52 protein-coding genes and 11 tRNA genes (2 of these 63 cut by a window edge) are annotated in these 57,671 nt (G+C 40.1%); 38 read left to right on the top strand and 25 right to left on the bottom strand.

What is annotated here, in order from left to right; genetic code table 11:
* Both prfA and hemA read right to left on the bottom strand, forming a co-directional pair.
* On the bottom strand, positions 1-148 hold the beginning of the coding sequence (gene prfA / locus PTUN_RS06315) for a peptide chain release factor 1 (RefSeq protein ID WP_009839299.1). The gene continues 938 nt to the left of window position 1, outside the view; 148 of the gene's 1,086 nt are visible here — the first part of the coding sequence; it begins with the start codon at positions 146-148; the stop codon falls past the left edge of the window.
* A gap of 8 nt (positions 149-156) precedes the next feature.
* Positions 157-1,413 carry a glutamyl-tRNA reductase gene (hemA, locus tag PTUN_RS06310; RefSeq protein ID WP_009839298.1) on the bottom strand — a complete coding sequence of 419 codons (1,257 nt, stop codon included), beginning with the start codon at positions 1,411-1,413 and terminating at the stop codon, positions 157-159.
* An 84-nt stretch (positions 1,414-1,497) separates the two neighbouring features.
* On the opposite strand from hemA, the gene lolB reads away from it, so the two are divergent.
* From lolB to PTUN_RS06230, 16 genes are all read left to right on the top strand, one after another.
* Positions 1,498-2,085, top strand: a complete 588-nt coding sequence (lolB, locus tag PTUN_RS06305; RefSeq protein ID WP_009839297.1) for a lipoprotein insertase outer membrane protein LolB — start codon at positions 1,498-1,500, stop codon at positions 2,083-2,085.
* Positions 2,085-2,936 (top strand): 4-(cytidine 5'-diphospho)-2-C-methyl-D-erythritol kinase, encoded by an 852-nt coding sequence (ispE, locus tag PTUN_RS06300; RefSeq protein WP_009839296.1) that lies wholly within the window; start codon positions 2,085-2,087, stop codon positions 2,934-2,936. Before lolB ends, ispE begins: the two co-directional genes overlap by 1 nt.
* A 63-nt stretch (positions 2,937-2,999) precedes the next feature.
* Positions 3,000-3,947 (top strand): ribose-phosphate pyrophosphokinase, encoded by a 948-nt coding sequence (locus PTUN_RS06295; protein WP_040644087.1) that lies wholly within the window; start codon positions 3,000-3,002, stop codon positions 3,945-3,947.
* Positions 3,948-4,102: 155 nt separating this feature from the next.
* On the top strand, positions 4,103-4,705 hold the full coding sequence (locus tag PTUN_RS06290) for a 50S ribosomal protein L25/general stress protein Ctc (RefSeq protein WP_009839294.1): 603 nt from the start codon (positions 4,103-4,105) through the stop codon (positions 4,703-4,705).
* A 17-nt stretch (positions 4,706-4,722) separates the two neighbouring features.
* Complete coding sequence (gene pth, locus PTUN_RS06285; protein WP_040644086.1) at positions 4,723-5,307, top strand: aminoacyl-tRNA hydrolase; 585 nt, start codon at positions 4,723-4,725, stop codon at positions 5,305-5,307.
* A 50-nt stretch (positions 5,308-5,357) separates the two neighbouring features.
* Positions 5,358-6,449, top strand: coding sequence for a redox-regulated ATPase YchF (gene ychF, locus PTUN_RS06280; RefSeq protein ID WP_009839292.1), 1,092 nt, complete (start codon positions 5,358-5,360; stop codon positions 6,447-6,449).
* A 370-nt stretch (positions 6,450-6,819) separates the two neighbouring features.
* A tRNA-Met gene (locus PTUN_RS06275) sits at positions 6,820-6,896 on the top strand.
* Positions 6,897-6,932: 36 nt separating this feature from the next.
* A tRNA-Leu gene (locus PTUN_RS06270) sits at positions 6,933-7,017 on the top strand.
* A gap of 22 nt (positions 7,018-7,039) precedes the next feature.
* Positions 7,040-7,114 (top strand) — tRNA-Gln (locus tag PTUN_RS06265).
* Positions 7,115-7,141: 27 nt separating this feature from the next.
* Positions 7,142-7,218: transfer RNA gene (locus PTUN_RS06260), tRNA-Met, on the top strand.
* 36 nt (positions 7,219-7,254) lie between these two features.
* A tRNA-Gln gene (locus tag PTUN_RS06255) sits at positions 7,255-7,329 on the top strand.
* Positions 7,330-7,368: 39 nt separating this feature from the next.
* Positions 7,369-7,453, top strand: a tRNA-Leu gene (locus PTUN_RS06250).
* Between the two features lie 66 nt (positions 7,454-7,519).
* Positions 7,520-7,604, top strand: a tRNA-Leu gene (locus PTUN_RS06245).
* A 66-nt stretch (positions 7,605-7,670) separates the two neighbouring features.
* Positions 7,671-7,745, top strand: a tRNA-Gln gene (locus PTUN_RS06240).
* 39 nt (positions 7,746-7,784) lie between these two features.
* A tRNA-Leu gene (locus PTUN_RS06235) sits at positions 7,785-7,869 on the top strand.
* A 41-nt stretch (positions 7,870-7,910) separates the two neighbouring features.
* A tRNA-Gln gene (locus PTUN_RS06230) sits at positions 7,911-7,985 on the top strand.
* Between the two features lie 329 nt (positions 7,986-8,314).
* Here PTUN_RS06230 and PTUN_RS06225 read toward each other — a convergent pair.
* Positions 8,315-9,478: an FAD-dependent oxidoreductase gene (locus PTUN_RS06225; RefSeq protein WP_009838861.1), complete on the bottom strand. Its 1,164-nt coding sequence runs from the start codon at positions 9,476-9,478 to the stop codon at positions 8,315-8,317.
* A 212-nt stretch (positions 9,479-9,690) separates the two neighbouring features.
* Between PTUN_RS06225 and miaB the strand changes: the two genes are divergently transcribed.
* The 5 genes from miaB (at position 9,691) to lnt (ending at position 15,222) form a co-directional block, all read left to right on the top strand.
* Positions 9,691-11,121 carry a tRNA (N6-isopentenyl adenosine(37)-C2)-methylthiotransferase MiaB gene (miaB, locus tag PTUN_RS06220; RefSeq protein ID WP_009838860.1) on the top strand — a complete coding sequence of 477 codons (1,431 nt, stop codon included), beginning with the start codon at positions 9,691-9,693 and terminating at the stop codon, positions 11,119-11,121.
* Positions 11,122-11,170: 49 nt separating this feature from the next.
* Positions 11,171-12,208: a PhoH family protein gene (locus PTUN_RS06215; RefSeq protein ID WP_040643948.1), complete on the top strand. Its 1,038-nt coding sequence runs from the start codon at positions 11,171-11,173 to the stop codon at positions 12,206-12,208.
* Complete coding sequence (gene ybeY, locus PTUN_RS06210; RefSeq protein ID WP_009838858.1) at positions 12,201-12,659, top strand: rRNA maturation RNase YbeY; 459 nt, start codon at positions 12,201-12,203, stop codon at positions 12,657-12,659. The genes PTUN_RS06215 and ybeY overlap by 8 nt, the downstream gene beginning before the upstream one ends.
* Positions 12,660-12,802: 143 nt before the next feature.
* Positions 12,803-13,684 (top strand): CNNM family magnesium/cobalt transport protein CorC, encoded by an 882-nt coding sequence (gene corC / locus PTUN_RS06205; protein ID WP_009838857.1) that lies wholly within the window; start codon positions 12,803-12,805, stop codon positions 13,682-13,684.
* Positions 13,684-15,222, top strand: coding sequence for an apolipoprotein N-acyltransferase (lnt, locus tag PTUN_RS06200; protein WP_009838856.1), 1,539 nt, complete (start codon positions 13,684-13,686; stop codon positions 15,220-15,222). The genes corC and lnt overlap by 1 nt, the downstream gene beginning before the upstream one ends.
* A 43-nt stretch (positions 15,223-15,265) precedes the next feature.
* On the opposite strand, the gene PTUN_RS06195 is transcribed toward lnt, so the two are convergent.
* Both PTUN_RS06195 and PTUN_RS06190 read right to left on the bottom strand, forming a co-directional pair.
* Positions 15,266-17,653 (bottom strand): Lon protease family protein, encoded by a 2,388-nt coding sequence (locus tag PTUN_RS06195; protein ID WP_040643947.1) that lies wholly within the window; start codon positions 17,651-17,653, stop codon positions 15,266-15,268.
* A 146-nt stretch (positions 17,654-17,799) separates the two neighbouring features.
* Positions 17,800-18,276 (bottom strand): zinc ribbon-containing protein, encoded by a 477-nt coding sequence (locus PTUN_RS06190; RefSeq protein WP_009838854.1) that lies wholly within the window; start codon positions 18,274-18,276, stop codon positions 17,800-17,802.
* Positions 18,277-18,515: 239 nt separating this feature from the next.
* Between PTUN_RS06190 and PTUN_RS06185 the strand changes: the two genes are divergently transcribed.
* The 14 genes from PTUN_RS06185 to lipA all read left to right on the top strand — a co-directional run bounded on the left by PTUN_RS06185 (position 18,516) and on the right by lipA (position 32,375).
* Positions 18,516-19,160 carry a LiaF domain-containing protein gene (locus PTUN_RS06185; protein WP_009838852.1) on the top strand — a complete coding sequence of 215 codons (645 nt, stop codon included), beginning with the start codon at positions 18,516-18,518 and terminating at the stop codon, positions 19,158-19,160.
* A 450-nt stretch (positions 19,161-19,610) separates the two neighbouring features.
* Complete coding sequence (leuS, locus tag PTUN_RS06180) at positions 19,611-22,199, top strand: leucine--tRNA ligase (RefSeq protein ID WP_009838851.1); 2,589 nt, start codon at positions 19,611-19,613, stop codon at positions 22,197-22,199.
* A 1-nt stretch (position 22,200) separates the two neighbouring features.
* Positions 22,201-22,695 (top strand): LPS-assembly lipoprotein LptE, encoded by a 495-nt coding sequence (locus PTUN_RS06175; RefSeq protein ID WP_009838850.1) that lies wholly within the window; start codon positions 22,201-22,203, stop codon positions 22,693-22,695.
* A complete protein-coding gene (holA, locus tag PTUN_RS06170; protein WP_009838849.1) occupies positions 22,695-23,735 on the top strand; it encodes a DNA polymerase III subunit delta in 1,041 nt (346 codons plus the stop codon). The genes PTUN_RS06175 and holA overlap by 1 nt, the downstream gene beginning before the upstream one ends.
* Positions 23,732-24,358 (top strand): nicotinate-nucleotide adenylyltransferase, encoded by a 627-nt coding sequence (gene nadD, locus PTUN_RS06165; protein WP_009838848.1) that lies wholly within the window; start codon positions 23,732-23,734, stop codon positions 24,356-24,358. The genes holA and nadD overlap by 4 nt, the downstream gene beginning before the upstream one ends.
* A gap of 79 nt (positions 24,359-24,437) precedes the next feature.
* Positions 24,438-24,755, top strand: a complete 318-nt coding sequence (gene rsfS, locus PTUN_RS06160; RefSeq protein ID WP_009838847.1) for a ribosome silencing factor — start codon at positions 24,438-24,440, stop codon at positions 24,753-24,755.
* Between the two features lie 6 nt (positions 24,756-24,761).
* Entirely contained in the window at positions 24,762-25,232 is a 471-nt protein-coding gene (gene rlmH, locus PTUN_RS06155) for a 23S rRNA (pseudouridine(1915)-N(3))-methyltransferase RlmH (RefSeq protein ID WP_009838846.1), read from the top strand.
* Between the two features lie 9 nt (positions 25,233-25,241).
* Positions 25,242-27,116 carry a penicillin-binding protein 2 gene (gene mrdA, locus PTUN_RS06150; protein WP_009838845.1) on the top strand — a complete coding sequence of 625 codons (1,875 nt, stop codon included), beginning with the start codon at positions 25,242-25,244 and terminating at the stop codon, positions 27,114-27,116.
* Entirely contained in the window at positions 27,113-28,219 is a 1,107-nt protein-coding gene (gene rodA / locus PTUN_RS06145) for a rod shape-determining protein RodA (protein WP_009838844.1), read from the top strand. The genes mrdA and rodA overlap by 4 nt, the downstream gene beginning before the upstream one ends.
* Entirely contained in the window at positions 28,219-28,980 is a 762-nt protein-coding gene (locus PTUN_RS06140) for a septal ring lytic transglycosylase RlpA family protein (RefSeq protein WP_009838843.1), read from the top strand. Before rodA ends, PTUN_RS06140 begins: the two co-directional genes overlap by 1 nt.
* A gap of 58 nt (positions 28,981-29,038) precedes the next feature.
* A complete protein-coding gene (locus tag PTUN_RS06135; protein ID WP_009838842.1) occupies positions 29,039-30,202 on the top strand; it encodes a serine hydrolase in 1,164 nt (387 codons plus the stop codon).
* A 242-nt stretch (positions 30,203-30,444) separates the two neighbouring features.
* Positions 30,445-30,723: a DUF493 family protein YbeD gene (gene ybeD, locus PTUN_RS06130; protein ID WP_009838841.1), complete on the top strand. Its 279-nt coding sequence runs from the start codon at positions 30,445-30,447 to the stop codon at positions 30,721-30,723.
* A gap of 36 nt (positions 30,724-30,759) precedes the next feature.
* Positions 30,760-31,413 (top strand): lipoyl(octanoyl) transferase LipB, encoded by a 654-nt coding sequence (gene lipB / locus PTUN_RS06125; protein WP_009838840.1) that lies wholly within the window; start codon positions 30,760-30,762, stop codon positions 31,411-31,413.
* On the top strand, positions 31,410-32,375 hold the full coding sequence (lipA, locus tag PTUN_RS06120; protein ID WP_009838839.1) for a lipoyl synthase: 966 nt from the start codon (positions 31,410-31,412) through the stop codon (positions 32,373-32,375). Before lipB ends, lipA begins: the two co-directional genes overlap by 4 nt.
* Before the next feature lie 57 nt (positions 32,376-32,432).
* On the opposite strand, the gene PTUN_RS06115 is transcribed toward lipA, so the two are convergent.
* The 17 genes from PTUN_RS06115 to PTUN_RS06035 form a co-directional block, all read right to left on the bottom strand.
* Entirely contained in the window at positions 32,433-33,224 is a 792-nt protein-coding gene (locus PTUN_RS06115) for a hypothetical protein (protein WP_009838838.1), read from the bottom strand.
* A gap of 100 nt (positions 33,225-33,324) precedes the next feature.
* Positions 33,325-33,660: a Na+/H+ antiporter subunit G gene (locus PTUN_RS06110; protein ID WP_009838837.1), complete on the bottom strand. Its 336-nt coding sequence runs from the start codon at positions 33,658-33,660 to the stop codon at positions 33,325-33,327.
* A gap of 19 nt (positions 33,661-33,679) precedes the next feature.
* Entirely contained in the window at positions 33,680-33,949 is a 270-nt protein-coding gene (locus PTUN_RS06105) for a K+/H+ antiporter subunit F (protein ID WP_009838836.1), read from the bottom strand.
* Positions 33,943-34,479, bottom strand: coding sequence for a Na+/H+ antiporter subunit E (locus PTUN_RS06100; protein ID WP_009838835.1), 537 nt, complete (start codon positions 34,477-34,479; stop codon positions 33,943-33,945). Before PTUN_RS06100 ends, PTUN_RS06105 begins: the two co-directional genes overlap by 7 nt.
* Complete coding sequence (locus PTUN_RS06095) at positions 34,479-35,993, bottom strand: monovalent cation/H+ antiporter subunit D (protein WP_009838834.1); 1,515 nt, start codon at positions 35,991-35,993, stop codon at positions 34,479-34,481. Before PTUN_RS06095 ends, PTUN_RS06100 begins: the two co-directional genes overlap by 1 nt.
* Positions 35,993-36,355, bottom strand: a complete 363-nt coding sequence (locus PTUN_RS06090) for a Na+/H+ antiporter subunit C (protein ID WP_009838833.1) — start codon at positions 36,353-36,355, stop codon at positions 35,993-35,995. The genes PTUN_RS06095 and PTUN_RS06090 overlap by 1 nt, the downstream gene beginning before the upstream one ends.
* Positions 36,355-39,147 carry a monovalent cation/H+ antiporter subunit A gene (locus PTUN_RS06085; RefSeq protein ID WP_040643979.1) on the bottom strand — a complete coding sequence of 931 codons (2,793 nt, stop codon included), beginning with the start codon at positions 39,145-39,147 and terminating at the stop codon, positions 36,355-36,357. The genes PTUN_RS06090 and PTUN_RS06085 overlap by 1 nt, the downstream gene beginning before the upstream one ends.
* Before the next feature lie 245 nt (positions 39,148-39,392).
* Positions 39,393-40,970, bottom strand: a complete 1,578-nt coding sequence (locus PTUN_RS06080) for a tetratricopeptide repeat protein (RefSeq protein WP_009838831.1) — start codon at positions 40,968-40,970, stop codon at positions 39,393-39,395.
* Between the two features lie 3 nt (positions 40,971-40,973).
* Positions 40,974-41,846 carry a lipoprotein NlpI gene (nlpI, locus tag PTUN_RS06075; RefSeq protein WP_009838830.1) on the bottom strand — a complete coding sequence of 291 codons (873 nt, stop codon included), beginning with the start codon at positions 41,844-41,846 and terminating at the stop codon, positions 40,974-40,976.
* Positions 41,847-42,035: 189 nt separating this feature from the next.
* The gene (pnp, locus tag PTUN_RS06070) at positions 42,036-44,165 is read right to left on the bottom strand and encodes a polyribonucleotide nucleotidyltransferase (RefSeq protein WP_009838829.1); all 2,130 of its coding nucleotides are present in this window, start codon (positions 44,163-44,165) and stop codon (positions 42,036-42,038) included.
* A 209-nt stretch (positions 44,166-44,374) separates the two neighbouring features.
* Positions 44,375-44,644 carry a 30S ribosomal protein S15 gene (gene rpsO / locus PTUN_RS06065; protein WP_009838828.1) on the bottom strand — a complete coding sequence of 90 codons (270 nt, stop codon included), beginning with the start codon at positions 44,642-44,644 and terminating at the stop codon, positions 44,375-44,377.
* 110 nt (positions 44,645-44,754) lie between these two features.
* Positions 44,755-45,720 (bottom strand): tRNA pseudouridine(55) synthase TruB, encoded by a 966-nt coding sequence (truB, locus tag PTUN_RS06060; protein ID WP_009838827.1) that lies wholly within the window; start codon positions 45,718-45,720, stop codon positions 44,755-44,757.
* Positions 45,720-46,118, bottom strand: coding sequence for a 30S ribosome-binding factor RbfA (gene rbfA, locus PTUN_RS06055; RefSeq protein ID WP_009838826.1), 399 nt, complete (start codon positions 46,116-46,118; stop codon positions 45,720-45,722). Before rbfA ends, truB begins: the two co-directional genes overlap by 1 nt.
* Before the next feature lie 104 nt (positions 46,119-46,222).
* On the bottom strand, positions 46,223-48,874 hold the full coding sequence (gene infB / locus PTUN_RS06050; protein ID WP_009838825.1) for a translation initiation factor IF-2: 2,652 nt from the start codon (positions 48,872-48,874) through the stop codon (positions 46,223-46,225).
* Between the two features lie 25 nt (positions 48,875-48,899).
* Positions 48,900-50,396 carry a transcription termination factor NusA gene (gene nusA / locus PTUN_RS06045; RefSeq protein WP_009838824.1) on the bottom strand — a complete coding sequence of 499 codons (1,497 nt, stop codon included), beginning with the start codon at positions 50,394-50,396 and terminating at the stop codon, positions 48,900-48,902.
* Positions 50,397-50,435: 39 nt separating this feature from the next.
* Positions 50,436-50,891: a ribosome maturation factor RimP gene (gene rimP / locus PTUN_RS06040; protein WP_040643946.1), complete on the bottom strand. Its 456-nt coding sequence runs from the start codon at positions 50,889-50,891 to the stop codon at positions 50,436-50,438.
* Between the two features lie 230 nt (positions 50,892-51,121).
* Positions 51,122-51,198, bottom strand: a tRNA-Met gene (locus PTUN_RS06035).
* Positions 51,199-51,531: 333 nt separating this feature from the next.
* On the opposite strand from PTUN_RS06035, the gene PTUN_RS22565 reads away from it, so the two are divergent.
* From PTUN_RS22565 to PTUN_RS06025, 3 genes are all read left to right on the top strand, one after another.
* A complete protein-coding gene (locus PTUN_RS22565; RefSeq protein WP_369118695.1) occupies positions 51,532-51,606 on the top strand; it encodes a delta-class carbonic anhydrase in 75 nt (24 codons plus the stop codon).
* Between the two features lie 55 nt (positions 51,607-51,661).
* Positions 51,662-51,877 (top strand): delta-class carbonic anhydrase, encoded by a 216-nt coding sequence (locus tag PTUN_RS06030; protein WP_009838822.1) that lies wholly within the window; start codon positions 51,662-51,664, stop codon positions 51,875-51,877.
* 155 nt (positions 51,878-52,032) lie between these two features.
* Positions 52,033-52,917, top strand: coding sequence for a DMT family transporter (locus PTUN_RS06025; RefSeq protein WP_009838821.1), 885 nt, complete (start codon positions 52,033-52,035; stop codon positions 52,915-52,917).
* An 87-nt stretch (positions 52,918-53,004) separates the two neighbouring features.
* Here the strand turns inward: PTUN_RS06025 and PTUN_RS06020 are convergent, their stop codons facing one another.
* From PTUN_RS06020 to PTUN_RS06010, 3 genes are all read right to left on the bottom strand, one after another.
* Entirely contained in the window at positions 53,005-54,951 is a 1,947-nt protein-coding gene (locus PTUN_RS06020) for a RecQ family ATP-dependent DNA helicase (RefSeq protein WP_009838820.1), read from the bottom strand.
* A 65-nt stretch (positions 54,952-55,016) separates the two neighbouring features.
* Positions 55,017-55,808 carry a substrate-binding periplasmic protein gene (locus tag PTUN_RS06015; RefSeq protein ID WP_009838819.1) on the bottom strand — a complete coding sequence of 264 codons (792 nt, stop codon included), beginning with the start codon at positions 55,806-55,808 and terminating at the stop codon, positions 55,017-55,019.
* Between the two features lie 386 nt (positions 55,809-56,194).
* On the bottom strand, positions 56,195-57,671 hold the 3' portion of the coding sequence (locus PTUN_RS06010) for a M13 family metallopeptidase (protein WP_009838817.1). It continues 593 nt past the right edge of the window; 1,477 of the gene's 2,070 nt are visible here — the last part of the coding sequence; its start codon lies off the right edge, out of view; the stop codon is at positions 56,195-56,197.

The following is a 57,671-nucleotide window of genomic DNA, read 5'->3' as shown; positions in this document are numbered from 1 at the left end:
TACTCACATCTTCAAGCTCTGCGTATTCTTTTGATAAGGCACGAAAGCGATCTTGATCTGAAATAACACTGGCTTCACTAAGCAATGCTTCTACTTCTTCATAACGCTCAACCAGCGTTTCTAACTTGCGATAAACAGATTCTTTCATTTATATGCCTATTGGGGTTCAATACCTAAAATTTTTCTCAATTGTGCCAGCTCAGCTAATTCTCCCGCCTCAGCCGCTTCTTTAATGGCCTTGGTCGGTGCATGCATCATGCGATTGCTAAACTTATTGGCAAATTCGAGTAATACTTTGTCTGGCGATTTGCCAGCGAGTAATTGCTGTTGTGCACGATTTAACAGCTCTTGCTTAATTTGTTCGCTGTCTTCACGATAAAGTTTAATCACATCAACCGAGTCTAACGATTTTAACCACAGTAAAAATTCGTCGACTCTTTGCACTATGATGTCTTCAGCTTCATCGGCGGCCTTTTCTCGCGAGGCCATATTTTCACTGACAATTGCTTGTAAGTCATCAACTGTATAGAGATAGGCATCATTTAATTCACCTACCTGACTTTCGATATCGCGTGGAACAGCAATATCAATAAATAACATTGGTTTATAACGACGTGCTTTAAGTGCTTGTTCAACAACACCTTTACCAATAATTGGCAAGGTACTGGCTGTTGAACTGATCACGATATCGGCTTTAATTAGTTGCTCAGGGACTTCCGCTAAAGAAACGACATGAGCAGAAAATTCTTTCGCTAAATTCTCAGCCCTTGCTACCGTCCGGTTCGCAACCGTCATCCGAGCGCAACCATTTTGATGCAAGTGGCGCGCGACAAGCTCAATAGTTTCACCTGCACCAATCAGCAAGACGTTCGTTTTATCTAATTTACCATAAATGTGTTTAGCTAAACTGACCGCAGCATACGCAACAGAAACGGCACTGGCGCCAATCTCTGTTTCAGTGCGAACATGTTTTGCCACAGCAAACGTTTTTTGGAATAAACGCTCAAGCATGACACCAACAGATTTATAGTGTTTGGCATCGTTATAGGCTTGTTTAATTTGCCCAAGGATCTGCGGCTCACCTAATACTAATGAATCGAGCCCACACGATACTCGCATCAAATGCGAAATTGCCCGATCATTCACATAACAATATGTATGATCTTGCAACTGCTCAACTGGCAATTGATGAAATTGTGCCAGCCAAGACAATAGTGTTTGGGTATCTGTGCCCTCAAGGCTACAATAGATTTCGGTTCGATTACAGGTAGACACAATGACAGACTCCATAACTAAATTGGCTTGCTGTAATTGTTGTAATGCAACAGTAAGTTGCTCTGCTGAAAACGCGACTTTTTCGCGTAATTCCACAGGCGCTGTTTTATGATTTATACCAAGTGCAACTATAGTCATAGTGCAAAAAATCGCCTAACCGAGTATGAAAGCGAATAATTTTACGAAAATCAAGCGAATAAGGAAAGTAAGGAACGTAAATAGATGCGATTACATTTGATTTTAATCATCTTTTTTTTATTTCTAACCGGCTGTGTTAGCCCAAAAGTACCCCTTGAGCCAATTTCGGTTCATTGGAAGTCAAAATTACAGGAACAAAACAACTGGCAAATTGCAGGTAAGTTAGCTTTTATCAGCCCAGAAAAACGTCAGTCGGCAAATTTCAATTGGCAAACTGAACCAAGCAATAGCATGCTAAGTTTAACCAGTTTTATTGGCAGTCAAATCTTAAAATTAAATCAATATCCAGACTATGCAGAACTGTTTTTTGACGATAAAAATTATACCGCAACCAGCGCAGAAGAATTGTTATATAACTTAACACGGATGCAACTGCCGCTGGCGCAATCGGATGCATGGCTAAAAGGGACATTTACCAGCCCAAGCATGGTATTAGATGAACTTGATCGCATTCAAAGTGCAACCATTTTGAATCAACGAGGTGAGCTGTGGCAAATCAGTTATCAAGACTACATTATGCAAGATGGTTTTTGGTTAGCACAAAAACTCACTCTAACCCACGGACAAATTAAAGTTAAAATTAACATTAACAATTGGCAGTTTTCTTCATGATGTCATCTTTATCGATTATTGCCCCGGCAAAACTGAACCTTTTTTTACACATTAATGGCCGCCGTCCCGATGGCTATCATGAATTGGAGACCCTGTTTGTTTTTTTAAACTATGGCGACCAACTCGATTTTACCCTTCGTACTGACAATCAAATCCTGATTGAGTGTGAAAACCCAGAATTAACAACTCAAGATAATTTAATTTTTAAGGCAGCTCGGCTATTACAAAATCACGCCAATATCACGCAAGGTATCACCATCAAACTCACTAAAAAGTTACCTATGGGCGGTGGTGTTGGGGGCGGCTCATCTGATGCTGCGACCACGCTTTTAGCACTCAATCACCTTTGGCATTGCGATTTTTCGAATGAAAAACTGGCTGAACTTGGCCTACAACTTGGTGCCGATGTGCCTGTATTTGTTAAAGGTTTTGCTGCTATCGCACATGGGATTGGTGAACAACTGGAAGCTGTTAACTTAGCACCAAGTTGGTACTTAGTGGTACACCCAAATGTGCACATTAGTACACAAGCAATTTTTACACATCCAGATTTGCCACGCTCAACACCCAAGATAAATGGCCCTTGGCAAGAGGCTAAATTGTATAATGATTGTGAATCTCTGGTGAAAAAGCTTTCTCCCGAGGTTGAAAAGACCCTACAGTGGTTGTTAGAATACGCGCCGTCAAGAATGACAGGCACAGGTGCTTGCTGTTTTGCTTCTTTTGCCGAAGAAGCGGACGCAAATAAAGCACTTAATGCCTTGCCAGCACATTGGCAAGGATTTGTTGCCCAAAGCGTTAATATATCTCCAGCACATTTGGAGTTAAACGCTAAACTAAACTTACTCTAGTTAAACAGGTGTTATACTAAACATCGTTTTAACTCAAAAATTCAGTGCCTGAGGAAACCTACCGTGCCGGACATGAAGCTCTTCGCTGGTAATGCAACACCTGAACTTGCTCTTAAAGTTGCTAAGCGTTTATATATTGAATTAGGTAACGCCGACGTTGGTCGTTTTAGCGACGGCGAAATCAGTGTTCAAATTAATGAGAATGTACGTGGCTCGGATGTATTCATCATCCAATCTACGTGTGCACCTACTAATGACAATTTAATGGAACTGATCGTAATGGTTGATGCGCTTCGTCGTGCTTCAGCTGGTCGTATTACAGCAGTTATTCCTTATTTTGGTTATTCTCGTCAAGACCGTCGTGTTCGCTCTGCAAGGGTACCAATCACAGCTAAAGTAGTTGCTGATTTCCTTTCGAGTGTTGGCGTTGACCGTGTTTTAACAGTTGATTTACATGCTGAACAAATTCAAGGTTTCTTTGATGTTCCTGTGGACAATGTTTTTGGTAGCCCAGTGTTACTTGAAGACATGAAAGCAAGAAACTTTGAAGATGTTGTGGTCGTTTCTCCGGATATCGGTGGCGTGGTTCGTGCTCGCGCAATCGCTAAACTATTAAACGATACAGATCTTGCTATTATTGATAAACGTCGTCCCCGTGCCAACGTTTCTCAAGTAATGCACATTATTGGTGATGTTGAAGGTCGCGATTGTATTATCGTTGATGACATGATTGATACTGGTGGTACTTTATGTAAAGCCGCTGAAGCACTAAAAGAACACGGTGCTAAACGTGTATTTGCTTATGCAACTCACCCTATTTTATCTGGTAATGCTGCTGAGAATATTCGTAACTCAGTCATCGACCAAGTCATTGTTACAGACTCTGTGCCATTATCGGCTGAGTTATTAGCGATTGATAAAATAAAAGTTTTAACATTAGCAGACATGCTTGCTGAAACGATCCGTCGGATCAGTAACGAAGAGTCTATTTCTGCAATGTTCGAGCACTAATCCGCTTCGGATGAAAAAAAGCGCTGCATTGCAGCGCTTTTTTTGTATCTATCGTTTCTTTTATCCTGTGGCAGTGGTAACATTACGCGCCTTTTTTAGGTGATACCTTTGGTCGCAAAGGGTATCCACTTTTTATTAAATTAATTGGAGACATTATGTCTAACAATACATATACATTAGATGCCGAACTTCGTGTTGAATTAGGTACTGGTGCGAGCCGCCGCCTACGTCGTGAAGGTAAAGTTCCAGCGATCCTTTACGGTGCAGACAAAGAAGCAGTATCACTTGTGTTAGCGCACAAAGAAGTTATCAAAGCTCAAGAAGATGAAGGTTTCTACACTCACATCCTTACGCTTAACTTAAACGGTGAAAAAGTTGAAGTTATCCTTAAAGATATGCAACGTCACCCATTCAAACCAGTTGTAACTCACTTAGATTTCCAACGTGTTGATGCTTCTCACAAGATCCACACTAAAGTTCCTTTCCACTTCATCAATGAAGAAAAAGCAACTAAATTAGGTGCAACTGTTGCGCATCACGTAACTGAAGTAGAAATTACTTGTTTACCAGCTAACCTTCCTGAATTCATCGAAGTAGATGTTGCTACTATCGAAGTAGGTGCTACTTTACACCTATCTGACGTAGCTCTTCCTGCTGGTGTTGTTTCTGTAGAATTAGCAAAAGGTGCAGATCATGACCAAGCGGTTGTGACTCTTAATGCTCCTAAAGGTGCTGCTGCAGAAGAAGCTGCTGAATAATTTAAGGTGTTAGCACCTTGAATTCTATTCAAATGCTTGTGGGCCTGGCTAATCCAGGCCCCGAATACTCTAAAACACGTCATAATGCAGGTGCTTGGTTCATCGAAGAACTCGCTGCACGTTATAACTGCATCTTAAAGCATGATCCTAAGTACCACGGTTTAACCGGCAAAATCTTCATTCAAGACCAAGAGTTTTTACTCCTGATCCCAACAACTTATATGAATTTAAGTGGTAAATCAGTTAGCGCCCTTGCCAATTTTTTTAAAATTCCTGTAGAAAATATTCTTGTTGCTCATGATGAGATGGACTTACCTACTGGTGTTGCCAAATTTAAACGCGGTGGTGGTCATGGTGGTCATAATGGCCTCAAAGATATCATAGCGAAAATGGCTAACAATAAAGAATTCTTGCGCTTACGAGTGGGTATTGGTCATCCTGGACACCGTGAAATGGTGACAGGCTGGGTACTTGGTAAAGCATCAAAAGCTGAACAAGAGCAAATGGATGCGGCGGTAGATGAAGCTGTGCGATGCATGGAAATTCTAGCAAAAGACGGTGTATTAAAAGCACAAAACAGATTACATTCATTCAAAGCGTAATAGAGTTATTCTCTTCGCAGACATGAACAATTAAATAAAGGTATCCTAAAATGGGTTTTAAATGTGGCATCGTTGGCTTACCAAATGTGGGCAAATCAACTCTTTTTAACGCGTTAACTAATGCTGGCATCGAAGCAGCTAACTTTCCATTTTGTACAATTGAGCCAAATACGGGTGTGGTAGCTGTACCCGATCCACGTTTAAAACAATTGGCTGAAATTGTTAATCCACAACGTATTCTTCCAACTTCAATGGAGTTTGTTGATATCGCGGGTTTAGTGAAAGGTGCTTCAAAAGGTGAAGGCTTAGGTAACCAGTTTTTAGCCAATATTCGTGAAACCGATGCAATTGGTCATGTTGTTCGTTGTTTTGAAGATGAAAATATTATTCACGTTGCGGGCACTATCGACCCTGCGGATGATATTGATACTATCAATACCGAATTAGTTTTAGCCGATATGGAAGCAGCCGATAAAGCCGTATTCCGCATTGCTAAAAAAGCAAAAGGTGGCGATAAAGATTCTAAATTTGAATTAGTTGTACTCGAAAAAGTAAAAGCACACCTTGATCAAGGTCTGACTTTGCGTTCTTTAGAATTAACCAAAGAAGAACATGCTGCGATTAAAACAATCAACTTTTTAACCATCAAGCCAACTATGTACATTGCTAACGTGAGTGAAGATGGTTTTGAAAACAACCCGTATTTAGACAAAGTATTAGAAATTGCTGCGGCTGAAAATGCGATTGTTGTGCCTGTATGCGCCGCTATTGAATCTGAGCTGTCAGAATTAGACGAAGCAGATAAAATTGAATTCATGACTGATCTTGGCTTAGAAGAGCCAGGTCTTGACCGTGTTATCCGTGGTGGCTATCAATTACTACAATTACAAACCTACTTTACAGCAGGTGTAAAAGAAGTTCGCGCTTGGACAATTCCAGTGGGTGCAACAGCGCCACAAGCTGCTGGTAAAATCCATACTGATTTTGAACGTGGTTTTATTCGCGCGCAAACAATCGGCTTTAATGACTACATTACTTGTAAAGGTGAAAGTGGCGCTAAAGAAGCAGGTAAAATGCGTTCTGAAGGTAAAGACTACATTGTTAAAGATGGCGATGTAATGAATTTCTTGTTTAACGTGTAACGTTAAATAATTAAAAACCCGCTCAGGCGGGTTTTTTTATGCTAAAAATAAAACGTGCATTACGTAAAGCTGAGTCAAAAATTGAGTTTTACTAAAATTTATTTTCATTTTCTCCCTTCTATAGGCCATAAAATCTAATCTTGTTCGCTACTTTTACTCAACAAGACTAAAACACGGCTCGAACACCCAACATAAAAAACAACTTAATCTGCGTAAAAACAGCTAATTTAAGCGCTTTTTTAATCACTTAGTTTAAAAATACCGCAAACAAACTCAGATAGGCATTTTTTTGCAAAAAAGGTGTTGACGCAAAAGGGGGTAATCCGCATAATACGCCCCGCATCAGCGAGATGTTAAACACAAAGTAAATGGCTAAGTAGCTCAGTTGGTTAGAGCACATCACTCATAATGATGGGGTCACAGGTTCGAATCCCGTCTTAGCCACCACCTTGTTTTTAATGGTCTTTTTGATAGTAAAGTTTTGCGGGAGTGGCGGAATTGGTAGACGCGCTGGATTTAGGTTCCAGTATCGCAAGGTGTGAGAGTTCGAGTCTCTCCTTCCGCACCAAAACTTTACAATAGTTAGCTGTTGGGATATCGCCAAGCGGTAAGGCAGCGGGTTTTGATCTCGCCATTCCAAGGTTCAAATCCTTGTATCCCAGCCAACTCTTTTGAGTTAAAGTTAACATGATGGCTAAGTAGCTCAGTTGGTTAGAGCACATCACTCATAATGATGGGGTCACAGGTTCGAATCCCGTCTTAGCCACCATTCTTCGTTTGCAACGTAATTGCTAAAATCTTTTGTTGGGATATCGCCAAGCGGTAAGGCAGCGGGTTTTGATCTCGCCATTCCAAGGTTCAAATCCTTGTATCCCAGCCATCTTCTTACTGTTAAGTATTAAGATAAAAAAGACCACTTGCGGGAGTGGCGGAATTGGTAGACGCGCTGGATTTAGGTTCCAGTATCGCAAGGTGTGAGAGTTCGAGTCTCTCCTTCCGCACCATATTCTTTAGCTAGAATTAAAATTGCTAAGTTGGTGACTCTTAAAGTTACAGTACACATTCAGGCTGCGGGAGTGGCGGAATTGGTAGACGCGCTGGATTTAGGTTCCAGTATCGCAAGGTGTGAGAGTTCGAGTCTCTCCTTCCGCACCAATTAAGAATGTACAACGTTTGTTGTTTGGTTCAAATCCAAGTACGCAATTTGAAATATCTTTTTGTTGGGATATCGCCAAGCGGTAAGGCAGCGGGTTTTGATCTCGCCATTCCAAGGTTCAAATCCTTGTATCCCAGCCATCTTCTTACTGTTAAGTATTAAGATAAAAAAGACCACTTGCGGGAGTGGCGGAATTGGTAGACGCGCTGGATTTAGGTTCCAGTATCGCAAGGTGTGAGAGTTCGAGTCTCTCCTTCCGCACCAAATTGGTTACACTGCTAATCAATTTAAAATGACATTGCTGTTGGGATATCGCCAAGCGGTAAGGCAGCGGGTTTTGATCTCGCCATTCCAAGGTTCAAATCCTTGTATCCCAGCCAATTCATCTTCTTAACGACTCTTCTTAATAAATTTTAAAAGTTCTTATTTTTACATCCTCTATCGAATAATCTCATAACTCATAATGTTTATTTCCCTCTTCAAGCGAACACGCCCTAGTTATATGGAATAATGCATCTCGTGATCAGTTAACTCTTTTTACGTGACGATATGAAGAATAGTTAAACAAAAAGGATTTTTTAATTATCAATTGAGTGCCGCTTTATCAAAGCATAAGGTTAGCTCGGCTTAAACAACCAACCCACTTTAAACATGCTCACACTCAATTTATTTTTCAGACAGTCAACGATGTTAGCGTAGTTAATTACGCTTAGAGTTTTTCACCTATCGCGTACTTTAAAACCCAGTTTTTTAATGGCCCTGAGCGCTCTGCAGTTGCAAGCACTTTATTACGCAGCCATTTTAACGGTGGAATTTGATTAGAAAAACCAAGGTAGCAGGCATCCATTGCCGACATCATTACTAAATTAGCGGTTTTCCGGTAACGCTGATATTGCAACAAGGCCGCTTTATCACCTACATCTAGTTTGTTTGCCAAGCATGTAGCTAACTGTTGTACATCTTTAAAGCCTAAATTAACGCCCTGCCCCGCAAGTGGATTAATAGTATGGGCAGAATCACCCACTAACACTAAACGCCCTTGCACATATTGATTTGCATGCTGACGCGTGAGCGGAAAAACAGCCTGTTCAATCACCTCAAAATCTCCTGGTAAGGTTGGGAAATGCTCAATCACTTTTTGTTTTAACTGCCCAGGATTAAGCGCCGCCAATTTTGCTAACTGCGTGCCTGAGTGATACCAAATTAAATTAGCATAGGGCGCTTGCAAGGGTAAAAAAGCAACCGGCCCTGTTGCTTGAAACTGCTGCCACGTAATATCTTGTTGCGGTGCATCAAGCTTAATTAATATTCCCATGCAACTTTGCTGATATTGCCAACCTGTAGTACCAATCCCCGCCAATTGACGAGTAATCGATTGGCCACCATCGGCAGCAATGACTAAATCAGCGGTTAATTCCGACTTGCCATAGTGTAAAGTAATACGAGATTCGACTTGTTCAATGCGATTTAACTTACCTAGGTCACTTTTGACGGTAATATTATGTGAAGCAAATGCCTGCCAAAGTGCAGCTTGAATCAATTTATTTTCAATGATATGACCAAGGTAATCATAATCGATGTCTTTGGCATCAAATAATAATGTTTGTTTGACTTGTTCAAATGCTGCTAAACGACGATAAGGGGCATGACGCTTGGTAAGTAAGTTATCCAAAATACCAAGTTCAGCAAATAATTGCTCAGAAAAACGATTAATAGCGGATACCCGTAAATCGAGATCTTCACTGGCAAGCACGGCGTTAAAATCAACTTGTTGTTGCTCAATAACAGTGACCATACAGCCTTGCTTAGCAAGTTTCAGTGCCATTGCCGCACCAACCATGCCACCACCTACAATAATAACGTCATTTTTCATCAAACATACCTTATGTAAAACCCCGAAATAGTGTATCTGAAAAATTAAACGAAGGGTGTTGTAATCGACACAATTCAATGATTTTTAGCACGAATATTCACAATTGAGTTTAAATCCACAGATTAGTTAAAATCTATACTTGGCTATAGAGGTGGTTAGTTATAAAATACGCGTCCTTTAAGCGGTCGGTTTATAAACGAGGCAATAGTTAGATGAGTAAAAAGCTGCATATTAAAACCTGGGGTTGTCAAATGAATGAATATGACTCTCAGAAAATGGCTGATTTATTAGATGCCACCAATGGCTATCAATTAACAGAAGAAGCTGAAAATGCGGATGTTATTCTTTTAAATACCTGCTCTATTCGTGAAAAAGCACAAGAGAAGGTGTTTCACCAACTTGGCCGCTGGAAATTATTAAAAGATGATAACCCTGACCTAGTGATTGGTGTAGGTGGTTGTGTTGCATCACAAGAAGGTGAAGTAATTCGCCAACGCGCGCCTTTTGTTGATATCGTATTTGGTCCACAAACATTGCATCGTTTACCTGAAATGATTAAGCAAGTTCAGTTAAAACAAGGTGCGGTTGTGGATATTTCATTTCCTGAAATCGAAAAGTTTGACCGTCTACCTGAGCCAAAAGCAGAAGGTCCATCTGCATTTGTTTCTATCATGGAAGGCTGTTCAAAATACTGTACTTTCTGTGTAGTACCTTATACCCGTGGTGAAGAAGTAAGCCGTCCTTTGGACGATGTTATTTTAGAAATAGCCCAATTGGCAGAACAAGGTGTACGTGAAGTAAACCTGCTTGGTCAAAACGTAAATGCGTATCGTGGCAAAATGCACGATGGTGAAATTTGTTATTTCTCTGATTTACTACGTTATGTTGCCACGATTGATGGTATTGACCGTATTCGTTATACAACTTCGCACCCAATTGAATTTACTCCAGATATTATCGAAGCGTATGCTGATATTCCAGAGCTAGTCGATCACTTACATTTACCAGTGCAAAGTGGGTCAGACCGTATTTTAGCGTTAATGAAACGCGGTCATACGGCGCTTGAGTACAAGTCAACGATCCGTAAATTGAAAAAAGTACGCCCTAATTTAAGCATGTCTTCCGATTTCATTATTGGTTTCCCAGGTGAAACAACTGCAGATTTTGAAGCAACGATGAATCTCATTAACGACATCGGTTTTGATATGAGCTTTAGCTTTATCTACAGCGCGCGTCCAGGTACGCCTGCTGCTGATTTACCTGATGACGTATCAGAGCAAGAAAAGAAAGAGCGTCTTTATATTTTACAAAATCGTATCACTCAATTTGCACAGCAAATCAGCCGTCAAATGTTTGGCACAGAACAGCGTATTTTAGTTGAAGGCCCATCGAAAAAGAATCCAATGGAGCTTCGAGGCCGTACTGAAAACAACCGCGTAGTTAATTTTGTTGGCGATCATAAGTTAATTGGTCAATTTGTTGATGTAAAAATCACTGAAGCATTGCCAAATTCATTACGTGGTGATTTAGTACGTACTGAAGCACAAATGAATTTACGTAAAGATACAGCGCCAGCAACTATTACGAGTAAAAACCAACCTGCTCAAGCCAATGAGCTTGGAGTAGCAACGTTTACCCCTTAATAAGTTGTTCACGCCAGCGCAAGCTGGCGTGCCTTACAAGGAACATATTTTGAGTAACCAAACCAAAAGCCAAGAAGTCTACCTCGAACCCTCTGATAATAAACGCCTTGCAGCCCTTTGTGGCCCTTTTGATGACAATATAAAACAGATTGAGCGCCGCCTTGGGGTTGAAATCAGTCACCGAGAAAACTGTTTTCGTGCCACAGGGAATTTAGCCGCAGCTCATGCAGCCATTGAAGTGCTAAAAAACTTATATATCGAAACGCAGCTAGTGAATGGCAAAAGCCAAGAGATTGATGCCGACTTAGTTCATCTGACCCTCGCGCAATCGCACTATCTTGATCAGGACGATGAAGACCCTCAATTTGCCCAAGATGTTACGATTAAAACCCGTCGGGGCGTGGTAAAACCGCGTAATCCGAATCAAATGCAATATGTGGCTAATATTCTTAATCATGATATTTGTTTTGGTATTGGCCCTGCTGGTACAGGTAAAACTTATTTAGCGGTTGCCGCCGCAGTTGATGCCTTAGAGCGCCAAGAGATTCGCCGTATTTTACTCACCCGCCCCGCGGTTGAAGCAGGCGAAAAGTTAGGATTTTTACCGGGTGATTTAACCCAAAAAATCGACCCATATTTACGCCCGCTGTACGATGCCTTATTCGAAATGCTCGGGTTTGAAAAGGTAGAGCGCTTAATTGAAAAAAACGTCATTGAAGTCGCACCGCTTGCCTATATGCGTGGCCGAACGCTAAACGATGCCTTTATTATTTTAGATGAAAGCCAAAATACCACCGTAGAGCAAATGAAAATGTTTCTAACCCGGATTGGTTTTAATTCTAAAGCCGTTATCACTGGCGACATCACTCAAGTTGACTTACCAAGAGGCGCACGCTCGGGTTTGCGTCACGCAATCGATGTGCTAAGTAACGTTAATGATATTAGCTTTAACTTTTTTCAAGCAAAAGATGTGGTCCGCCACCCTATTGTTGCTCGTATAGTAGAAGCTTATGAGAGCTTTGAAGAACAAGAACGTAAACAAAGAGCTGAAAAGCAAGCACAACGAGAAGCCGCGCAACATGACTGAACTTGATTTACAAATTGCCAGTGAGTTTAAAGATTTACCTAGCTTTGAACAATTCCAATTATGGGCACACAGCACCTTGGATTTATTTAAAGAAGAAAGTGAGCTCACGATTCGAATTGCCGATGAAGCAGAAAGTCAGCAATTGAATAATGATTATCGCGGTAAAAACAAACCGACCAACGTTTTGTCGTTTCCATTTGAAGCGCCGCCTGGAATTGAGTTGCCATTAGTGGGTGATTTAATTATTTGCCCTCAAGTGGTGTATCAAGAAGCCCTTGAGCAAGAAAAATCATTTCATGATCATTTTGCGCATATGGTGGTACATGGCTGCTTGCATTTATTAGGCTTTGACCATATAGAAGCAGAAGATGCCGAAGAAATGGAAAGTAATGAAAAGGAAATCCTAGCTAAGCTTGGAATTAGCGATCCGTATCGAGATGATGAGGAATAGCTTTTCAGCTGATAAAAATAACAGTATATTGAGGATGTTTGTCGTCAATTGGCAAACACTTCTAATTCACTCCTAGTAATAACAAGACGTTAAAGCGCGTTTACTAGGTTGCAGTAAAACAACATGGAGCTAAAAAGTAGCGTATGAGCGACGATAACTCGCAGAGTAGCCAGGGTTCGTCTGGCAAAACATGGTTAGGGCGCATCGCCCAAATGTTTCAGGGTGAACCCCAAAACAGAGAGGAACTGGTTGAAGTGATCATGGACGCCCAAGAACGCGATGTCATTGATCCTGAAACCAAAAAAATGATGAAAGGTGTATTAGGTGTCTCGCAACTTAAAGTGCGCGATATCATGATCCCTCGCTCTCAAATGATAACCTTAGATATTGAGCAATCCTTGAGTGAATTATTACCTATCATGGTTGAATCTACTCATTCTCGTTTTCCTGTTGTTTGCGAAGACAAGGACCACGTCGAAGGGATATTACTTGCTAAGGATTTATTGCCTCTAATTTTAAACTCGCACGATGAAATCCCCTCTTTAGCTACTTTCTTACGCCCAGCCATGGTTGTGCCAGAAAGTAAGCGTGTTGATACGTTACTTAATGAGTTTCGTCAGCAGCGCTACCACATGGCTATCGTTGTTGATGAGTATGGTGGTGTTTCGGGTTTGGTTACCATTGAAGATATTCTCGAAATCATTGTTGGTGAAATCGAAGATGAGCATGATAACGAAGAAGAGACTCAGGATATTCGTCAAGTTGCAACTCATGTTTATGCTGTTCAAGCTTTGACGCCTCTTGAAGATTTTAATGAGTTTTTCCATACTCAATTTGATACTCAAGAAGCTGATACCATTGGTGGGATTGTTTTACATGCGTTTGGTCATATGCCAACCCGTGGTGAAACAATTGAAGTTGGTTCGTTTCAATTTAAAGTCACAAGCTCAGATAATCGTCGATTACAGCAGCTCCAAGTGACGGTACCTAAAAACTCTCAAACTGAAGCTGAAGCCGCTGCATAATGGCACTTAGCATCTCTAAAAAAAGCATACTTGCACTCGTTGCAGGTATGCTTTTAACGTTTAGCTTCGCGCCATTTGGTTTTTGGTTTATAAGCCCATTGTGTATCGCACTGTTTTTTTATTGCTTAGCGAATACCACTTGGCAAGTCGCTGCAAAACGAGGCTTTTTATTTGGCTTCGGCTGGTTTGCTTGCGGGATCAGCTGGGTCCATGTTTCAATTGCAGAATATGGTGGCTTACCTCTCGTTGTTTCATTGCTATTAATGGCGATTCTGGCTGCTTATCTCGCACTTTATAGCGCCCTTGCGGCTGGACTTTCGACTCATTTTAAAGGCCACACTTGGCTACTGGCGTTTATTCCACTCTTTATGGCATCAGAATGGATGCGCGGCACTTTTTTAACTGGTTTTCCTTGGTTATCTTTCGGTTACAGCTTGACCGATAGCCCACTTAATTTTTTAGCGCCCGTAGTTGGCGAATTTGGTTTAACGGTTATTGTTCTACTGCTTGGTTATAGTCTTTGGCAACTGGCAAATAAAAAATGGCTTTGGCTTGCAAGTACCATCAGTAGTTTAATGATTTGCGCCCTAGTTATGACCACTTTGCCACAAAATAAACACACAGGTGATGAAGTTCATGTACTGTTAGTGCAAGGAAATATCAAACAAGAGCTGCGCTGGGCACCCGAGCAATTTGCTAAGACAATGCTGGCTTACCAAGATTTAACTCGTCCAAATTGGGATGTGGATTTAGTTGTTTGGCCTGAAGCGGCCATCCCAGAAATTGAGGTGCTCGCACAAGAGTATTTGCAAAATCTCGATAGTGCTGCCGCTTTTCACAATACAGCGCTTATTACTGGCATAGTTGATTATCAGCGCCCAACTAAAACTATTTATAATACCTTGATTGTACTTGGTAAAAAAAATCCTGAGGATGTGTTAGGCCAATATCAGTTCTTGCATCCAAACCGCTATCGCAAACATAATTTATTACCCATTGGTGAGTTTGTACCATTTGAATCCTTGCTGCGCCCTATTGCACCGTTATTTGATTTACCGATGTCATCATTTAGCCGTGGCGACGCGATACAGCACAACCTCAAAGCCAATGGGCTCAATATCTTACCGGCTATTTGTTATGAGATTGTTTTTGCTGACTTTGTTCGCAGTAATTACCACAGCAATTCAGATATTTTACTTACCGTGAGTAACGATGCGTGGTTTGGTGATTCTCATGGTCCACATCAACATATGCAAATTGCACGTATGCGCGCGATGGAACTTGGCAGGCCTTTAATTCGAGTCACCAATAACGGTATTACTGGGGTATATGATCCGCTTGACCACCAGCAACAGACTATCAATCAATTTGAAGCAACAGTACTTAAAACCAGTATCAAAAAAATCAGTGGCGATACTCTTTATGCGCAATATGGCAAAGGCCCAATTGTTCTGTTATTAATCGTGCTCTTTTTAGTCGCATTATTTAATAACCGTCATGCCTTTAAATTTTTTAAGCCCATAAAAACAAACAAGTAGCCTATTGGCTACTTGTTTATGCTGGCTAAACTAATCGTAAACGTTATTCATCATCACTGCCATTAACAATATCGGCAATACAACTTAAACGCTCTAAAGCTGCATAGTTGACAGTATCTTCAGCATACATGCCTTTTTCTGATAACTCACCCGCTTTTCGATCCATCAGGATTTCAAGCGCTTCATCAACAGTAGCAACCGCATAAATATGAAATTTACCCAACTCAACCGCTTGGCACACTTCTGGATTAAGCACCAAGTTTACTCGGTTCGATTTAGGAATAATCACCCCTTGGCTGCCCGTTAAACCACGAATTTTGCACAGTTTAAAGAAGCCTTCGATTTTCTCATTCACTCCACCAATGGCTTGCACTTCACCATGCTGGTTAATCGATCCTGTCAGCGCTAAACTTTGGTTAATTGGGAAAGACGTAATCGCTGAAATCAAGGCGCACAACTCAGCCAACGACGCACTGTCACCATCAATAAAACCGTAACTTTGCTCAATGGCAATATTAGCACTGAGTGATAATGTAAACTCTTGAGCATACTTATTACCCAAATAACCCGTCAGTAGCATCACACCTTTAGAGTGAATCGCTTTACCAAGCTCGGCTTCACGTTCAATATCAAGTACACCATCACTACCAGCATAAACAGTCGCGGTGATCCTAGCTGGACTGCCAAAACTGGTATCGCCAATATGTAACACGGTTAGACCGTTTACTTTTCCTACCGCTTGACCTTGAGTATCAATTAAAGTGTGACCTTCTTTAATATCATCAAGCATATTTTCGCTAATTTGACCGGTACGATATTGTTTACCATCAAGCGCTTCATCAATATGGTGCGCTTCAATCATGTCACACTCATCTTGACGAGTGTAATAATGTGCTTCATTCACCAGCTCTAAAACATCAGCAAAACGTGCTGATAATTTTGACTGGTGCTCCGCTTGGCGATAGCTAAAATATAATAGTTTTGCCATCGCTTCTTGAGTTAAGTCACTTTTTAAATTTTTATTTACATGCTCTTGTACACGAGTAATAAACTGATAACGGAATTTATCTGAGTCAGGAATAAAATACTCAAAATCGGCTAGCACACGAAAAAACTCATTAAATTCATCGTCATATTCTTGCATTAAATAATACAAATCACGTGAGCCTAGTAAAACAATTTTCACATCTAATGGAATAAGCTGTGGTCTTAGAGTAAAACTGCCCCCCAAGCTGCTTTCTTGAGCAGGTAAGTCATTTTTAATATGACGGGCTTTTAACGACAGTTTTAAACCATCCCAAACTTGAGGGTTGGCCATCACTTTCTCAGCATCCATGATCAAATAGCCGCCATTAGCTTTATGCAGCGCACCGGCTTGAATCGAGCGATAACTGGTTACCACCGAGCCTTGCTGTGATGAATACTCAACTTTACCAAATACATTACCAAATGTTGGATTTGGCTCATAAACAACCGGTGCTGGATCACCTTCTTTAAAACCGACAATTAAATTAGGCGCAAAATAATCCGCCAGCATGGCCTTTTTATCGAGATCTTCATTTTTGTCTTCTGATTCATCAGCCAGCCATTCAAGTACTGCATCAATAAGCTCTTTTCGCAGCTCTTTTAGGTATTTTAAAATTCCAATTTGAGTGGCATATTTATGCTCAAGTTCTTTTAAAAGCGGCTTGATTGCTTGCTCTGCTGTGGCGCGTTTAAGCTCTCTTAATTTTTCTGACGATTCTCTTTTCCAACGAGGCAATTCAATTAAGGCTTCGTTTAAATCGTCTTCTAAGCCTGCAATAAGCGCAAAGAAATGTTGGCGTAACTCATCACTGAGCGCAGCAAATTCGGTTTCATCAAGTTGTTTGCCTTTAACCAAAGGCGCAAAACTAATGACTCCATTATCTTCAAAAAGCACCACGTCTTGGGTAAGGGCTTTTTCTTCTACACTATCAATAGCGTGATCGTACTTAGTATTAAAAGCAGTATCGATGGACTTTTTCTTGCGCTGATAGCCAGGATTGTCAAATGCAGCTGGAAAGGTATCGATAATTTCATCAATCAGCGAGTCGATATCATCGGAAAAGATTTTACTTTCCCCTGATGCCAAACAAATAGCAATCGGTTCTCGGTGATCATCAAAATTATTAACATAGAGCCATTCAAGCGGCGTTTTTCGGGTTTTGCTATGCGCAGTTAACTTATCTTTGACCAATGTAAAACGGCCAAGAGCCGCTTCTCCCATCACATATAGGTTATAACCTTGTAAATCCATACCCAAGGAAAAATCGATGGCAATACGTGCTCGTTGTTGCCCAATAAAACTGAGATCATCTGGATAAGGCGCAGCCATACAGCTTGCTATTTGTTGTATGTCTATCGCGGGTGTAAGATTTTGTGCTGGTAGTCGAGTTTTTGTTAGTGTCATTGCCAATTCTTATAGTGTGTACTGCAAGCTATGGATAAATTACCTTAAATCGTAATTTAATGCCGATCCTTGCTAAATTGCTTAAGCTTACCTAAGGCGCTCTGAAGATAAAACTAACAATTGAGTAAATTAAAAAATAATTCGATTTATGGACTTAAAGCTTGACGGGTGAAATAAATACCCCCGCATTCTGCACATGCATCAAGTTGATTTGGGTGATAATAATGCGTTAAATGTTGACATTGTTTACATCTTAGTTCACCAAGTGCGACCCAATCACCTTGCTGATACACTCCGTTATGTTCAAAATCATCAAGTATAACCGCCCACTCCACTTTAGAGCGGTCGCCTAACTGTGTTAGCTCATACCAAAACGACTCTTTTAATTCCTGCCAAGCCAACTGATTGTATTGTTGATGATGGCTTTGCCAATGCGCCAAATCACGCAAAAAATACTCTTTATAAGTATTAAATTGTTGAGCGCTATAACCAGTGATTGCGCGAATTTCGTGCTCGCCTTGCTGCAAATAATCCAGCAATTGTTTCACTTCATGCTTTTTCACATCGCTTAACCACAGATGCAACTCATCAAGCCATTTTTGATAATTTTTTGAGTCATTCATTATTACTTCCTTCGTTAAACCTGTGTATTTAGTATAGGTAGTTTTGGTGTAATTTCCTGTTAATTAAGCTTAAGTTGTCAACTAAGCGATAAATTGATAATTTTGACTAAATAATTACCTTATCCACAAAAAAATAAATAACTACTTCCATAACAAACTGATAAGTAAGGTAAAATTTTTGGTGTGCTTTTTGCTTTTCGATATTGCTCATAACTTAATCAACAAATAGGATGTGTCTTATGACTGTTAAACTTGAAGATCGACCCATTGAAACCTTACGCCAAGAAACCATAGATCAGTTAATCTACAACTATAGTCATGGTGTCATTTCAAATGAGGCCTTTGAGCGCAGACTCGATAAAGCAATGGCAAGTCAGCAACATCAAGAATTAGCTGATTTAGTTTCCGATTTACAACTCCAAACAGACTCGCAATTTACCCAACAAAAAGAGCAAAAATTTAATCCCCGCTACAGTAGCTCCTCAAGTGAAGAATCAGACAATATTGTTACTATTTTTGCTAGCACAATACGCAGTGGGATGTGGCAAGTTCCAAAAACAATAAATATCTTAAATGTATTTGGTAGCGCCAAAATTGACTTCACAGATGCGGTATTCAGTACGCAAACTATTACTCTAAAAGTAAAATGTATCTTTGGTAGCGATAAAATTTACGTACCTGAGAATGTTAATGTTGTGAGTAAAACATTTTCAATTTTTGGCTCATCTGAAAACAACGCCCCCTCAATTGCAGACAGGCAAGCGCCAACCATTATTATTGAAGGATTTGTATTATTTGGTGAGGTTCAGGTGAGTATTAAGCGTACCATCAAAGAAAAATTTGTCGCGTTCGCTAACGAACTCAAAACCATGTTTAACTCATAGTTGATTTGCCATTTCGGATAACCCCATATCGGTGGCTATATTGTAACTTCATGTGTTTTAAAGCGAGTTTAGGCAATACCCAATTACCAAACTCGCTATGTTTAATCATTTTGAAAACAACGAAACTTGAAATAAATGACCTTCATCTTTAAAAGGTCTTTGATTCTTTACACCAAGCACTACATCACCAATTTAAAAACTAAACAGTAATATTGAACCGCTCAACATGTCTTAATTCTGCACTGATTAATGACTCATTTAACGTCATATATCCATGATTAGACCCTCAGTGAATAGCAACGAAACACGCAACTGATTTTTATCAGTAAATTCTCAAGCATACCGATAAAAACCAGCATCTAGCGGCTGAATCTTCGCTAGCGAGACGCCTTAAATTAAGTTATCCTATCGACAATTTTTTATTAGTTTGCAAGAAGTTTGGAATTGTAAATGCAAGATCAATATAGCCCGCAGGGTATAGAGTCAGAAGTACAAGCATATTGGGAAAAAAACCAAGTATTTAAAGTCAGTGAAGACGACAGCAAAGAGAAATTTTACTGTCTTTCAATGTTCCCATACCCAAGTGGCCGATTACACATGGGTCACGTACGTAACTATACCATTGGTGATGTTGTTTCTCGTTTTCAACGTTTACAAGGTAAAAACGTCATGCAACCTATGGGTTGGGATGCGTTTGGTTTACCTGCTGAGAATGCAGCAATTAAAAACCACACAGCGCCAGCTAAGTGGACGTACGAAAATATTGATTACATGCGTACTCAGTTAAAACAACTGGGTTTTGGTTATGACTGGGATCGCGAAATTGCCACGTGTCACCCTGAATATTACAAATGGGAACAATGGTTCTTCACTAAGTTGTATGAAAAAGGCTTAGTTTACAAAAAAATGTCGACAGTAAACTGGGATCCGGTTGACCAAACTGTACTTGCGAACGAGCAAGTTATTGATGGTCGCGGTTGGCGCTCAGGTGCACTTGTTGAGCAAAAAGAAATTCCTCAGTGGTTCATTAAAATCACTGACTATGCTCAAGAGTTACTTGATGATTTAGATAAGCTTGAGCACTGGCCTGAGCAAGTAAAAACCATGCAACGCAACTGGATTGGTCGTTCAGAAGGCCTTGAAGTTGAATTTAAGCGTGCTGATAACGATGAAACATTCCGCGTTTATACCACACGTCCAGACACCATTATGGGTGTTACATATGTTGCGGTTGCAGCAGGTCATCCTATCGCATTAGAAGCGGCAAAACTAAGTGGTGCGGTTGAAGCATTCGTTAATGAGTGTAAAACCAACAAAGTTGCTGAAGCAGATATGGCAACAATGGACAAAAAAGGCATTGCTACCGGCTTTTTTGCAATTCACCCACTGACTGGCGAACAAGTGCCTATTTGGGTCGCAAACTTTGTATTAATGCATTACGGCTCAGGTGCCGTTATGGCAGTACCTGCACACGACCAACGTGACTTTGAATTTGCTACGGGTTATGGCCTTGAAATCAAGCAAGTAATAGCTCCTGTTGCAGGTTCTGAACAGGTTGCTGATATTGCCAATGAAGCGTTTACTGAAAAAGGGATTTTAGTGAATTCAGGCCAATTTGATGGCTTGGATTTTGATGGTGCATTTAATGCGATTGCAGATATTTTAACTGCAAATAATCAAGGCGAGCGTAAAGTGAACTTCCGCTTACGTGATTGGGGTGTAAGCCGTCAGCGTTACTGGGGTTCACCAATCCCAATGTTAAATAAAGAAGATGGCACCGAGTTAGCCGCTCCTGCAGAAATGCTTCCAGTACGTTTACCTGAAGATGTGGTAATGAATGGTGTCACTTCGCCAATCAAAGCGGATCCGACATGGGCTAAAGCGCAACTAAATGGCGAAACTGTTTTCCATGAAACCGATACCTTTGATACCTTTATGGAATCATCATGGTATTACGCGCGTTACTGTAGTCCTCGTTATGCCGAAGGCATGATTGAGCCAGGTGCTGCTAATTATTGGTTACCTGTGAATCAATATATTGGTGGGATTGAACACGCTATTTTACATTTACTGTATTCACGTTTTTTCCATAAATTGTTGCGCGACTTTGGATTGGTCAATTCAGATGAACCTTTTGAGCGTTTACTGTGCCAAGGCATGGTATTAGCCGATACTTATTTCCGTAAAGACGAAAAAGGCGGTGATATTTGGATTTCACCGACCGACGTTGAAACAGAAAAAGACGAAAAAGGCCGCATCATTAAAGCGTGGCATAAAACCGATGGCCAACCAGTGTCTTCTGCTGGTATGAGCAAAATGTCTAAGTCTAAAAACAACGGTATCGATCCACAGTCAGTAATTGAACAATATGGTGCCGATACAGTTCGTTTATTCATGATGTTTACTGCGCCACCAGAGCAAACCCTTGAATGGTCTGATTCAGGTGTTGAAGGTGCACATCGTTTTGTTAAACGCGTTTGGAAATATGCGTACGACGTTAAACAAGCCGGTTTTGCTTCATTAGATGTGTCGGCATTAAACAATGAGCAAAAAGCGCTCCGTCGTGAGTTACATAAAGCCATAGCAAAAGTCAGTGACGATCTTGACCGCCGTCAAACCTTTAATACTGCTATTGCTGCGGTAATGGAATTGCTAAACAAATTAACGCGTGCTTCTCTTGAAACTGAGCAAGATAAAGCAATTGCACATGAAGCACTTAATGCATTAATTATTATGCTTTCACCTATTATTCCACACGTGTGTCATCAACTATGGCATGAGTTAGGTAAAGAAGGTGATGTCATTAATGCAACTTGGCCAACATTTGATCCAAGTGCAATGGTTGAAGATGAGAAACTAATCATTGTGCAAGTGAATGGCAAAGTACGTGGCAAAGTGACTGTTGCTGCAGATGCTGAACAAGCGGCGGTCGAAGCCATCGCCTATGCAGAACCGAATGTAAGCCGTTACTTAGATGATGTGACAATTCGTAAAGTCATTTATGTACCAGGTAAACTGCTTAACGTGGTTGCAAACTAAGATGGCGTTTTCGTCCTCTTTTTTAAAACACATAGCGCTTGCGCTATGTGTTTTAATGTTAACTGCTTGTGGGTTTAGGCTAAAACAAGCGTCAAACTTGCCACCTGACCTTCAATCTCTGACCTTAAACGCTGCCGATCCTCAGTCCGATTTATACCGCCAATTGAAAAAACAACTGCAACATGCCGAAGTCGTTTATTCAGGTGAAGTACGTGCAGATCGTGCGCAATTACTGTTATTAAAAGATAAACTCGACCGCCGAACTTTATCACTCTTTAATAACGGCCAAGTCGCAGAATACGAATTAACTTACAGTGTCAGTTACCAAGTAACTCGACCAGGACAAGATCCTATTACTCAATATTTTGAGTTATATCGTAATTATCAAGACGATCCAGATAGTGCGCTGGCAAAAGCAAAAGAGCTTGAACTTATTTTGTCTGAAATGCGCTTACAAGCTAGTCGTCGTATTATCCGGGAGCTAGCCCAGCTCTAATGCGTTGTTATAGTAATCAACTACCGAGCAAATTAAGCCAACAATTAGCCCCTGTTTATCTGGTTTTGGGTGAAGAACCTTTTCAAGTGCAACAATGTTGTGAACAAATAAAAACGGCGGCTAAGAAACAAGGCTTTGATGAACTTATCCGGCTAAGTGTTGATAATCAATTTGATTGGCAAGAGCTAGAACAGCATTTTAATAGCTTATCGTTATTTAGTGATCGCAAAATCATTGAACTTGATTTAGGTGAGCAAAAAGCCGGTACTAGTGGCTCAAAAACATTAAAATGGCTGGCAGAAACATCAAATCCCGATTGTATTTTAATCCTCAAAGGTGCTAAAAATGGCACTGATGTGCAGAAAACGGCATGGTTTAAAGCACTCGAAGCGATTGGTTTATTTGTACCTTGTTATGAAATTAGCGGCAATCACCTCCTGACTTGGCTAAACCAGCACTGTCAGACTCTTCAGCTTAATTTAGCCCATGACGCCAAGCTCTTTTTACTTGAATCGACCCAAGGAAATTTGCTAGCAACTTACCAAGAGTTAGAAAAGCTATCACTTATTTATGGTGCAAAACTCATCGGTAAGCACGAACTTGCACCTGTGCTTTTGAACCAAGCTAAGTTTGATATTTTTGATTTAACTGATGCGCTGCTGATTGGCAAAAGCGATAAAATCGTTGCCATTTTAGCGCGATTACAAAAAGATAATTCTGAACTTAATTCTCTTGCGTGGGCAATTGCTCGTGAGGCTCAGCAGTTATTGGCCATGCAGCAAAAAAGGCAACAAGGCGAGCCTTACTCCACCATTTTTAAACAATTTAATGTTTGGAAAAATAAGCAAACCATCACAGAGCAAGCGCTATCAAGATTATCATTAAGTCATCTTGAAGTGATCATTTCACAGTTAGCGCAGTGGGATCGCCATTTAAAACAAGGCACTTTAGTCGCCCCATTTCAAAGCTTAGCCCACATTGCATTGCAATTTTGTTTTACGCTCAACCTTGAGCTGCCGATATTTCGTAGTGCATCATGATTGGGATCTTTGGCGGGACGTTTGATCCTATCCATCAAGGGCATCTTAATATTGCGCGACAATGCTGCGAGCAGCTCAATTTAACGAGCCTAGCCTTTATGCCATGTGCGCAACCTGCTCACAAAAAAAGCCCGGGGATCAGTGCCCGCGACAGGGCAAATATGGTGCAACTTGCAATTGCGCCCTACCCCAAGTTTTCCCTAGATGAGCGTGAACTTAATCGTGTAGGCCCCTCTTATTCATTATTAAGCTTACAAGAAATCAGACAAACAGAACCTAACAGGCCTATTGCTTTTTTAATCGGTATGGACTCATTAAATCAGCTGCATTTATGGCATCGATGGCAAGAAGTGACCGCACTGTGTCATTTGATTGTCTGTCAAAGGCCTGGGCAAATTTGTGCTCCAGCAGCGGAAGTAACTGACTACTTAAAACAAGCACGGTGCCAAGAGGTAAATGACCTAGTTCAACAAAAAGCGGGATTATGTTACTTCCTAAGCTGCCCTCAAATTGATATTTCCTCCTCCGAGCTGCGGCTATCACTAAAAAATGCAGCTAATTTCCCTGCTTTACTGCCAAAAACGGTCGCAAACTACATTAAAACGCATCAGTTATACTGTTAATTTTCGTTTGTCGCTTAATAATTAGTTGTAGCCGTGGTAAAATTTCTAATTAGCTTTTATTACATTGTGAGAATGCATTTTGGAAACAACTGAACTATTAGAATTTGCTTTAGATAAAATCGACGACATGAAAGGTCGTGACATCGTTACTTTAGATGTCAGAGGTAAATCCACCATTACTGATTATTTAATCGTTTGTTCAGGTAATTCAAAGCGTCATGTTCAATCAATCGCCGAAAACCTCAATAAAGAAGCCAAAGCGATTGGTCTAGTACCTCTTGGGTGTGAAGGCCAAACTTGCGGCGAATGGGTTTTAGTTGATTTAGGTGATATCGTTGTTCATGTAATGCAAGATCAATCTCGAGATTTCTATCAACTAGAGAAACTTTGGGGTTAATAACGCATGAAAATTCAACTAATTGCAGTTGGCACTAAAATGCCGAGTTGGGTTGAGACTGGCTATTTAGAATATCAGCGTCGCTTTCCAAAAGATATGTCGCTGGAATTAGTTGAAATTACTGCAGGTAAACGCGGCAAAAATGCCGATATCAAACGCATTTTACAAATTGAAGGTGAAAAAACCTTAGCGGCTATTCCCAAAGGAAATCGTATTGTTACTCTTGAAGTAACTGGACAACCTTGGGATACCCATCAGTTAGCCAGCCAAATGCAAAAATGGCAGCTTGATGGCCGTGATATCAGCTTGTTAATTGGCGGACCAGAAGGCCTTGCAACTGAGTGCATCGCCGTTTCTGAGCAAAAATGGTCTTTATCCAACTTAACCTTGCCTCATCCATTAGTTAGAATTGTGGTTGCCGAAAGCCTTTACCGAGCTTGGAGCTTAAATAACAACCACCCGTATCATCGCGAATAGGGTCTTTTAATGTTTAAAGGGCGTCAGGCCATCCGCGACCACTCAGCTGAAGCTAATTTATTTGCTCGCAGGGCGTTTGTGGCGTTCTTTTTTGTTTTAATCCTGATCGCCGTTTTATTTGCCAACATTTACCGCCTGCAAATCATCTCTCATACCAGTTATCAAACTCGCTCTAATGATAACCGCATTAAACTCGTGCCTATCGCCCCCAATCGAGGGTTAATTTACGATCGTTACGGTACGATTTTAGCCGAAAATAAACCGGTATTTAATTTAGAAGTCATTCCAGAAGAAGTGGAAGATATTCCTGCTGCATTAGCGAAGTTGAGTAAAGTACTGCCCATCAGTGAATCAGAACAAGAAAAATTTCTCGCTGAAATAAAACAGCAGCGTCGTTTTAAAAGCCAAGTACTCAAAGCACGACTAACTGAAGAAGAAGTTGCCATTTTTTCAGTGCATCAGCATAATTTTCCAGGGTTTAGTATCGAAGCCCGCCTAGCGCGTCATTATCCATTTGGCGATACCCTGACCCATGCTTTGGGGTATGTAGCAAAACTCAATAAAAAAGAACTTAATCAACTAACCCAAGACGGCCAAGAAACCAATTACCGCGCGACCCGTGACTTTGGTAAACTGGGATTAGAAAAATATTATGAGTCAGTACTCCATGGCACAGTCGGATCACAAGAGGTTGAAATTAATAACCGAGGCCGCATCATTCGTACCCTAAGCTCAACCGCTCCTGTGCCAGGCCAAGACCTCGTATTAACTTTAGATGTTGGCTTGCAGCAAATTGCGCAGCATGTATTAAAAGATCACCGTGGTGCAATTGTGGTATTAGACGCCAAAGATGGCGGTATTTTAGCACTTTATTCAAACCCAAGTTATGACCCCAATTTGTTTGTCCATGGCATTAGTGGCCCTGATTATCGCGCACTGCTAAACCCAAATCGCCCACTCATTAATCGTGCAACCCAAGGGGTGTATGCACCCGCCTCAACGGTTAAACCACATTTAGCTATTTTAGGGTTAGAAGAAAAACTCATTACCGATAAAACCACCATTTACGACCCTGGCTTTTTTGAGCTGCCAAATGTAGATCATAGATGGCGAGACTGGAAACGCTGGGGCCATGGCAAAGCCGTTGATGTTTATCAAGCTATTGAAGAATCATGTGATACCTTTTTTTATGGTATTGGCTACAAATTAGGCATTACCAAAATCAGCAATTTTATGGCCCAATTTGGCTTTGGTGAGCTATCAGGGATAGATATTCATGAAGAGAGTAACGCCGTGCTGCCCTCGGTAGAATGGAAAGAAAGCAAATTTAAAGAATCATGGTGGCCAGGTGACACTATCTCAGTGGCAATTGGTCAGGGTTACTGGACGGCAACGCCCATTCAAATTGCCAACTCTGTCAATATACTTGCAAATAAAGGTATTCACCATCCTCCTCACTTAGTTTCGCTCACTAAACAAGGTGAAGAAATCACTTTAGTTAATAACGATGAAAAACCTCCGGTGGTGCTCGAAGATCCAGCCCATTGGCAAGTTGCACTAGATGCAATGCATAATACGGTGTTTAAAACCACAGGTACTGCCCACAAAGCATTTTTAGGTGCCGATTATGATCCAGCAGGCAAAACAGGTACTGCACAAGTAATCAGCATCGCCCAAGGTGAACGTTATGATGCTGATAGCATCAAAGAAAAACAGCGAGATAATGCGATGTATATCGGTTTTGCTCCGTTTAATGATCCCAAAATAATTGTAACGGTCACCGTAGAAAATACTGGTGGCGGTAGCTCTATTGGCGCCCCCATAGCCCGTCAAATAATGGATTATTATTTTTCTGCCCAGCAATCTCGAGCGAAAAAGCCATGACCTCATTACATACCAAAAAAACATTTTGGGATAAAATCCACATAGATTTACCACTGTTCTTAGCGCTCTTTATTTTGCTGGTCGCCAGTAGTTTTATTGTTTATAGCGCCGGTGGCCAAGATATGGCGATGTTAACTAAACAAGCAACTCGTATTGCTCTGGCATTTGTTGTGATGATACTGCTGGCTCAAATTTCACCGCTAACTTACCAACGTTGGGTCTGGTTATTTTATGGGATTGGCTTAGCCATGCTGGTTGCAGTATTAGTTGTAGGTGTTTCAAGTAAAGGCGCACAGCGTTGGCTTGACCTTGGAGTCACCCGCTTTCAACCTTCAGAAATAATGAAGCTTGCTGTGCCAATGATGGTAGCCTGGTATATTGGTAAATACCATTTACCACCTAGACTCATTCATCTTATTATTGGTTTTATTCTAGTAATGGCGCCAACTATCTTGATTAAAGAGCAACCAGATTTAGGTACTGCAATTTTAATCGCAAGCTCTGGTATTTTTGTTTTATTTTTAGCCGGTGTCAGTTGGCGATTAATTTTACTTCTGGGTGCAGCTGTCGGTCTTGCAGCCCCTCTTTTTTGGACTTATGGCATGCACGGCTATCAAAAACAACGTGTACTAACCTTTTTAAATCCTGAAAGTGACCCTCTTGGTTCCGGTTATCATATTATTCAGTCTAAAATTGCGATTGGCTCAGGCGGCATCGAAGGCAAAGGCTGGCTACATGGTACCCAATCACAGCTCGAATTTTTACCAGAGCCCCACACCGACTTTATTTTTTCAGTTCTGAGTGAAGAGTTTGGCTTAATTGGTGTCACGCTACTATTGGCTGCCTATTTATTTATTATCGCACGCGGGTTATATATCTCAGTTAATGCCCAAGATGCATTTGGTAAGTTACTTGCCGGCAGTCTCACCCTCACCTTTTTTGTTTATGTATTTGTTAACATTGGCATGGTCTCAGGTTTATTACCTGTTGTTGGCGTTCCATTACCCTTAATTAGTTATGGCGGTACTTCAATGGTCACATTAATGGCAGGTTTTGGTATCATAATGTCGATAGCCACTCATAAAAAAGTAATTATTAATTAATGAACGTTTACTCGCTTATTGTGCTCATTTTAATGACTGTATTACTTAACGGTTGTGCAAACAATCGTTACGATATGCGCCATGATGCAGCCCCATTAAGAAACCCCACTCAATTAGAGCAACAAGATGCAAAAGTCGTGGCGACAAAAAAAAGCGTCTCGGCCAGTCGTCCTTATTCAATCGGTGGTAAACGTTATGTCCCTATGCTTGATGAAACCGGCTATCAAGAAACTGGGATTGCGTCATGGTATGGGCGTAAATTTCATGGTCATAAAACTTCTAACGGTGAAATATATGACATGTTCTCCATGACAGCTGCGCACAAAACATTACCATTACCGAGTTTTGTAAGAGTCACTAATTTAGATAATGGAAAAACCGCTATCGTTAAAGTAAATGATCGCGGTCCATTTCATGATAACCGCTTAATTGACTTATCTTATGCAGCTGCACATAAACTGGATTATTACCGCTCTGGTACAGCTCGTGTTAAGGTAGAGGCTGTTACCGTTGCCGAGCAGCATCAGCCCTATATTTATATTCAGGTAGTCGCAGCTAGCAAATCCGACAAAATTCAATTATTGAGCGAACAACTAAAACAAAACTATCAGGTGGCAACAATTATTAACCACCGAGATGGAATTTATCGCTTAAAAATAGGTCCTATGAAAGATGCCGAACAAGCAACAAAGACCTTATCAATTATACAGCAAGATGGTTTTGAACAAGCCTTCTTACTTTACAGTGAAGTTTTGCTTTAGGATAATACCTTAGGTTAGCTTCATAAAATTCATACAATTAACTAATTAAATTATCATAATGAAACGATTAAACACCACATTGCTCAAAAACGTTTGCGGACTTGTTTGTACCGTAGGGATCTTTAGTGCATCGGCCCAAATTATGCCTGCACCTCCACAAGTCAATGCTAAAGGGTACTTTTTAGTCGATTTTACCACTGGCAAAGTGATTGCAGAAGGTGCGCCTGACGAACGCTTAGCACCTGCAAGCTTAACTAAAATGATGACAAGTTACGTTATCGGTTTAGAAATTAAAAATAAAAACATCTCACCTAACGATTTAGTCACAGTAAGCGAAAAAGCATGGAGTAAAAACTTCCCTGATTCGTCAAAAATGTTTATCGAAGTTGGTAAGAAAATCTCCGTTGAAGAACTTAATCGCGGCATCATCATCCAATCTGGTAATGATGCATGTGTAGCAATGGCCGAACACATTGCGGGCAGTGAAAGTGCTTTTGCCGACTTAATGAATGCCCATGCAGAAAAGCTGGGAATGACCAATACTCACTTTATTAATAGCCATGGCCTTGATACTGATGAACATTTTACAACCCCACGTGATATGGCAACGCTTGGCGGCGCATTAATTCGTGATGTACCTGATGAATATGCTATTTATTCTGAAAAATCATTTACCTTTAATGGAATTAAACAATATAACCGTAACTCATTATTATGGGATGAAAGCTTAGATGTTGATGGCATTAAAACAGGCCACACTTCAGAGGCAGGATACAGCTTAGTGACCTCGGCAACTAAAGGTGACATGCGTTTAGTGGCGGTTGTAATGGGCACTGAAAGCGACCGAGCGCGTAGAGCCGAGAGTAAAAAGTTACTCAACTATGGCTTTCGTTTTTATGAAACAATTACGCCATATAAAGCAGGTGATACCTTTGCAAAACAACGTGTTTGGATGGGCAATAAAGAAGAAGTCGCGTTGGGTATTTTACAAGATACACCAATCACAATCCAACGTGGCCAAAGCAAAAATCTAAAAGCAAACTTCAAACTTGATAAAACACTTGAAGCACCGATTGCTAAAGGGACTGTTGTGGGCACTTTATTTTTACAGCTTGAAGATGAAGACATAGCTCAATACCCATTAGTTACCTTAGAAGAAGTTGAAGAAGGTAGTTTCTTTAGCCAAATTTATGATTATCTACGTTTACAATTAACTAACTAAACTAGCTAATTTCGCACTGAAACATATATTTACGCCCTGCATTGTCAGGGCGTAAATATTTGTAGTACTAGTTTATAGATAAAGATTATTAATAAGCGTTTTTGAATAAATAATGATAAAATGCCCGCCTTTAAAATTTGTAATTTTTATATTTAGCTCTACGGTGGGATTTAAATTTTTTTACCGAGCTAAACATTAATTATAAATCGATTAATAACGACCAATTTTGAGGCTTAACAACCGTGGTAAAACTTGTTCAAAACACCAAATTTGATGAATATCTGGAATTTCCTTGCCGTTTTAGTTTTCGAGTAATGGGACTGGCAAATAAGCAACTTACGGAACAAGTTATTGTGGTTATGCAACGTGTGGCGCCTGGCGATTACACGCCGACAGTCAAACCTAGTACTAAAGGTAACTATGAATCTGTTCATTTAGTTGCAAATGTGACCAGCAAAGAGCACATTGAACAAATTTATAACGAATTAGGTAAATTAGAAGACGTACGCCACGTCCTTTAATCACTAATTTTGGGTTCACTCGTTAAGGATCCTACTATGAGCACAAATACACTCATCATTCGCCAGCTAGGGTGTCGCGCCTATGAGCCCATTTGGCAAGCAATGCAAGATTATACCGATCATAGAGATGACTCCAGCCCAGATGAAATTTGGCTAGTAGAACACGAGCCTGTCTTTACCCAAGGCCAAGCTGGTAAAGATGAGCATGTACTAATGCCGGGTGATATTCCAGTGGTCAAAGTTGACCGCGGTGGCCAAGTGACCTATCACGGCCCAGGCCAACAAGTTATGTATGTTTTGTTCAACTTACGTCGCTTAAAAATAGGCGTAAGAGAATTAGTCACTTGGTTAGAAGAAACCGTGATCAATACGCTAGCCGATTGTGGGGTGCAAGCCTATGCTAAGCCCGATGCTCCTGGCGTTTATGTTGATAATAAAAAAATAGCCTCATTAGGTTTGCGTGTTAGACGCGGATGCTCATTTCATGGCTTAGCATTAAACGTCAATATGGACTTGGCCCCCTTTTTACGTATTAATCCATGCGGATATGCAGGTATGGCAATGATCCAATCTGCTGATCTTGCAGGACCAAAAACTCTTGAAGCAGCCCAACAAGGCTTAGTAAAACATCTTGTCGAAAAAATAAACGTCACCGACCTCAAACAAATACTAGGGTTTGATAACGAATGAATAAACCAGTAAAGATCCAACCAGGTGTAAAACTGCGTGATGCAGAAAAAATGGCATTGATCCCAGTTAAAGTATTACCGACTGAGAAAACAGAAATGTTGCGTAAACCTGAATGGCTAAAAATACGCTTGCCAAAATCTACCGAGCGTATTGATGGCATCAAAAGTGCGCTTCGTAAACATGGGTTGCATTCTGTTTGTGAAGAAGCGTCTTGTCCAAATTTATCGGAGTGCTTTAATCACGGTACAGCAACCTTCATGATTTTAGGTGCAATTTGTACACGCCGTTGTCCTTTTTGTGATGTTGCTCATGGTCGTCCTCTTGCTCCCGATGCAGCTGAGCCTGAAAAACTAGCCCTCACTATCCGTGACATGAAGTTAAGCTATGTGGTTATTACTTCAGTGGACCGTGATGATTTACGTGATGGTGGTGCACAACATTTTGCCGATTGTATTCGTGAGATCCGCAAGTACAACCCTGATATTACGATTGAAGTTCTAGTACCAGATTTCCGAGGTCGTATGGACCGTGCACTTGAAATTCTTATTCAAACGCCGCCAGATGTGTTTAACCACAACCTAGAAACTGCGCCGCGTTTATATAAACTTGCACGTCCGGGGGCTGATTATAAATGGTCGTTAGAATTACTTCGTCGTTTTAAAGAAGCACATCCAAACGTTAAAACTAAATCAGGTTTAATGGTTGGTCTTGGTGAAGAAATCAGCGAGATTGAACAAGTATTACGTGACCTACGTGAACACAATGTCGATATGCTGACCGTGGGCCAATATTTACAGCCATCGAAGCACCACTTGCCGGTAAAGCGCTATGTACCGCCTGTTGAGTTTGATGCGCTAAAAGCCTATGCCGATGAGATTGGTTTTGTTCATGCTGCCTGTGGCCCATTTGTCCGCTCAAGCTACCATGCCGATCAGCAAGCTGCGGGTAAAGAAGTAAAATAAGTTCTAAGCATCAAAAAGGCTTAGTGAAAACTCAGCCTTTTTGATGGATCCCGCAGTTTAAAACCTCAGTGTTAACAGTAAACTGGCACTATTTAGCTGACTAAAATCCCCAATATTACTTCCTAAACCAAACTTGAATGAAAGCCTATCTGCAAACCAATATTCAGTTTGCAACTCAATGGAACCCTTACTAACATCATTGCTTCGGATCAGAGTCAACGCAGAAAAACTCCATCGCTGATTCATATAATAACTTGCTCGTCCTTGATAATAACGCTTCTTACCAGCTATCGGTTGTAAACTAAAATCCCATCCTTGATTATTTTCAATAGCAGTGTAACGAATAAAAGGGGCAAACATAAATTCAGTTTCAATAGTCTTTTTAAACTGTTGGCCATCTTCACTCCACAAAAGGTACTCATCTTTGTCCCTCAGATAATGAAAACTCAACCCAACCTGAACTTTTTCACCAAAAAACTTACCGAATTTGACTTGGTATTGTTCGTCTTTTTGTTGAGCCCTTCCAACCTTATCAGTAAAACGCGAGCCGCCTAATTCAAGTATGTACTCATCTTCAAAATATAGGGTGGAGGATAGATTAATGTAATGCCATTTGTCGGTGGAAAAGCCAGACACTTCAGCTGTATTAATCTGGTTAAGGTGTGACTTTAATAGATGAGGCCCATCTACCTTATCCAAATCATCAAAGTAGTATTGATAGCCTACGCCAAAGAAGCCTTGATCAAAATCAACTAAATCAGAAAAACCGATAGATAACTGATTATGGCTTGAAGCAAAAGACATTCCACTCGTAGCGAGTGCAAATAGATATAATGTGAATTTATACATGAAAACTCCTTTTTCATGCAATTGTAACAAACGATAAAAAATATACTAAGATTACTATGTTTAAAATTGTAATATAAATAGGTACTTACAATAACAAAGATTAATCTTCCTCAATATTATCCATCCCTTTTGTACCATCTTTAGCTGGCAACTTATGATGAATTGCAGCTTTAATCAGCATATAGCCACTGATAGGTGCGGTGATCAGTAAAAAAATCGAAATCAAAATTTCTTTAACACTAATCCCATCTTTAGTCATACTGAAATAGACCATTGCTGCAATTAATACTCCAGCCATGCCTAAGGTTGTAGCTTTTGTCGGACCATGCAGGCGCATAAAAAAATCAGGCATTTTATTCAAACCAATTGAACCTATCAAAATAAAAGCACCACCAATTAATAATAAAATGGATACAAGCCACTCATAAACTAACATATCATCATCCTAAAAATTATTATTCAATAATATCGCCGCGTAACAAGAACTTACACACTGCTACAGTACTGACAAAACCGAGCATGGCAATCAATAACGCGGCCTCAAAATAGAGGTTAGTATCGACTCGAATGCCATACAAAATGATCAACGCAATGGTATTAATATACATGGTATCAAGCGCCAAAATACGATCAGGTACAGTTGGCCCAACAATTAAACGCCATAAATTTAATAACAGCGAAATCCCAACCATAGTTAATACAATTAATATGACTGTATCTAACATTGAAAAATCTCCTTCAGAGGTGCTTCATAGCGCTGTTTAATGGTTTTGATTAACTGTGCCTCATCTTCTAAGTCCAAGACATGAATCAATAAATAACGCTGAACAGGCTCATCGCTTTGGCTAATTGTTTCAGGTGCAGGATAGACTTCGGCACTGACAGTACCTGGTGTAAGAGAGACCGTACTGGCTAAAATCGTAATCGGCATTTCATGAGAAAGGTCCAGTGGTATTTTAACAAATGCTGGACGCAAACGCTTTGTTGGCCCAAGAATTAAAAAAGCCACTTGGACATTAGCAGTCACAATATCGTAAAGCACCAATAAAAAGTGTTTAATCGCTAAACCTGGTCGTAAAATCAACGGTTGAGGATCTCGAAAACGAAAAGTCAGTAATGGGATCACCACAGCTAAAAATGCAGCCAAAATAAGATGCCCTACTGAAACGCTGTTGTTGAGTAATAACCAGACAAAAAATAACAATAAACTACGAAATGGCGTTGGTAACCAACGCATTTTGGCATGTAATCTCATTATTGCTGACCCTCCAATGATACGCCAATGACGGCATTAACATGGCCTTGAACATCATGTAATTGGGTTGCAGTAGCAAGAGTAAATTCACTAATTGGGCCGGCAAAAACAACCATCAGTGGAGTACAACTTAGCAATACAATCACCATAGCAATTTGAACTGGTTTAGCCCGCTCACCACTTGGCTCACTATTACTTTGCTTCCAAAACAATTGGCTACCTGCACGACTCAGCGCAATCATAATCATCAGACTTGCTAATAGATAAACTGGCCAAAATGACAGATGTAAATTCACTTCTAATGCAGCTTCTAAAAACCAAATTTTACCAATAAAACCTGACAATGGCGGCATACCAATCACACCAAGAGATGCAATAATAAAACAACTACCCAGTAATAACGGTTGAGTTACTGCTCTTGCTGGCACTAAGCGATCTGCGGTTTTTCCCCGTTGCAGCCCGATTAATTCTGCCAATAAAAACAGCGCGGCAACTAATACGGTTGAATGAATAATGTAATAAAGTGCAGCAGCGGTTGCCATAACAGAGTGCATTGCAACCGCAGCAACTAAAGTACCGACTGATACCACCACTAAATTTGCAACTAAACGACGGAAATCTTGACTCGCTAATACGCCCAGTGCACCTACAAAAATAGTAATAATTGCCAGTGGCCATAACCATTGCGCCGCCATATTATCAAGCGATCCGGCATAGGCGCCAAATATCACAGTGTAAACCCTGAACATGGCATACACACCGACCTTGGTCATAATGGCAAACATAGCACCAACAACCGGCATCGCCGTTGAATAAGTACTAGGCAACCACATATGTAACGGTAAAATAGCCGCTTTTAAAGCAAATACAATTAATAGCAACAAGCCACCAATTTTTGCTAATGCGACATCATCACCACTCAGTTGTGATACTTTTAAAGCCATATCAGCAATATTCAGCGTACCTAATACGCCGTATAAAATACCCAATGCGATTAAAAATACACTTGAGCCCACAAGGTTTAAAATAACGTAATGTAACGCTGCACGAGTTTTTTGTTTATCAACACCATGCATCAACAATGAATAAGAGGCGATTAACAACACTTCAAAAAATACAAAAAGATTAAATAAGTCACCAGTTAAAAATGCACCATTGACCCCCAACGTTAAAAAATGCATCAATGGGTGAAAAAAGCTGCCCTTTTCATCATCACCGGTAAGTGAATAAGTAACACAACACAAAGCCAAAAATGAGGTTAAGGTAACTAATAAAGCAGAAAGTCTATCGCCAATTAATACAATTCCAAACGGCGCTTTCCAATCTCCAATTGCATAAACAATCGTTTGCCCATCTAAAGTTTTAACTAATAAAGCAATGCTGACAATCAGTGTCACGCATGCAAAAATAACTGAGGTGATCCTGCGAGCCTGTACACTTTTACCACTTGGAGGCAACAGTAATACAACCGCAGCCAACATTGGAATTAATACCGTTAAGGTCACTAAATGCATTATTTACCTTCCTTATAGGTGTTAGTTAAGCTGTTTAATGCTGACTCTTTTCCATCAACATGATCACTGCCTAAATCTGCACGACCTCGAATCGCTAGAATTACCACAAATGCAGTCATCGCAAATCCAATTACTATTGCGGTTAATACTAAGGCTTGGGGTAAAGGGTCGGCATACTGATCAGAAAAGCCAAGTACAGCGGCTTTATTTAAACTCAACCGCCCGGATGCAAATAAGAACAGGTTTACTGCGTAAGACAACATGGTCAAACCCAATACAACTGGAAATGTGCGAGCTCGAAGCAATAAAAATACCCCACACGTCACTAACACCCCAACACAAGTTGCATATAAAGCTTCCATTATTTGGCCTCCTGTTGTGGTTGTTGATTAATCGTTAGTTTGCCTAAACTTGCTAAAATCATCAAAGTTGACCCTACCACGGTTAAATACACACCTAAATCAAACACTAACGCACTAGCTAATTCAATTTTGCCAACCAATGGAATATCAAAATATTCAAACCATGTGGTTAAGAATGGGCGTCCAAAGAACCAACTTCCGACCCCTGTCATAAAGGCTGTTGCAATACCAAAAGCAATCACCTTGCGATAATTGACATCAAATCGCTCATAAATCCATTGTGAGCCATGGGCCATATACTGGAGAATAAATGCAATTGCAGTAATTAAGCCGGCAATAAAACCGCCACCAGGTAAATTATGCCCACGTAAGAAAATATACACAGTAACTAATAAAGCCAAAGGTAATAAACTTTGCGAAATACTTGCGAGCAAAATTGGGTGACGTTCGCGCGCCCAAGGACGGCCATCACCATCACTTGAAGGCATAAACAGGGGCAAATTAAGCAACATTTTATAAATACCCAGAGCGGCAATACCCAGTACAGTAATTTCACCCAGCGTATCAAAGCCCCTAAAATCAACCAAAATTACGTTAACTACATTGGTACCACCACCACCTGTTTTAGCATTAGCGAGGAAATAATCTGAAATAGACTGTAATGGACGCGTTAAAATGGCATAACAAATACTGCCAATAATCACCCCTAAACTCGAAGCAATCGCCAAATCACGTAAAATTCGCACCGAACTTGATTCTTTTGGTGTGCGGTGCGGTAAAAAGAACAACGCCAACATCAATAAAATCACCGTTACCACTTCAACTGTAAGCTGAGTTAACGCCAAATCAGGAGCTGAATAACGAGTAAACGCTACAGAGACCATCAAGCCAACAACTGAAATAGTGAGCAATGCCACCATTCGATTGCGATGCCAAATAAGCGTTGCAAAAGCACCTGCAATTAATAATCCTGCACCAACCGCAGCATTGGGTGTCACAGCTGTCAGTGGCTTAGTACCAGCTAGTTGTACCATTTCAAACAATGGTAAACCGGCTAAAATAATCACACTTATCAAAATCAACAAAATATAACGTTGTAACGATCCGGTCTCAATCCAACCTGTTATTTTTTGACTCCATTTCAAGATATATTCAATCCAAGTTTCAAACCACTCTTTAGCGTCAAGTGTCGGTAATGAAGTTTGAAACTGATACAAATATTTACGTTGGCTGTAAACAAACAGACCACCAAGTACAGCTAAACAACTCATTAATAAAGGTAAATTTAAACCATGCCAAATCGCCAAGCTGTAATCTGGTAAATTTGGTCCAAGTAATGAAATAGATGCAGCTGTTAAAATATCATTAACCACAAAATTAGGAACTATCCCGACCACAATACACAGCGCAACTAAAATCTCAACTGGCACTCGCATGTATCGCGGAGGTTCGTGTGGTGTTTTAGTTAAGCCAACCGGCTCGCCATTAAAGAAAACATCATGAATAAATCGTATTGAATAAGCGACCGAAAATACCCCAGCTAATGTAGCAAGCACGGGGATCAACCAAGACATTGAGCCAAGCACTTGCTGGTGTAGCGTTTCAGCAAAAAACATTTCTTTTGATAAAAAGCCATTGAGTAGTGGTACACCTGCCATTGAAGCCGCAGCGACCATAGCGAGTGTTGCGGTATAAGGCAGGAATTTGAGCATGCCATTAAGTTTTCGCATATCTCGAGTGCCTGTTTCATGGTCGATAATGCCTACCGCCATAAATAACGATGCCTTGAAAGTTGCATGATTAATAATATGAAAAATTGCGGCGACAGCTGCCAATTGAGTATCTAAGCCTAATAACAAGGTAATAAGACCCAAATGACTGATTGTTGAATATGCCAAAAGCCCTTTTAAGTCATGTTTAAATAGCGCCATATAAGCGCCAAATAATAAGGTTGCAAGCCCGGTTAAGCCGACTAATAAAAACCATAAATCGGTGCCAGCTAGAGCAGGATAAAACCGGGCTAATAAGAAAATCCCCGCTTTCACCATAGTCGCAGAATGTAAATAAGCACTAACCGGTGTTGGTGCTGCCATGGCATGTGGCAACCAAAAATGAAATGGAAATTGCGCCGATTTAGTAAACGCACCAAGTAAAATAAGCACCAAAGTAACGGAATATAAGGCATGCTGCTTAATAATCTCACCACTTTGTAGAATAATACTTAAATCATAACTACCGACAATATCACCAAGTAGTAACAAGCCAGCTAATAATGCTAAACCGCCCGCCCCGGTAATCGTAAGGGCCATTCGGGCACCTTTACGTGCCTCTGATTTGTGCCACCAAAAACTGATAAGTAAAAATGAGCTAATACTGGTCAGCTCCCAAAAGACCCAAAGCTGGATAATATTATTTGATAAAACAATACCGAGCATGGCTGTCATAAACAGCATTAAAAACGCGTAAAATTTGGCCATTGAATCATTAGGACTTAGGTAATAACGGGCATACAAAATAACCAATAAGCCAATACCTAAAATCATAAAGACAAAAAGAAGTGCTAAGCCATCAAGACGAAACGATAAATTAATCCCAAGAGCTGGGATCCAACTCAGTTGATAAATTAATGATTCTCCAGAAAAAACCTGAGGGGATAAGGTTAATGCGATGACTAATGCTATAAATGGGGCCAATGCAGTTAACCAAGCACATCTAGTTCGGCCAAATCGCCCACTTAAGGAGGCTATTACACTTCCAATTAGTGAGAGTAAGGGGATCCATAATAGAGCTATCACGTTATTTATTTTCCTCTATTTCAATGTTGAACATATAAGTTATAGCAACAATTGATACAAACACTCTTCAATTAGATGGATAAAGAGTCTATAAAAAATGCCTACAATACGATGAAAAGGCACAACTTAATCAGGGGTAAAGACTATTTTATCACTTTGAAATCATAACATTTTTAATATTAAAGCTCATAGTGATATAGATGAATTTCGACAAATACGAGATAAAACTCAAGAATAAGCGATTAAAATGGCGCTAAATTGATTAACTGAATAGCCAACGGATTTGCTTGTGCTGCCGCATGATTTAAATAGCGTATCGCAGATTTTTGATCTTTTGGTCCCCCTTCTCCATTAGCCAACATTTTTGCATAAAAGTATTGGCCATAACTATCGCCTTGCTCTGCCGCTAAACCATAAAAATGGCGCGCTTGCTCAAAGTCCTGTAACTGATAATAAATCCGAGCTAAAGATGAATAGGCCATTGACCAGTTAACTAACGCTGACAACTCACTTAAAGCGCGAGCAAAATCCCTTTGCGTTTCAAACTTAAGCGCTTGAAATAATTTGCTATGATAATCACCCAGCTTTACCCCATAAGCTAACCAATAGCTTGCCTCATCAAGGTTATACATTGCATTACTAAAGGTTTTTAATTCACCCAAATGGTGTGCAATATTAGCGTTTAAAATTGTTTTATAACGTTTAGGCATTGGTGAATCTAAATACTGCATTAGTGTCGGCCTCTCTACTAATTTATAGGCTTGCACAGTTTGAGCATTACATGTTGGGATCGGAAATAAGTTCTTTGCTACGCTAGCCGTTCGTTCTTGCATTACCAGTTGGCTTAGTGTTGATGTTGATAGGCGACAACGTTGCTGTTGTTTTTTGATTGGTAACGGATATTCATCTTCAAATCCAAACAAATGCAGCCATTCATGTTTAAACACATTAAAATCATGTTTAGCTGAAAGATACATAATACCTTGATTAACATTTGCAGATCCGTCTGAAGTCATAATTACTAAGTGACGGATCCCTTCTGGCCAATTTTGCTGTTGCGCCAAATAGCTAAGGTCACACTTTATTGCTTCATTCGCTGTGCAAGATAAAACCTGTTTTGAAAGATACAGAATATTAGAAAAACACACTGGTAACTCGTGTAAATCCTCATCCGATTTAAATGTGCTAACATGCTGTTTCAACTGATTTAAACTCTTAAAATCTGTTGCTATAGGCACTACTTTAATACCGCAATGGGTTTGTTGACTAAAAGACAACTCATCAATTTGCAGTGTAAAATCAAGCTTAAACTTACGTTTTAAATCAGTAAAAACATCAGGCTGTACTTGGGGTAAAGATGAGCCTAAATACAACTGACTAAGGTAAAAATCTAAAGTTAAACCATTGAGTTGACTGAACTCAGCCAATTTTTGCCACATTTGATGGCGCTGATAAAATTGACTCAGGGTTAGCTTTGCTTGCTCTGATGCAGTACTTTCTTGGTGCTGCAATTGAATAAAGTAAAACTCGGCCAAGTCCAATTGGTTTGTGCGTTCATAATGCTCAGCCAAAAAAATTACAGCTTTCTTATCCTTAAGTCCTGCTAAGTGTTTAAGCGCATCGACATTTTGATATATTTCAATTGGTATCGCATTGTGACTTATTAAGTGAGCAGCAACGCCCATTTTACCCGCTAACAAATGATGTTGGCTCAGGGCTATGGAATGATTTGATGAAAAACTTAAGAAGTTAAGGCTAAACAAAAATAAAAACCAGAATCGGAATTCTGGTTTAAATTTATGCTTTTTGAAAAACAGCATTATTTAGCTTTGCGCATACAGCAGCTCTAGCTCCAGACGTGCATATTTATATTCAACAAACTCATGCACATTGGTAGAAAGAGAGAGTTTAAAATAGTCTTCAGCGCTGCGCTTATTGCCAGCGGCTAAATGTAATTTAGCCAAATAGAAGTAGGCTTCACATAATCTTTCAGCATAGTGTTGCTCAGTTTCAACATTTTCTTCAAGACCGGCTAAAAACTTAGCTTCGGTTAATTGACCGCTAAATAATGCGACCAATTGATATGCCCATTTACTGTTATCAAGCAATGTCGCGGCTTGTTTAAGATTTTCAACCGCAAGCTTGTTATCAACTTCTTTTTCAGCAAGATAACGCCAAATTACTCGATAAGGATCACTTGGAGCCATTTCTAAAAAAGCATTAAAATCTTGTAAGGCTAACTGTGGTCGCTCACCATAATAAAGAGCGATTCCACGATTTAAAAATACATATTCATGCTCAGGTTTAAGTTCAATCACCGCATCAAACATTTCATATGCTTTATCATACTGTTGTAGCAAAGTATGGTGGATCCCCAAGAAATTATATACTTCGGGTAAATCCGGTTTTAACGTTAAGGTACGGTTAAAATCGATCCGCGCTAAAGTAGACAAGCCCAAACTATCAAACAATACACCACGGTCATAAAACAGCTGCGCTTTTTGCTCATCAGTTAAATTAGTGCGATACAACAATTCAGAGTAACGAGCGATGGCGATTTCACTTCTAAAATCAGTTGCTAATGGAGTTGAAAATGCAACATCTATAATCGGCCTATCAGCATTTTTGGGGGTCAGGCTACATCCCATCAACATGCCACTTAATAATGACATCACCGCAATTTGTTTTAAGCGCATCGACTTCCTTAACTTCAACAAGGTATTATTCTAAATTCCAAACAATATTTGTAATTTCAGTAATCATTCTAAGGTGTTAATTAATTTTAACCCACAATTAGAAAACATTCCTTTTGATTAGTTCTCCATTAGAGCATAAAAAAAGGGGCCTTACAGCCCCTTATTTTCATCAAAAATGAATTTTAGCAATTATGCTTGTTCTTCACTTTCTACAGCAGCAGGTGTTGCTGGTGCTGATGCTTCTTTAATGCTTAAGCGTACGCGACCTTGACGGTCTACTTCAACCACTTTAACTTTAACTTCTTGACCAATTGAAAGGTGGTCAGCTACGTTATTTACGCGCTCTTCACAAATTTGAGAAATGTGAACTAACCCATCTTTACCTGGCAATACGTTAACAAAGGCACCAAAGTCAACCAAACGTACCACTTTACCTGTGTAGATAGTGCCTACTTCAAGTTCAGCCGTTAATTGCTCAATACGTGCGATTGCAGCTTTTGCGCTATCACCGTTTGTTGCAGCAATTTTGATTGTACCGTCATCTTCGATTTCAATTGTAGTACCAGTTTCTTCAGTTAAAGCACGGATTGTTGCGCCGCCTTTACCGATAACTTCTGCAATTTTCTTCGGTGGGATATTCATAGTGTAGATACGTGGAGCAAACTCTGATAATTCAGCTTGTGGTGCAGAGATTGCCTGATCCATCACACCTAGGATATGTAAACGTGCTGCTTTTGCTTGATTTAAAGCAATTTGCATAATCTCACGTGTAATACCTTCGATTTTGATATCCATTTGTAATGCTGTAATACCATTGCTAGTACCAGCTACTTTGAAGTCCATATCACCTAAGTGATCTTCATCACCTAAAATATCTGATAAAACAACAAAGTTTTCATTTTCTTTTACAAGACCCATCGCGATACCCGCAACAGATGCTTTAACAGGCACACCCGCATTCATTAGCGCAAGTGATGTACCACATACTGACGCCATTGATGATGAACCGTTTGATTCTGTGATTTCAGAAACAACACGAATAGAATATGGGAATTCTGTTAGTGATGGCATAACCGCTTGGATACCACGTTTTGCTAAGTTACCGTGACCAATTTCGCGACGCTTTGGTGAGCCTACAAAACCTGTTTCACCTACACAGAATGGAGGGAAGTTGTAATGCAACATAAAACGGCTGTTCGATGTCCCAGAAAGCGCATCTAACATTTGTGAATCACGCTCTGTACCAAGTGTTGCTGTTACTAATGCTTGTGTTTCACCACGCGTAAAAATTGCAGAACCATGAGTACGTGGTAATACACCCGTCATCACATCTAACGCGCGGATCATATCTGGTTCACGACCATCGATACGTTTTTCACCAGCAATGATACGGCCACGAACGATAGTTTTTTCAAGTGAACCAAATAAATCACCCACTTCGTTTTTATCTAAGCTTTCGCCTTCAGCAAGTTGAGCTGTTAACGTTTCAACTACTTCAGCTTTTGCTGCAGATAATGCATCTTTACGTGCAACTTTATCTGTAATTAGATAAGCAGCACCGATTTTTGCTTCAGCGATATTTGCAATTTGAGTTGCTAAATCAACATTTTTCTCTGGTGCAGACCAGTTCCATGTTGGTTTGCCAGCTTCAGCTTTGAATTCAGCAACAGCTGTAATGATCGATTGCATTTGCTCATGACCATACATAACGGCACCAAGCATTACATCTTCAGAAAGAATATTAGCTTCTGATTCAACCATTAATACTGCATTTTCAGTACCAGCAACAACTAAGTCTAGTTGGCTTTCTTCAAGCTCTTTTACAGATGGGTTTAATACGTATTGACCATTAATATAACCAACGCGTGATGCACCTACTGGACCATTAAATGGAATACCTGAAATAGCAAGTGCGGCAGAAGTACCGATTAATGTAACGATATCTGGTTGGATTTCTGGGTTAAACGACACAACAGTCGCAATAACTTGAACTTCGTTAACAAAACCATCTGGAAATAATGGACGAATTGGACGGTCAATTAAACGTGCGATTAACGTTTCTGCGTCGCTTGGACGGCCTTCACGCTTTAAGAAACCACCAGGGATACGACCAGCAGCGTACATACGCTCTTGATAGTTAACTGTTAGTGGGAAAAAATCTTGACCTGGTGCTGCTTCTTTTTTACCTACAACAGTAATTAATACTGATGTATCACCGATGCTAGCAAGAACTGCTGCATCAGCTTGACGCGCGATAGCGCCCGTTTCTAACGTTACTGTGTGCTGTCCTAATTGGAATTTTTTAATAATAGCTTGCAATGAATTATTCCTTCATATGTCTTTCTTTTGTTTATCGAAATACCAATTACAGTAGTGAATTGTACTTTTCCCTTTAAAATCAAGGCTAAGAGCAATTGACTACTACAATTGGTACCATTTCGACCTGTAGTATACTGTACCAACGCCATTATGGTCGATGATTAGCATAAAAAAAAGGGGCTAAAAGCCCCTTTTTTATAATCAATTTCTTAGCGACGTAAGCCAAGCTCAGCGATTAAGCTTGTGTAACGAGCTAAATCTTTACGCTTTAAATAATCAAGAAGTTTACGACGTTGGCTAACTTTGCGTAATAGACCACGACGAGAATGGAAATCGTGCTTGTGATCAGCAAAGTGACCTTGTAACTTGTTGATATCGAAAGTTAAAAGTGCAACTTGAACTTCAGGTGAACCAGTGTCGCCTTCAGCGCGTGCGAATTTAGCTAGAATTTCAGCTTTTTGTTGAGTACTTAGTGACATAATGACTCCAAAAATAAATTTAAAAGATGCTTTAGCCGATCACTAATTCAGCCAAAACGATTAAGCTGGCGAATTCTACCAGAAAATAAACAATCTACAAGAAAAAACCGTTAGCTTACGGCCGAATCATCATTAGGTTGATGAGTCGATAAACCGCGCTTCGATTTCAACTGACCCAGCTCATTGCGCTCACCAATACCAATAAAACGCATATCAGGCGCCACTACAACTCGAAAAACACCTTCCGGCAGATTTGCCATGTCAGATGTTTGGCCATTTTTAAAAGCAACTTCTTGCTCTGTCGTAATAATGACTTCTGGCAATGCAACAAGTGCACTGTCCATTGGCAACAATAAAGTATCTAAAAAGCCATGGGCTTCAGTACCCGCTAAATTTTGCGCCAACAGTTTGGCTTCTAAATCCGCCAGAGACATCATTTGCGATGCTGGGTAATGACCAACTGCGCTACGATGTAACATAATCACATGAGCACCACAGCCTAAAACTTCACCCAAATCATCGATAATAGTACGGATATACGTACCCTTGCTCACATGTGCAGTAAGTTGTACTTCTTGATTGATGTCATCATATTCGTCAAGCGTTAAGCTAAATACCGTTATTTTTCGGCACTTTCTTGGTACTTCAATCCCTTCGCGGGCATATTTATATAAAGGTTGCCCTTGATATTTTAAAGCCGAATACATGGATGGATATTGATCAGTGGTACCAAGGAAGCCTGCAACAGCACTTTCAAGTTGTGTTTGCGTAATTAATACCGGCTTTTCGGATACCACTTCGCCGTCAGAATCAGACGTAGTAGTTCTAACACCTAATTTCGCTCTAACCACATAAGTTTTATCGGTATCGAGTAAAAATTGCGAGAACTTAGTCGCTTCACCAAAACAAATTGGCAACATACCTGTTGCTAAAGGGTCGAGTGCACCAGTATGCCCAGCTTTTTGTGCGCCATATAGGTGCTTTAGCTGCTGTAAGGCTTTATTCGATGATAGGCCTATTGATTTATCGAGTAAAAAAATGCCGTCAAGTGGACGGCCTTTTGGTTTTTTTGCCATTATTCTTCGTCTTCTTGACTCGCTTCTGGACCACGTTTGAGCTTGTCTTCGCGGATCACTTTATCTACTAAATTAGACATATGCATGCCTTCTAGTAACGAACGATCTAATACAAATTTTAAATTAGGCATGATACGAGCGCGGATACGCTTGCCTAATAAAGAACGGATAAAACCCGTAGCTTCATTTAAAATTGCAATGCTCTCATTCGATTTATCTTCGTCTTGAGTATTAAGGATTGTTACAAATATTTTGGCATAAGCTAAATCTCTTGAAACCTCAACAGCAGATACTGTTGCCATTCCTAGACGAGGATCTTTTATTTCTCTTTGTAGGATCACTGCAATTTCTTTTTGAATTTGCTGGCCTACGCGATCAGTACGAGAAAAATCTCTCATTTTCACCACTTTGAATAGTTATCATAAGCCCGAATAGGCTTACAAGTTAAAACACTAATGGGGGCTGAAGCCCCCATTAAAATTAATTATTTTGATTCAACAGGTTATAGAGTGCGTTGAATTTCAATAATTTCGAATACTTCGATTTGGTCGCCCACTCGAACATCGTTGTAGTTTTTCACGCCGATACCACATTCCATGCCGTTACGCACTTCTTGTACATCATCTTTGAAACGACGTAATGACTCAAGCTCACCTTCATAGATAACCACGTTATCACGTAATACACGAATTGGATTATTACGTTTAATGTTACCTTCGGTCACCATACAACCTGCAATGGCACCAATTTTTGGTGATTTAAATACATCACGTACTTCAGCTAAACCAATGATTTGCTGTTTAAACTCTGGCGCTAACATACCTGACATCGCAGACTTAACTTCGTCAATCAAGTTATAGATAACACTGTAGTAACGTAAATCTAAGCTTTCGCTGTCAATCACTTTACGTGCAGATGCATCAGCACGAACGTTAAAGCCAACTACAATCGCGTTTGATGCAGCAGCAAGTGTTGCATCAGTTTCAGTGATAGCACCAACACCGCTACCAACGATTTTAACTTTTACTTCATCAGTAGAAAGTTTTAATAATGCATCGTTGATTGCTTCTACAGAACCTTGTACGTCGGCTTTAAGTACCACGTTCACTTCAGAAACATCACCTTCGGTCATGTTAGCAAACATGTTTTCAAGTTTAGATTTCTGTTGACGAGCAAGTTTCACATCACGGAATTTACCTTGACGATATAATGCTACTTCACGTGCTTTACGCTCATCTTTAACTACAGTTGCTTCATCACCTGCAGACGGTACGCCTGACAAGCCTAATACTTCAACTGGAATTGACGGGCCTGCAGATTCAATTGGCTTACCATTCTCATCGCGCATTGCACGAACACGGCCGTATTCAAAACCACATAAAACGATGTCGCCTTGACGTAACGTACCTGATTGAACAAGGATAGATGCAACTGGACCACGGCCTTTATCAAGACGAGATTCAATAACAACACCTGATGCCATACCTGAATGGTCAGCTGTTAGTTCTAAAACTTCAGCTTGCATTAGGATTGCATTAAGTAATTCATCGATGTTTTCACCGGTTTTTGCTGAAATGTGAACGAACTGAACATCGCCGCCCCACTCTTCAGAAATAACACCGTGTTGCGATAATTCATTTTTAACGCGATCTGGGTCTGCACCCTCTTTGTCCATTTTGTTTACAGCAACAATTAATGGCACTTCAGCAGCTTTTGCATGCTGGATTGCTTCGATTGTTTGTGGCATTACACCATCGTCTGCTGCAACTACAAGAACAACGATATCTGTCGCTTTAGCACCACGAGCACGCATTGATGTAAACGCGGCGTGACCTGGAGTATCAAGGAAAGTAATCATTCCTTTGCCGATTTCAACATGATAAGCACCAATGTGCTGAGTGATACCACCCGCTTCACCTGACGCTACTTTCGCTTTACGAATGTAATCAAGTGTTGATGTTTTACCATGGTCAACGTGGCCCATTACAGTTACTACTGGTGCACGAGACTCTTGTTTGCCTTCGTCACCACGATCTGCAAGAACGTTTACTTCAAGTTCATTTTCTTTCACTAAAACAACTTTGTGGCCCATTTCTTCAGCAACTAATTGTGCTGTTTCTTGGTCAATAACTTGGTTAATTGTAACCATGTCACCCATTTTCATCATTGTTTTAACAACTTCAGCGCCTTTAACAGCCATACGAGAAGCAAGCTCTGCAACTGTGATTGTTTCACTGATGCGTACTTCGCGTAATACTTCTGCAGTTGGTTTTTGGAAACCATGCTGTAACGACTGTGGAGCCTTTAATTTACCTTTACGGCCTTTACCAACACGTGGTGGCTCTTTCTCTTCCGCCGATTTTTTCTTCTTACGGCGACGAGCAAATTTCTCTTCTTTCATGTCAGACTCATCTTCTGCAGCACGTGCTGTAGTCGATGTAGTTAAATGGAAGTCAGACGATTCTTCACGCTTTTTGCGCTCTTCATCTTCTTGTTTCCAACGCCCTTCATTTTGCTCTGCCAAAATACGTGCTTCTTCAGCTACGCGTTTAGCTTCCAATTCAAGTTTTTGGCGAGTGGCTTCTTCAGCTTCACGCTTCAAACGCTCCGCCTCGAGTTTATCTTGAGCCGAACGCTCTTTGTCAACTTTTTGAGTAGTCACGTTATTCTTTGCTTTCTCTTGGGCAACGCGTTTTGCTTCTGCCGCTTTACGTTCAGCTTCTTCTTTTGCCTGACGCTCTGCAGCTTCTTTCGCTTGACGCTCTGCTTCTTGTTGCTTGTGTTTAAGTTCAGCTTCTTTTGCTAAACGCTCCGCTTCTTGTTTAGCTTGCTCAAGTTGCTGCTCTTCTTCCAATGAACTTTTCTTTACATAAGTACGTTTTTTACGTACTTCAACTTGAACAGACTTACCTTTACCCGCTCCGCCAACACTCAATGTGCTTTTGCTTTTGCGTTGTAAAGTCATGCGTGCAGGTTCATTTGTACCTACTCCGCCATGTTGCTTATTTAAATGATCCAGTAATTCGGTCTTTTCCGACTCACTTACTTGTGAACTTGCAGACTTGTTTATTCCTGCTTCAGCAAACTGTTGGACTAATTTATCAACCGTTGTACCTATGTCACTGGCTAGCTTTTCAATGCTTACATCTGCCATCGTATTTGTTACCTCCGTCAATAAATTATTCGTCGCCAAACCAGCAAATATTACGTGCGGCCATAATTAGCTCGCCTGCTTTCTCAGAAGAAAGTTCTGTAATATCAACTAACTCGTCAATACCTTGCTCAGCTAGGTCTTCAAGTGTTACAACACCTTTACTTGCTAAAACAAAGGCTAAGTGTCTTTCAAGACCTTCAAGTGCTAGTAAATCGGCAGCAGGTGTAGCACCTTCTAGCGATTCTTCAGAAGCTAGCGCTTGTGTTGTTAAAGATGCTTTAGCGCGTGCACGAAGCTCTTCAACTGTATCTTCATCAATACCATCAATTTCTAAAAACTCAGAAGTTGGTACATAAGCCACTTCTTCAAGTGTTGAGAAGCCTTCGTCAATAAGTAATTGCGCGAAATCTTCGTCAATATCCAAACCTTCAGTGAAGACTTTGATTGCTTTACCTGACTCTTCTTGATTTTTCTTATTCATGTCATCAACTGTCATTACGTTCAATTCCCAGCCAGTCAATTGACTTGCTAAACGAACATTTTGACCATTACGACCGATTGCTTGTGCTAAATTGTCAGATTCAACAGCGATATCCATCGAACGTGAATCTTCATCCATTACAATCGATGCAACTTCAGCAGGTGCCATCGCATTGATAACAAACTGCGCTGGATTATCATCATAAAGCACGATATCAATACGCTCACCGCCAAGCTCAGTTGATACGGCTTGCACACGTGCGCCACGCATACCAACGCATGCACCCACTGGGTCAATACGCTTGTCGTTTGATTTTACTGCGATTTTAGCGCGAGAACCAGGATCACGGGCAGCACCACGGATCTCAATCATTTCTTCGCCAATTTCCGGTACTTCAATGCGGAATAATTCAATTAACATTTCAGGCTTAGAACGAGTCACAAATAATTGTGCACCACGTGCCTCTGGTTTAACTGAATATAATAAACCGCGAATACGATCGCCAGGACGGAAATTTTCGCGTGGTAACATATCATCACGATAAATCACAGCTTCAGCATTATTACCTAAATCTAAAACAATCGCTTCACGGCTGGCTTTTTTCACCACGCCAGTGACCATTTCGCCTTCTTGATCTTGATATGCTTCTACGATTAATGCACGCTCAGCTTCACGTACTTTTTGTACGATCACTTGTTTTGCGGTTTGAGTCGTAATACGGTCAAATTTAATTGACTCGATTTGCTCTTCAATAAAATCACCTAATTTAGCATTAGGGTCATCGTAAACAGCTGCTTCAATTGTAATTTCACGATAAGGATTTTCAAGACCGCCTTCGCGATCCTCAACGATTTGCCAACGACGAAAAGTATCATATGCACCGGTTTTACGGTCTATACAAACGCGTACATCGATGTCGCCATCATGTTTTTTCTTAGTCGCTGTTGCTAGTGCAAACTCTAACGCTTCGAATATTTTTTCTTTTGGAACCGCTTTCTCATTGGAGACAGCTTCTGCTACCAATAATATCTCTTTTGCCATATGTAATGCCTCGCTTGCCCTGTTCCTTTCGCACTCGAATTAAAATTTAGCGATAATGTTTGCTTTTTCGACATTGCCTAACATGACCATGACGTCTTTGTTATCAATTCTTAGCGTTAACATATCACCATCAAGTAAAATTAGGTCGCCTTTAAAATTACGGCGGCCATCTTGCGGAAGCTTTGTTCTTAAACGAATTTCTTCGCCTTGCGCTTTTATAAAGTGTTCTGGTTTGAATAATGGACGGTCCAAACCAGGAGAAGAAACTTCCAAGTTATATTCATTTGTAATTGGATCTTCGACATCTAGAATAGCGCTAACTTGACGACTCACATCCGCACAATTATCAACATTTATTCCATTTGCATGATCAATATACAGTCGCAATGTTGAATCTCGACCTGCTTGCACTACTTCAAGCCCTAGTAATTCAAAGCCTAACGCTTCTACTGCAGGCTCTAACATTGCAATAATATCTTGCTCGAGCTTAGTCACAGAAATCCTCCATACAAACAAAAAAAGGGCACATAGCCCTAGAATCTTAGTTAGGTTTAGAAACAAAAACGCCCCGTACCAAGCGGGGCGTCACACCTAAAACATATAACTGTGTGGCCAACGGCCGAACCTGGTAAAAGGTTTCAATTCTAAACCAATTAAGTCAATAATGACTCATAAAACAAAAGCGCATTAACTGAGTAATACGCTTTAAGTTACTGAAAAGTAACTGGTTGCGGGAGCCGGATTTGAACCGACGACCTTCGGGTTATGAGCCCGACGAGCTACCAGGCTGCTCCATCCCGCGTCAGAATTGCAACGATTATAATTTCAGTGCCATTAATAAGCAACCTTTGCTTGTTATTAAATTCAATTAAGCCATGCCCTTGTCGTCGTCAGACAGTCGTAGATATCAATAACCCCAACTGAGCTTGAGTATTATTTCACATCATTTTTCTTTTTATTCTGCGACAAGATTGGATTCAAATATAAAAAATGTATTGATACTGACATTATTTATAAACAACGTTTCATTTTCAATTCTTGCCAGCGAAAGCAGTGAAGGATATGACCCTCTAATACCGACGGCAAGGCACGTACTAATGAGCGTTATTTCAGTCTTGCTCCACCTAACAATAAACTGAATTTATGTAATATCCATTTTCACAATAATGCTGGGCATAAAGCCAAATATTTTAGTGTTTTTGCTAGATAAGGTGATAAAGCTGGTTTCCAATGCAATATAAGATTTCAGTTACCAAAGTAATGTAATGAATGGATTTCATCAGGTAAAACTCAATCCTAACAATGCCGGTATTTCGATTAAGTTTTTAGGCGCAACTAGCGGCCCTAAATATTCCGCGCAGCAATACTTACCATTAAAAGCCGGCTGGAGTGTAAGACCTCCATGCGCAAAGGGGATATCAATATTAGCAACTTGGTATAGAAGTAATGTATTTAAAAAAGAGCATGCCCATGGGGTTTGAAAATGTGTAATTGTCCCTAACCTTTTATCCTCCCATTCGCTAACTTCAATAATCGGTTAAGTAGCCAAGGTTATTTTTAATCTTGACCGTTGACAACTCACAGTGTCAACGCCACTATCCATCTCCCCCTTTGTGTTCAATAAATTGGAGCTCCCATGCCAGTGCCATTGGCGTACCTCGCTGTCGTACTTATTTGGTCAACCACACCTTTAGGCATAGTCTGGAGCAGTAGCTCTGTCAGCCCAACACTTGCGGTATTATTGCGTATGTTAATTGCGCTTGTTCTAGGGGCAATTATTATTTTACTAACTAAAATCAACCTACCATGGCATCGACAAGCGCGAAAACTTTATTACAGTTCTAGCATAGGTATTGTTGGGGGGATGTTATTAAGCTATTTGGCTGCTCGCTATATCAGTTCTGGCATGATGTCACTTATGTTTGGCTTGACACCTATCTTTTCAGGATTACTTGCGCAAAAGTTTCTTGCAGAACCCAAATTTAGCGGTATTAAAAAACTTGCATTAGCGCTATGTTTTGTTGGTTTAGCTATTGTGTGTAGTGATCACATTAAATTACACCAAGACAGCTGGATAGGTTTATTACTTATTTTAACTGCAGTGATGTTTTTTAGCTTAAGTGCGGTGATGGTAAAAAGCATTTCTCTAACTATTCATCCAATGGCCACCACCGTCGGCGCATTAAGTGTATCAACTCCTATATTTTTGCTCGCCTGGTGGCTATTTGATGGCCAATTGAACGTCGAGCATTGGCAAGTAAAATCAATTTGGGCGATTATTTATCTTGGCATTTTTGGTTCGTTAATTGGTTTTTTAGCCTATTTTCATATCTTACAAAAATTAGCAGCGAGTACTGTTGCCTTAATCACTTTACTTACGCCTGTACTTGCGATGACCTTAGGCGCATGGCTTAATAACGAAACCATCACGCTTAAACTTATCATAGGAGCGAGTTGTATTATGACTGGCCTTGCGATTTACCAATTTGGTGATAAATGGCTAAAGAGCAACTCTGTATAGCCACCTTATAACTGGTTTATAGCTGACGGAGATTTTAGCAAACAACGGTTTTAAATTTACACTAAGCCAAAATCGTTGGGTATGCAGCTAAAATTCATTTAGCTGCAATGTTGAAACTTTTTGTACTAAGTCTGCAAATCGGATTGACTCACAGCTGGCAAATCCTGCGAGTTGCCTCACTTTAAGGCGGGTAAATAACGGTGTTGTGATCCCGGCTAAAAATCGGGCATAGCTTTTATCACTAAGTGGCTGATTAACCTTACTCTTACAAAGCTGTTTTAACTCATGTAAATATCTTATTAGGATGTCATCATTGGGTAACTCAGGATGCGAAGAGTAAGCCAAAGTAGCTACGCTACCGAGACACACCGAACATGTATTACATTGTGCTGGCGCTTGCTGATCATCAAAATAACGCGCTAAGTTAGCACTTAAGCATTTATCGAGTTGAAAAAATCGCACTAAAGCAGCAATGCGCTTAATTTCTGCTTGCTCTTTTTCATTAAAATAACGAATCAACTCATTTACCAAATTTGGATCGGCTAAAGCTTGTTGATTAACCTGATAAACATGGGTTATTTTTTTAGTTTCGAGTTCAATAAGTTGCTGTTGATGCAAATAATCAAGAGCATTCACCACTCGCTCCCGTTCTATATTTGGCTCATTCAGTAGCTGAACAAAGTCTAGTGTTCCCCACACTTTTTTAAATTGGGTATAACTTAAAATCATCACAAGAAAAGCTTGCCGCTCGGGATCAAACTGATTTAGCAACTGCTGTTTCTCAACAAGTAACTTATATTTGAAATCAGCAAAATAAGAGTATTTTGCTGTAATGACGCCTTTTAATTCTAACTGAACCAAAAGCGTTTTCAGAGGTAAAAGACGAATATTGGTTTCACTGGCTAATGGATTATCTTGTAGCTCCCAAACTCCTTGAATAGTCGTGGTTTTAAGCAATTCAATTAGTTTAGCTATGCTATCTGGCTCTGGTGTATCGCCATAAACAAAATTTTCAACTACATTAATGCCATCTAAATTAGCAAGCGTAATACATTGACTTGATTGACCATCACGCCCTGCTCGGCCTATTTCTTGGCTATAGTTTTCAATTGATTTAGGTAAGTCATAATGGATCACAAACCGAATATTGGCTTTATCTACCCCCATCCCAAATGCAATAGTAGCTACCACAACGTCTATTTTATTGGCCATAAAATCGCGTAGAATATGACCTCGAACTTCATCATCTAAACCAGCATGATAAGCAACTGCATTTACATTGGCCGATTGCAGTAATTGTGCAACCTCCATGGCGGTTTTTTGTAACGTAACATACACAATGCCTGCACCACGTTGTTGTCGAATTTGTTCGATTAATACGGTGTTTTTAGCATATTCTAATACTGGTAATACACTTAGCGCTAAATTTTGTCGATAAAACCCAGTTTGAATAATATCAGTTGGCTCAATCGCAAAACGCTTTGCCATATCAAGCTTTACTTTTTTAGTTGCCGTTGCGGTTAATAATAAAACCAAAGGGATTGCTAATTGCTCGCGATATTGAGGAAGTTTCAAGTAATCAGGGCGAAAGTTATGACCCCATTCAGAAATACAGTGCGCTTCATCAACCACCAGCATTGAGATTTTTAATCCCGCTAAAAACTGGCGAAATCGTTCATTCTTAAAACGTTCGACCGAGACCATTAATATTTTGATTTCACCTTTTTGCACTTTAGCCATCACGTCACGACTTTCATCTGCGTTTAGGGTTGAATCTAGGCTCGCGGCAGCAACCCCCTTACTTTGCAAAAAATGTAATTGATCGTGCATTAAAGCAATTAATGGGGAAACCACTAAGGTCAAGTGAGGTAATAATAATGCGCTAAGTTGATAACAAAGTGATTTCCCTGAACCGGTAGGGAAAATTGCTAATGCTGAACGCTGTGCCAGCAAAGTGCTTATTGTTTCAAACTGACCTTGGCGAAATTCATTAAAACCAAAATAATGTGCTAATTGCGAGTCGAGGGATTTCATAAAAAACCGAACAATAAAGTAAAGGGCTGGGGTTGAGGGCTAACAAACTACCACAGCCCCCCGAATCAAAAAATATAATTATCAACCACAGCATCAATATCTGCTTGTGACTGCATGATCACTTGATTTAATTGATTCACTTGTTCTTGTGAAATCGTTTTACGACTAAACAAGAAATAAATCGGATTATCGTGCACTACAATTGGGAGCATTTCGATATTAAACTTTTGTTTTTGCTGAATGTAATAGCGACCAGGAATAATATCTTCAATCACAAAATCAACATGGTGTTGTTCAAGCATTTTCATTCTTTGTTCAACACTCGGTACACTGGTAATTTGTTTTGAAAATGTGTTTTCGGCCACAATAGCCTCAAATTCAGGACCATAATAAGCGCCTAAATTAACGACTCCTATAAAATCTTGATGGAGTAAATCATATAAAGTTTGCTGCCTAAACTTTTGCTTATTTTTAACATGATAAAAAATACGCATAGCCTCGGAGCGATAAGGTATCGAATACAGCCCAATAGTGGCGCGATCCTCGTTGAAGCTTGCAGCATTTAAAAAGTCAATTTCACCTTTTTTTAACTCTTGTAAGCCTCGTGCAGAAGATGGCAATTTAATAAACTCGAGACAATAATTCAGTTTACTAAATACCAGTCGCGTAATATCAATATCAATGCCGCTAAAGTTATTTGGCCCTCCGAACACAAAAGGAGGCCAAGGCTCACCTACACCCAATTTTAACGTTTTTTTGCAGCCTAAAGCGCCTTGCCCTAAAGCGTGGACGAAAAAGCAGCCAAAAAGAAGCAATAAGGTTGCAATCATGCGTGCACTGCGAAAATAAATAGCCAAACAGCATCCCTTCATACGTTTTGTTACTAGAAAAGCTTAGATGAAAAATCAAATATCATTCAAATTTTGCGACCAGTGAATTTAATATTTCACTTAAATCCAAGATTAGCGCTTCACCAGCACATAGAATTAAAAGTACATAGTTAACTTTTTCATCGCTCGCCAAAAATTTTCAAAGCTAATAAGGCGGATTGACGTGTCAATATTGAACCTATTGTAACTTAATCCAACACTGGTAACGACAACATTGCTGCCAGAAAAAGAGTTTTGCCCAGTGATGAGTTTATTTACTATCTAGCTCTTAGCGGTTGCGGTGCAAATAAAAACACCCAGTGCTAGGCTGGGTGTTGAAAGTTCACAAAGATAATTTTATACCCTTGAATATCTTACCAAATTTTCACACGTTGATCTTCAGCTAGGTACATTTTATCACCTGGTTTCAAATCAAATGCTTTATAAAACTCAGGCATATTTGATAATGATCCTAACGCTCTAAATTCACCAGGTGAATGCGGATCGGTTGCAACACGGTTACGTAGCGATGGCTCAACAATTTTTGAACGCCAAATTTGTGCATAACCCATAAAGAAACGCTGATCGCCAGTTAAACCATCGATCACAGGTGCTTCTTTACCATTAAGTGAGGCTTTGTAAGCTTTATAAGCGATAGTAACACCTGATAAATCACCAATGTTTTCACCAAGCGTCAGAGAACCATTAACACTCAAATCATCAAATACCTGATAACCATTATACTGCTCAACAAGTGCTTGAGTACGTTTAGCAAATTCAGCTAAATCTTGCTCTGACCACCAGTTACGTAAGTTACCCGTTGCATCATAACGGCTACCTTGGTCATCAAAACCATGGCCCATTTCATGACCAATTACCGCACCAATACCACCATAATTCACAGCATCATCTGCGGCCATGTTAAAAAATGGCGGCTGTAAAATTGCAGCAGGAAATACGATTTCATTTACGGTTGGGTTGTAATAGGCATTCACTGTTTGTGGTGTCATGCCCCATTCCCATTTACGAATTGGACCACCTAATTTCTCAAGCTCTTTTTGATGACCCAATGCACCTGAACGCTGAATATTGGCCACTAAATCATCGCCTGTAATTTCAAGCGCTGAATAATCTTCCCATTGATCAGGGTAACCAATCTTTGGCGTAAAGGCATTTAATTTAACATGCGCCGCTTTTTTAGTATCCGCCGACATCCACGCTAGTTCATCAATACTATCGCCATAAGACTGACGAAGGTTTTCAACCAATGTACTCATACGAGATTTAGCTTGAGCGGTAAAATGACGACTCACATACACTTTGCCAATTACTTCGCCTAAATTACCATTTACCACAGCAACACCACGCTTCCAAAGGGGTTGTTGCTCTTGACGGCCGCTTAGTTGCTTAGAAAAGAAATCGAAATTTTCATTATCTAATTCTGTTGTTAAGTAGCTTGAGTAGCTGCTTAAGGTATGGAATGTTAAATATGTTTTCCAATCTGACAACGCAGTCTTGGCAAAAATCTGGCCAAATCCTTGCACAAAATCAGGCTGATTAATAATGATGTCTTTTTGCTGATTTGCATCTAAAGCCGTTAAATAGGCATTCCAGTTAAATTCTGAACTAAGTGTATTTAATGCGTCTGTCGCAAACTTGTTGTAACGCTTTTCACTATCGCGAGTTTGGACACGTGTCCAATGAAAACCGGCCAGTTTCGTTTCAAGTTCAAGCACTGTTTTAGCCGCTTTTTTTCCATTAGAAAAACCAGCCAGCTTATACATTTTTTCGATATGAGCTAAATAACCCTCACGTAATTTCACAAAACGTTCGGTATCATTAAAATAGTAA

Source organism: Pseudoalteromonas tunicata (genome assembly GCF_002310815.1).
Taxonomy (GTDB): domain Bacteria; phylum Pseudomonadota; class Gammaproteobacteria; order Enterobacterales; family Alteromonadaceae; genus Pseudoalteromonas; species Pseudoalteromonas tunicata.
Note: the sequence above shows the minus strand (reverse complement) of the source record. Positions and strands in the feature narration are given on the sequence as shown.

Bases quoted from the DNA above. Each gene is read 5' to 3' on its own strand.
- hemA (WP_009839298.1), bottom strand. From the start codon at position 1,413: ATGACTATAGTTGCACTTGGTATAAATCATAAAACAGCGCCTGTGGAA.
- lolB (WP_009839297.1), top strand. From the start codon at position 1,498: ATGCGATTACATTTGATTTTAATCATCTTTTTTTTATTTCTAACCGGC.
- ispE (WP_009839296.1), top strand. From the start codon at position 2,085: ATGTCATCTTTATCGATTATTGCCCCGGCAAAACTGAACCTTTTTTTA.
- PTUN_RS06290 (WP_009839294.1), top strand. From the start codon at position 4,103: ATGTCTAACAATACATATACATTAGATGCCGAACTTCGTGTTGAATTA.
- ychF (WP_009839292.1), top strand. From the start codon at position 5,358: ATGGGTTTTAAATGTGGCATCGTTGGCTTACCAAATGTGGGCAAATCA.
- PTUN_RS06225 (WP_009838861.1), bottom strand. From the start codon at position 9,478: ATGAAAAATGACGTTATTATTGTAGGTGGTGGCATGGTTGGTGCGGCA.
- miaB (WP_009838860.1), top strand. From the start codon at position 9,691: ATGAGTAAAAAGCTGCATATTAAAACCTGGGGTTGTCAAATGAATGAA.
- ybeY (WP_009838858.1), top strand. From the start codon at position 12,201: ATGACTGAACTTGATTTACAAATTGCCAGTGAGTTTAAAGATTTACCT.
- corC (WP_009838857.1), top strand. From the start codon at position 12,803: ATGAGCGACGATAACTCGCAGAGTAGCCAGGGTTCGTCTGGCAAAACA.
- lnt (WP_009838856.1), top strand. From the start codon at position 13,684: ATGGCACTTAGCATCTCTAAAAAAAGCATACTTGCACTCGTTGCAGGT.
- PTUN_RS06195 (WP_040643947.1), bottom strand. From the start codon at position 17,653: ATGACACTAACAAAAACTCGACTACCAGCACAAAATCTTACACCCGCG.
- PTUN_RS06190 (WP_009838854.1), bottom strand. From the start codon at position 18,276: ATGAATGACTCAAAAAATTATCAAAAATGGCTTGATGAGTTGCATCTG.
- PTUN_RS06185 (WP_009838852.1), top strand. From the start codon at position 18,516: ATGACTGTTAAACTTGAAGATCGACCCATTGAAACCTTACGCCAAGAA.
- leuS (WP_009838851.1), top strand. From the start codon at position 19,611: ATGCAAGATCAATATAGCCCGCAGGGTATAGAGTCAGAAGTACAAGCA.
- PTUN_RS06175 (WP_009838850.1), top strand. From the start codon at position 22,201: ATGGCGTTTTCGTCCTCTTTTTTAAAACACATAGCGCTTGCGCTATGT.
- holA (WP_009838849.1), top strand. From the start codon at position 22,695: ATGCGTTGTTATAGTAATCAACTACCGAGCAAATTAAGCCAACAATTA.
- nadD (WP_009838848.1), top strand. From the start codon at position 23,732: ATGATTGGGATCTTTGGCGGGACGTTTGATCCTATCCATCAAGGGCAT.
- rlmH (WP_009838846.1), top strand. From the start codon at position 24,762: ATGAAAATTCAACTAATTGCAGTTGGCACTAAAATGCCGAGTTGGGTT.
- mrdA (WP_009838845.1), top strand. From the start codon at position 25,242: ATGTTTAAAGGGCGTCAGGCCATCCGCGACCACTCAGCTGAAGCTAAT.
- rodA (WP_009838844.1), top strand. From the start codon at position 27,113: ATGACCTCATTACATACCAAAAAAACATTTTGGGATAAAATCCACATA.
- PTUN_RS06140 (WP_009838843.1), top strand. From the start codon at position 28,219: ATGAACGTTTACTCGCTTATTGTGCTCATTTTAATGACTGTATTACTT.
- PTUN_RS06135 (WP_009838842.1), top strand. From the start codon at position 29,039: ATGAAACGATTAAACACCACATTGCTCAAAAACGTTTGCGGACTTGTT.
- lipB (WP_009838840.1), top strand. From the start codon at position 30,760: ATGAGCACAAATACACTCATCATTCGCCAGCTAGGGTGTCGCGCCTAT.
- lipA (WP_009838839.1), top strand. From the start codon at position 31,410: ATGAATAAACCAGTAAAGATCCAACCAGGTGTAAAACTGCGTGATGCA.
- PTUN_RS06115 (WP_009838838.1), bottom strand. From the start codon at position 33,224: ATGTATAAATTCACATTATATCTATTTGCACTCGCTACGAGTGGAATG.
- PTUN_RS06110 (WP_009838837.1), bottom strand. From the start codon at position 33,660: ATGTTAGTTTATGAGTGGCTTGTATCCATTTTATTATTAATTGGTGGT.
- PTUN_RS06105 (WP_009838836.1), bottom strand. From the start codon at position 33,949: ATGTTAGATACAGTCATATTAATTGTATTAACTATGGTTGGGATTTCG.
- PTUN_RS06100 (WP_009838835.1), bottom strand. From the start codon at position 34,479: ATGAGATTACATGCCAAAATGCGTTGGTTACCAACGCCATTTCGTAGT.
- PTUN_RS06095 (WP_009838834.1), bottom strand. From the start codon at position 35,993: ATGCATTTAGTGACCTTAACGGTATTAATTCCAATGTTGGCTGCGGTT.
- PTUN_RS06090 (WP_009838833.1), bottom strand. From the start codon at position 36,355: ATGGAAGCTTTATATGCAACTTGTGTTGGGGTGTTAGTGACGTGTGGG.
- PTUN_RS06080 (WP_009838831.1), bottom strand. From the start codon at position 40,970: ATGCTGTTTTTCAAAAAGCATAAATTTAAACCAGAATTCCGATTCTGG.
- nlpI (WP_009838830.1), bottom strand. From the start codon at position 41,846: ATGCGCTTAAAACAAATTGCGGTGATGTCATTATTAAGTGGCATGTTG.
- rpsO (WP_009838828.1), bottom strand. From the start codon at position 44,644: ATGTCACTAAGTACTCAACAAAAAGCTGAAATTCTAGCTAAATTCGCA.
- truB (WP_009838827.1), bottom strand. From the start codon at position 45,720: ATGGCAAAAAAACCAAAAGGCCGTCCACTTGACGGCATTTTTTTACTC.
- rbfA (WP_009838826.1), bottom strand. From the start codon at position 46,118: ATGAGAGATTTTTCTCGTACTGATCGCGTAGGCCAGCAAATTCAAAAA.
- infB (WP_009838825.1), bottom strand. From the start codon at position 48,874: ATGGCAGATGTAAGCATTGAAAAGCTAGCCAGTGACATAGGTACAACG.
- nusA (WP_009838824.1), bottom strand. From the start codon at position 50,396: ATGGCAAAAGAGATATTATTGGTAGCAGAAGCTGTCTCCAATGAGAAA.
- PTUN_RS06030 (WP_009838822.1), top strand. From the start codon at position 51,662: ATGAATGGATTTCATCAGGTAAAACTCAATCCTAACAATGCCGGTATT.
- PTUN_RS06025 (WP_009838821.1), top strand. From the start codon at position 52,033: ATGCCAGTGCCATTGGCGTACCTCGCTGTCGTACTTATTTGGTCAACC.
- PTUN_RS06020 (WP_009838820.1), bottom strand. From the start codon at position 54,951: ATGAAATCCCTCGACTCGCAATTAGCACATTATTTTGGTTTTAATGAA.